The sequence below is a fragment of the Actinoplanes italicus genome (genome assembly GCF_003001815.1).
GTDB classification, from domain to species: domain Bacteria; phylum Actinomycetota; class Actinomycetes; order Mycobacteriales; family Micromonosporaceae; genus Actinoplanes; species Actinoplanes italicus.
In genome coordinates, this window is record NZ_PVMZ01000005.1 from 228,462 (window position 1) to 286,132 (window position 57,671).

General features: G+C 70.7%; 47 protein-coding genes and 1 pseudogene (2 of these 48 cut by a window edge). 17 read left to right on the forward strand and 31 right to left on the reverse strand.

Features of this window, described 5'->3' with window-relative positions:
* The 4 genes from CLV67_RS14910 to CLV67_RS14925 form a co-directional block, all read right to left on the reverse strand.
* Window positions 1-1,472, reverse strand: partial view of a diguanylate cyclase gene (locus CLV67_RS14910; RefSeq protein WP_106318624.1) — the start only. Its footprint begins 1,804 nt before the window's first position; the window shows 1,472 of its 3,276 coding nt (coding positions 1-1,472); it begins with the start codon at window positions 1,470-1,472; its stop codon lies beyond the left edge, outside the window.
* Between the two features lie 107 nt (window positions 1,473-1,579).
* Window positions 1,580-1,978 carry a hypothetical protein gene (locus CLV67_RS14915; protein ID WP_106318626.1) on the reverse strand — a complete coding sequence of 133 codons (399 nt, stop codon included), beginning with the start codon at window positions 1,976-1,978 and terminating at the stop codon, window positions 1,580-1,582.
* A 91-nt stretch (window positions 1,979-2,069) separates the two neighbouring features.
* Window positions 2,070-2,246, reverse strand: coding sequence for a CGNR zinc finger domain-containing protein (locus CLV67_RS54740; protein ID WP_106318628.1), 177 nt, complete (start codon window positions 2,244-2,246; stop codon window positions 2,070-2,072).
* 254 nt (window positions 2,247-2,500) lie between these two features.
* Window positions 2,501-3,439 carry a ketopantoate reductase family protein gene (locus CLV67_RS14925; RefSeq protein ID WP_106318630.1) on the reverse strand — a complete coding sequence of 313 codons (939 nt, stop codon included), beginning with the start codon at window positions 3,437-3,439 and terminating at the stop codon, window positions 2,501-2,503.
* A 75-nt stretch (window positions 3,440-3,514) separates the two neighbouring features.
* Here CLV67_RS14925 and CLV67_RS14930 point away from each other — a divergent pair, with 75 nt between their 5' ends.
* Window positions 3,515-4,096 (forward strand): TetR/AcrR family transcriptional regulator, encoded by a 582-nt coding sequence (locus tag CLV67_RS14930; protein WP_106318632.1) that lies wholly within the window; start codon window positions 3,515-3,517, stop codon window positions 4,094-4,096.
* Between the two features lie 34 nt (window positions 4,097-4,130).
* Here the strand turns inward: CLV67_RS14930 and CLV67_RS14935 are convergent, their stop codons facing one another.
* The 3 genes from CLV67_RS14935 to CLV67_RS14945 are packed head-to-tail and all read right to left on the reverse strand — an operon-like array spanning window position 4,131 to window position 7,426.
* Complete coding sequence (locus CLV67_RS14935; RefSeq protein WP_106318634.1) at window positions 4,131-5,528, reverse strand: EAL domain-containing protein; 1,398 nt, start codon at window positions 5,526-5,528, stop codon at window positions 4,131-4,133.
* Window positions 5,529-5,546: 18 nt separating this feature from the next.
* Window positions 5,547-6,710 carry a glycosyltransferase gene (locus tag CLV67_RS14940; protein WP_106318636.1) on the reverse strand — a complete coding sequence of 388 codons (1,164 nt, stop codon included), beginning with the start codon at window positions 6,708-6,710 and terminating at the stop codon, window positions 5,547-5,549.
* Window positions 6,707-7,426 (reverse strand): lysophospholipid acyltransferase family protein, encoded by a 720-nt coding sequence (locus CLV67_RS14945; protein WP_106318638.1) that lies wholly within the window; start codon window positions 7,424-7,426, stop codon window positions 6,707-6,709. The genes CLV67_RS14940 and CLV67_RS14945 overlap by 4 nt, the downstream gene beginning before the upstream one ends.
* Before the next feature lie 69 nt (window positions 7,427-7,495).
* Here CLV67_RS14945 and CLV67_RS53340 point away from each other — a divergent pair, with 69 nt between their 5' ends.
* The gene (locus CLV67_RS53340) at window positions 7,496-8,194 is read left to right on the forward strand and encodes a DUF998 domain-containing protein (RefSeq protein WP_106318640.1); all 699 of its coding nucleotides are present in this window, start codon (window positions 7,496-7,498) and stop codon (window positions 8,192-8,194) included.
* A 133-nt stretch (window positions 8,195-8,327) separates the two neighbouring features.
* Here CLV67_RS53340 and CLV67_RS53345 read toward each other — a convergent pair.
* Window positions 8,328-8,963: pseudogene (locus CLV67_RS53345) on the reverse strand (glycosyltransferase family 2 protein); the annotation flags it as partial.
* 130 nt (window positions 8,964-9,093) lie between these two features.
* Complete coding sequence (locus tag CLV67_RS51080) at window positions 9,094-9,276, reverse strand: hypothetical protein (protein ID WP_146169140.1); 183 nt, start codon at window positions 9,274-9,276, stop codon at window positions 9,094-9,096.
* Between the two features lie 125 nt (window positions 9,277-9,401).
* On the opposite strand from CLV67_RS51080, the gene CLV67_RS14960 reads away from it, so the two are divergent.
* Complete coding sequence (locus CLV67_RS14960) at window positions 9,402-12,626, forward strand: NACHT domain-containing protein (RefSeq protein ID WP_170153868.1); 3,225 nt, start codon at window positions 9,402-9,404, stop codon at window positions 12,624-12,626.
* 15 nt (window positions 12,627-12,641) lie between these two features.
* On the opposite strand, the gene CLV67_RS14965 is transcribed toward CLV67_RS14960, so the two are convergent.
* The 6 genes from CLV67_RS14965 to CLV67_RS14990 all read right to left on the reverse strand — a co-directional run bounded on the left by CLV67_RS14965 (window position 12,642) and on the right by CLV67_RS14990 (window position 20,001).
* On the reverse strand, window positions 12,642-12,929 hold the full coding sequence (locus CLV67_RS14965; protein WP_106318646.1) for a hypothetical protein: 288 nt from the start codon (window positions 12,927-12,929) through the stop codon (window positions 12,642-12,644).
* A 23-nt stretch (window positions 12,930-12,952) separates the two neighbouring features.
* Window positions 12,953-13,387 (reverse strand): hypothetical protein, encoded by a 435-nt coding sequence (locus tag CLV67_RS14970; RefSeq protein WP_106318648.1) that lies wholly within the window; start codon window positions 13,385-13,387, stop codon window positions 12,953-12,955.
* Window positions 13,388-13,555: 168 nt separating this feature from the next.
* Window positions 13,556-15,067 (reverse strand): sigma-70 family RNA polymerase sigma factor, encoded by a 1,512-nt coding sequence (locus CLV67_RS14975; protein WP_106318650.1) that lies wholly within the window; start codon window positions 15,065-15,067, stop codon window positions 13,556-13,558.
* A gap of 164 nt (window positions 15,068-15,231) precedes the next feature.
* Window positions 15,232-17,031, reverse strand: coding sequence for a family 43 glycosylhydrolase (locus CLV67_RS14980; protein WP_106318652.1), 1,800 nt, complete (start codon window positions 17,029-17,031; stop codon window positions 15,232-15,234).
* Window positions 17,028-18,362: a glycoside hydrolase family 43 protein gene (locus CLV67_RS14985; RefSeq protein WP_106318654.1), complete on the reverse strand. Its 1,335-nt coding sequence runs from the start codon at window positions 18,360-18,362 to the stop codon at window positions 17,028-17,030. Before CLV67_RS14985 ends, CLV67_RS14980 begins: the two co-directional genes overlap by 4 nt.
* A gap of 19 nt (window positions 18,363-18,381) precedes the next feature.
* Window positions 18,382-20,001, reverse strand: a complete 1,620-nt coding sequence (locus tag CLV67_RS14990) for a glycoside hydrolase family 27 protein (RefSeq protein ID WP_106318656.1) — start codon at window positions 19,999-20,001, stop codon at window positions 18,382-18,384.
* A gap of 265 nt (window positions 20,002-20,266) precedes the next feature.
* Between CLV67_RS14990 and CLV67_RS14995 the strand changes: the two genes are divergently transcribed.
* The 3 genes from CLV67_RS14995 (at window position 20,267) to CLV67_RS15005 (ending at window position 24,473) form a co-directional block, all read left to right on the forward strand.
* A complete protein-coding gene (locus CLV67_RS14995) occupies window positions 20,267-22,300 on the forward strand; it encodes a family 43 glycosylhydrolase (protein WP_170153869.1) in 2,034 nt (677 codons plus the stop codon).
* Window positions 22,301-22,397: 97 nt separating this feature from the next.
* Window positions 22,398-23,999, forward strand: a complete 1,602-nt coding sequence (locus tag CLV67_RS15000) for a methyl-accepting chemotaxis protein (protein ID WP_170153870.1) — start codon at window positions 22,398-22,400, stop codon at window positions 23,997-23,999.
* Between the two features lie 33 nt (window positions 24,000-24,032).
* Window positions 24,033-24,473, forward strand: a complete 441-nt coding sequence (locus CLV67_RS15005; protein ID WP_106318662.1) for a hypothetical protein — start codon at window positions 24,033-24,035, stop codon at window positions 24,471-24,473.
* Here CLV67_RS15005 and CLV67_RS15010 read toward each other — a convergent pair.
* The 6 genes from CLV67_RS15010 to kdpF all read right to left on the reverse strand — a co-directional run bounded on the left by CLV67_RS15010 (window position 24,461) and on the right by kdpF (window position 32,317).
* Window positions 24,461-25,138 (reverse strand): response regulator, encoded by a 678-nt coding sequence (locus tag CLV67_RS15010; RefSeq protein WP_106318664.1) that lies wholly within the window; start codon window positions 25,136-25,138, stop codon window positions 24,461-24,463. The two genes, CLV67_RS15005 and CLV67_RS15010, sit on opposite strands and share 13 nt — an antisense overlap.
* Window positions 25,135-27,618: a DUF4118 domain-containing protein gene (locus CLV67_RS15015; RefSeq protein WP_106319101.1), complete on the reverse strand. Its 2,484-nt coding sequence runs from the start codon at window positions 27,616-27,618 to the stop codon at window positions 25,135-25,137. The genes CLV67_RS15010 and CLV67_RS15015 overlap by 4 nt, the downstream gene beginning before the upstream one ends.
* Window positions 27,619-27,685: 67 nt before the next feature.
* Entirely contained in the window at window positions 27,686-28,504 is an 819-nt protein-coding gene (locus tag CLV67_RS15020) for a potassium-transporting ATPase subunit C (RefSeq protein WP_106318666.1), read from the reverse strand.
* A 5-nt stretch (window positions 28,505-28,509) separates the two neighbouring features.
* Window positions 28,510-30,585, reverse strand: coding sequence for a potassium-transporting ATPase subunit KdpB (kdpB, locus tag CLV67_RS15025; protein ID WP_106318668.1), 2,076 nt, complete (start codon window positions 30,583-30,585; stop codon window positions 28,510-28,512).
* Window positions 30,582-32,228, reverse strand: a complete 1,647-nt coding sequence (gene kdpA, locus CLV67_RS15030) for a potassium-transporting ATPase subunit KdpA (protein ID WP_106318670.1) — start codon at window positions 32,226-32,228, stop codon at window positions 30,582-30,584. Before kdpA ends, kdpB begins: the two co-directional genes overlap by 4 nt.
* The gene (gene kdpF, locus CLV67_RS15035) at window positions 32,228-32,317 is read right to left on the reverse strand and encodes a K(+)-transporting ATPase subunit F (RefSeq protein ID WP_106318672.1); all 90 of its coding nucleotides are present in this window, start codon (window positions 32,315-32,317) and stop codon (window positions 32,228-32,230) included. Before kdpF ends, kdpA begins: the two co-directional genes overlap by 1 nt.
* A gap of 314 nt (window positions 32,318-32,631) precedes the next feature.
* On the opposite strand from kdpF, the gene CLV67_RS15040 reads away from it, so the two are divergent.
* A complete protein-coding gene (locus CLV67_RS15040; protein WP_106318674.1) occupies window positions 32,632-34,617 on the forward strand; it encodes an APC family permease in 1,986 nt (661 codons plus the stop codon).
* A gap of 856 nt (window positions 34,618-35,473) precedes the next feature.
* Here the strand turns inward: CLV67_RS15040 and CLV67_RS15045 are convergent.
* Together CLV67_RS15045 and CLV67_RS15050 are read right to left on the reverse strand one after the other, a co-directional pair.
* Window positions 35,474-36,148 (reverse strand): GNAT family N-acetyltransferase, encoded by a 675-nt coding sequence (locus CLV67_RS15045; protein WP_239166206.1) that lies wholly within the window; start codon window positions 36,146-36,148, stop codon window positions 35,474-35,476.
* Window positions 36,149-36,232: 84 nt separating this feature from the next.
* Entirely contained in the window at window positions 36,233-37,123 is an 891-nt protein-coding gene (locus CLV67_RS15050; protein WP_106318678.1) for an ADP-ribosylglycohydrolase family protein, read from the reverse strand.
* 53 nt (window positions 37,124-37,176) lie between these two features.
* Here CLV67_RS15050 and CLV67_RS15055 point away from each other — a divergent pair, with 53 nt between their 5' ends.
* A complete protein-coding gene (locus CLV67_RS15055; protein WP_106318680.1) occupies window positions 37,177-37,965 on the forward strand; it encodes a hypothetical protein in 789 nt (262 codons plus the stop codon).
* On the opposite strand, the gene CLV67_RS15060 is transcribed toward CLV67_RS15055, so the two are convergent.
* Window positions 37,956-38,789, reverse strand: coding sequence for an NAD-dependent epimerase/dehydratase family protein (locus tag CLV67_RS15060; protein WP_106318682.1), 834 nt, complete (start codon window positions 38,787-38,789; stop codon window positions 37,956-37,958). The two genes, CLV67_RS15055 and CLV67_RS15060, sit on opposite strands and share 10 nt — an antisense overlap.
* 45 nt (window positions 38,790-38,834) lie before the next feature.
* On the opposite strand from CLV67_RS15060, the gene CLV67_RS15065 reads away from it, so the two are divergent.
* Together CLV67_RS15065 and CLV67_RS15070 are read left to right on the forward strand one after the other, a co-directional pair.
* Window positions 38,835-39,497 (forward strand): TVP38/TMEM64 family protein, encoded by a 663-nt coding sequence (locus CLV67_RS15065; protein ID WP_106318684.1) that lies wholly within the window; start codon window positions 38,835-38,837, stop codon window positions 39,495-39,497.
* Window positions 39,498-39,626: 129 nt separating this feature from the next.
* Complete coding sequence (locus CLV67_RS15070) at window positions 39,627-41,204, forward strand: methyl-accepting chemotaxis protein (protein ID WP_106318686.1); 1,578 nt, start codon at window positions 39,627-39,629, stop codon at window positions 41,202-41,204.
* A gap of 5 nt (window positions 41,205-41,209) precedes the next feature.
* Here the strand turns inward: CLV67_RS15070 and CLV67_RS15075 are convergent, their stop codons facing one another.
* The 4 genes from CLV67_RS15075 to CLV67_RS15090 are packed head-to-tail and all read right to left on the reverse strand — an operon-like array spanning window position 41,210 to window position 47,031.
* Window positions 41,210-41,941 carry a cellulose binding domain-containing protein gene (locus CLV67_RS15075; protein ID WP_146169142.1) on the reverse strand — a complete coding sequence of 244 codons (732 nt, stop codon included), beginning with the start codon at window positions 41,939-41,941 and terminating at the stop codon, window positions 41,210-41,212.
* Window positions 41,934-43,628 (reverse strand): sensor histidine kinase, encoded by a 1,695-nt coding sequence (locus CLV67_RS15080; protein WP_170153871.1) that lies wholly within the window; start codon window positions 43,626-43,628, stop codon window positions 41,934-41,936. The genes CLV67_RS15075 and CLV67_RS15080 overlap by 8 nt, the downstream gene beginning before the upstream one ends.
* Window positions 43,625-46,072, reverse strand: a complete 2,448-nt coding sequence (locus CLV67_RS15085; RefSeq protein WP_106318692.1) for a LuxR C-terminal-related transcriptional regulator — start codon at window positions 46,070-46,072, stop codon at window positions 43,625-43,627. Before CLV67_RS15085 ends, CLV67_RS15080 begins: the two co-directional genes overlap by 4 nt.
* Entirely contained in the window at window positions 46,069-47,031 is a 963-nt protein-coding gene (locus CLV67_RS15090) for an acetate and sugar kinases/Hsc70/actin family protein (protein ID WP_106318694.1), read from the reverse strand. The genes CLV67_RS15085 and CLV67_RS15090 overlap by 4 nt, the downstream gene beginning before the upstream one ends.
* A gap of 223 nt (window positions 47,032-47,254) precedes the next feature.
* Here CLV67_RS15090 and CLV67_RS15095 point away from each other — a divergent pair, with 223 nt between their 5' ends.
* From CLV67_RS15095 to CLV67_RS54235, 6 genes are all read left to right on the forward strand, one after another.
* Window positions 47,255-48,103: an IniB N-terminal domain-containing protein gene (locus CLV67_RS15095; RefSeq protein WP_106318696.1), complete on the forward strand. Its 849-nt coding sequence runs from the start codon at window positions 47,255-47,257 to the stop codon at window positions 48,101-48,103.
* Window positions 48,104-48,135: 32 nt separating this feature from the next.
* Entirely contained in the window at window positions 48,136-50,073 is a 1,938-nt protein-coding gene (locus tag CLV67_RS15100) for a P-loop NTPase family protein (RefSeq protein WP_106318698.1), read from the forward strand.
* Window positions 50,070-51,485, forward strand: coding sequence for a P-loop NTPase family protein (locus CLV67_RS15105; protein WP_106318700.1), 1,416 nt, complete (start codon window positions 50,070-50,072; stop codon window positions 51,483-51,485). The genes CLV67_RS15100 and CLV67_RS15105 overlap by 4 nt, the downstream gene beginning before the upstream one ends.
* Window positions 51,486-51,581: 96 nt before the next feature.
* Window positions 51,582-52,799, forward strand: a complete 1,218-nt coding sequence (locus CLV67_RS15110; RefSeq protein ID WP_106318702.1) for a cation:proton antiporter — start codon at window positions 51,582-51,584, stop codon at window positions 52,797-52,799.
* 282 nt (window positions 52,800-53,081) lie between these two features.
* On the forward strand, window positions 53,082-53,429 hold the full coding sequence (locus tag CLV67_RS15115; protein ID WP_106318704.1) for a hypothetical protein: 348 nt from the start codon (window positions 53,082-53,084) through the stop codon (window positions 53,427-53,429).
* 147 nt (window positions 53,430-53,576) lie between these two features.
* The gene (locus CLV67_RS54235; protein WP_275414892.1) at window positions 53,577-53,699 is read left to right on the forward strand and encodes a hypothetical protein; all 123 of its coding nucleotides are present in this window, start codon (window positions 53,577-53,579) and stop codon (window positions 53,697-53,699) included.
* Window positions 53,700-53,831: 132 nt separating this feature from the next.
* Here CLV67_RS54235 and CLV67_RS54240 read toward each other — a convergent pair whose 3' ends face one another.
* The 3 genes from CLV67_RS54240 to CLV67_RS15125 all read right to left on the reverse strand — a co-directional run bounded on the left by CLV67_RS54240 (window position 53,832) and on the right by CLV67_RS15125 (window position 56,008).
* Window positions 53,832-54,362 (reverse strand): HEPN domain-containing protein, encoded by a 531-nt coding sequence (locus CLV67_RS54240; RefSeq protein ID WP_373873139.1) that lies wholly within the window; start codon window positions 54,360-54,362, stop codon window positions 53,832-53,834.
* Window positions 54,331-55,092 carry an ApeA N-terminal domain 1-containing protein gene (locus CLV67_RS54745; RefSeq protein ID WP_170153872.1) on the reverse strand — a complete coding sequence of 254 codons (762 nt, stop codon included), beginning with the start codon at window positions 55,090-55,092 and terminating at the stop codon, window positions 54,331-54,333. Before CLV67_RS54745 ends, CLV67_RS54240 begins: the two co-directional genes overlap by 32 nt.
* A gap of 373 nt (window positions 55,093-55,465) precedes the next feature.
* Entirely contained in the window at window positions 55,466-56,008 is a 543-nt protein-coding gene (locus tag CLV67_RS15125) for an HD domain-containing protein (RefSeq protein WP_203736999.1), read from the reverse strand.
* 850 nt (window positions 56,009-56,858) lie between these two features.
* Between CLV67_RS15125 and CLV67_RS15130 the strand changes: the two genes are divergently transcribed.
* Window positions 56,859-57,671, forward strand: the 5' portion of a protein-coding gene (locus CLV67_RS15130; RefSeq protein WP_106318706.1) for a DUF1707 SHOCT-like domain-containing protein. It continues 234 nt past the right edge of the window; 813 of the gene's 1,047 nt are visible here — the first part of the coding sequence; it begins with the start codon at window positions 56,859-56,861; its stop codon lies off the right edge, out of view.

Genomic DNA, 57,671 nt, shown 5'->3' on the forward strand with positions numbered 1-57,671 from the left:
ACGTGCTCGAAGTTGTCCAGCACCAGCAGCAGGCCGGCCTCGGCCAGGTGGTCGAGCAGCGTGTCGAGCGGGTCCTGTCCGGGTGACTCGTCGACCCGCAGTGCGCGGGCCATCGCGGCGATCACCAGGTCCTCGCCGGTGCTGGTGTCCAGCGGCACGAAGACGGCGCCGTCGTCGAAGTCGCCGGCCGCCACGGCCGCGGCCGCCAGCGCGAGCCGGGTCTTGCCGATGCCGCCCATCCCGACCAGGGTCACCAGCCGGGACGTACGCAACAGACGGCTGACGTGCTCCTGCTCGTCCTCGCGGCCGACCAGCTGGGTCATCTGCGCGGGCAGGCGGGCCCGGCGGCGGTCGTTGCGCAGCAGGGCCGGGTTGATCGTCCAGCCGCCGGTGCTGCTCGGGATCAGCCCGCCCCGGTCGCGCAGCCGCTCCAGTTCGGCGGCGGCAGCGGCGGGCAGGCCGCCGCTCTGCCGGGCCACCCAGGTGACCAGGGTGCGGCTCGGCTCACCGCGCAGCACCGAGCGCAGCCAGATCCGCACGACCGCGGGTGACCAGGCGTGCAGTTCGGTGGTGGCCAGTTCGTCGAGGGCGGGAGCCGGCACGGTCGTGGTGGTGGTGACCGCGTAGGCGACACCGAAGACGGCCGGTTGCCGGTCGGCGGGTGCGGCGAGCACGGCGGCGACCGCGCCCTCGACCAGGGCGGCGGCCTGGGTGTCGGCGAGCAGGAGGGTCCGCTGCGAGGTCGCGGCAGGCGACAGCAGCCCGCCGGCGGTCACGTCGGCGACCGCGTAGCCGCGCAGGCCGGCCAGGCGGCGGATCTCGTCGAGGAACCGGGTGTGACCGGCGCCCGGCTGGCCCACCACCCGCAGGGCGCCCCGGCCGCCGGACTCCAGCCGGGTGAGGAATTCGTGCACCGTGGTGAGGGCGGCGTCGCGTTCCCAGAGCCGGCCCGACCCGGTCTCCTGCGCGACGTCGGTGTCGTCGGCGACCGCGCAGCCGCGGCCGCGGTGCTTGGCCAGGAAGTTACGGCGGTCGGCGCAGGCCAGCAGGGTGACCTGGTCGGTGCCGTCCTCCGGGAAGGCGGCCACGCCCAGGCTGACCGACAGGTGCAGCGGCGGGTCACCGGGGAACTCGGCGGCCTTGACGGCGTCGATCAGGCGTACGGCCAGACGCAGTCCGTCGGCACGGTCGGTGCCCGGCAGCAGCACCACGAACTCGTCGCCGCCGTAGCGGAACAGCACGTCCTGCTCGCGCAGGGAGCCGGTCACGGTGGCGGCCAGTCCTCGCAGGACGTCGTCGCCGCGCAGGTGGCCGTACACATCGTTGACGGTCTTGAAGAAATCGACGTCGAAGAGGAAGAGCGCCGCCGGGTCTCCGGTGCGGCCGGCACGGGCGATCTCCTCGTCGATGCGCCGCTGCATGGCAGCGCGGCCGAGTGCGCCGGTCAGAGCATCGGCGAGGCCAGCGTCCACGGCTCAACTTTACGGAGCGACATCGCCCGGTTCCGGCAGAATCCGGCTTAAACACCCTTTTCCGGCAGCGAGGGCCCTCGCCCGGGGCCCCCGCGTCACGCCGTGACTCAGGTCAGCAGGGTGACCGAGTAGTTCAGGGTGGTGCCGCTCGCGGTGTAGGTGGCCGTCTGACCGTTGGCGCAGTAGGAGACGAAGACGTTGCCGAGCACGTCGTTGCCGGCCTCGGCGTGGACCAGGGGCCGCACGTCGACGCCCTCGGCGTACGGGGTGGAGGCCAGGTCGACCAGGCGCCACTGGTTGATCGGGTAGTCGTCGGTGGGCGCGGAGAGCTGGCCGTCGCGGGTGGTGAGCTGGAAGTTGATCACGAAGCCGCCGTTGTTCACGACCGCCACCTTCTGCACGCACGGCACGGCCTGGGCCATCGCCGGCGCGGCGGTCAGCCCGGTCAGGCCGGCCGCGGCGAGCACTGTCGCGGCGATCGTGGCGGGGATTCTGGTGCGAATCACATCGAGCTCCTTCGATCAATGAATGGGTCGACGCAGGTAATGACCTCATCGAGCGACATCAAACACCTGCGGGGTTTCCCATTGACCGGATTCACTCTCCAGGGGCTGCGCGACGGCCGCGGCCGGCGGAGGCCTTGACACGGTTCTGGCAGTTCAGACCAGAGAAGCGGCGGGAGGCGTTGCGGGTCGTGTCAAAGAACACCCCGGTGCGCCGATCCGCCTGACCGGCGCCGAGCCCGGGCCGTCTCGCTTGCTGGGCGCTCGCCACCGGTCACGCGCGCCGGCCCACCCCCTCCCGGCCGCGTGGTGATCCGTGGCGCACATACGGGCACAGGTCACCACGCAGCAGCAGGCAACACCGCGCGTGGTGAACAGCGGCTCACATACGGGCACAGGTCACCACACCACCGGAAGTGGACGTCGCGCGTGGTGAACAGCGGCTCACATACGGGCACAGGTCACCACACCACCGGAAGTGGACGTCGCGCGCGGTGAATCGCGGCTCGGATACGGGCGCGGCTATCAGCCGTGATAGCGCTCGGACGCCTCGAGACGAGGCACGGGCACCTTCAGGCGGCGGGCCTCGGCCAGGGTGTCGCGGCAGACCGCGCGCAGCTCCTCGGGGTTGGCGTGGGCCTCCCCCACCCGGCGCGTCGGCGGGAAGTGGCCGAACATCCAGGCCATCACCGGCGCGGTCAGCCAGGTCGGCGCCGTGAACGGCCGCAGCTCGGCGCGCTGCCGCCGCAGGTCGACGCCGCGCGCTTCGACCAGCGGCAGCAGTTCCCGGATGGCGAGGATGGCCTCGCGTACGGAGCGCGGGTTCCCGCCCAGCGCGGACAGCGAGCCCAGTTTCAGGCTCTGCGTGTGGATGCCCGCGTTCTGGATGAAGTGGACGAACAGCCAGCCCCGGAAGTCGTCGGTCTCCCGCAGCCGCAACCCGGCCTGCCGGAACACCGCGCGTACGGCCTGATCGCGCTCGGTCGGCGGCCCGCCGAGGGTGCCGAAGAAGACCATCGGCAGCAGGGCCGCCCGGAGCACCCCGTCGCCGTCGAAGCCGCCGCCCGCGCCGGGGAAGCCCCAGATCACCTGGTCGGCGGGGAGCGCCTCGACCGCGGCCGCGGGCTCGACCCACAGGTTGTTGAAGATCAGCACGGTGGCCCGTCCCACGCGCGGCGCCAGGAAGGACATCGCCTCGGCGAAGCGGTAGTGCTGGACGCTAACCAGGATCAGGTCGAAGTCGTGGTCCGGCTCCAGCGTCTCGCGGTAGCGCACCGGCCACTTCTCGGTGACCTGCCGCCCGCGCAGCCTGCGCCGCGCGTCGAGCAGGTCGAGGTCGATCGCGTCGCCGTACTGCTCGGCCCGGCCCGGGCGTACGTAGAACTCGATCTCGTGACCGGCCTTCTCCAGCGCCCATCCGTACACCGCGGCGATCACGCCGCGACCGAACATGAGGATCTTCATGCCGCACCCCTATAATTGGAGATCGTCTCCACTTCCAAAATATGGAGACGGTTTCCGTTTGTCAAAGGAGGCTGGGTGACCACCGGCAAACCGTTGCGCGCCGACGCCCGGCGCAACCGCGACGCACTGCTCGCCAAGGCCCGTGAGCTGTTCGCCAACGGCTGCTTCGACCTGCGTTTCGACGACTTCGCCCGGCTGGCCGGCGTCGGCACCGGCACGCTGTACCGGCACTTCCCCACCCGCGAGGCGCTGGCCGAGGCGGTTTACCGGGAGGAGCTCACCGCCATGTGCGCCCGCGGCCGCGAGCTGCTGGCCACCCTGTCCGCGACCGCGGCGCTGGCGGCGTTCCTGCGGGGCTTCGTGGACCATCTGGAGGCACATGAGGGCCTGGCGCGTACGCTCGCCACGCTCATGGCCGCGCAGGCCGGGCCCCTCGCCGAAGGCGGCCGCGAGCTGAGCCGGGTCGTCGCCGAACTGCTCGCGGCGGGCGTCGAGGAGGGCAGCGTCCGCGACGACGTGGGCGCCGGGGCCGTCCTGATGGCGCTTCAGGGCATCTGCACGGCCTGCGGTCAGCCGGGTTCACGGGCCGACGCGGACGGCGTCGTGACGCTGGTGCTCGACGGACTGCGGACGCGGCCGGTCAGCGGTGCCGGTTGATCAGCGGTGCCGGTTGATCAGCGGTGCCGGTTGATCAGCGGTGACGGTTGAGCAGGGCCCTCGCGATCACGGCGACAGCCGGCAGGTGGTCGACAATGACGAGTCGCGGGGTGTCGTCCGGGCGGCGGATCCCCACGGCGAAGCCGTCGCCCGGGACGATCGCCACGGCCACGAACTCGCCGGGAACCGGACGGTCGACGACGATCACGGAGCAGGCGCGGCCGGCCAGTTCGGCCAGCGGCGGGGCGATTCCGGGCAGACCGGTGTCGTCGCTGGACATCACCACGACGGCGGTGTCATGGGCGGCCACGACGTCCCGCAGGCGGGTCATCGCGGCGGCGATGTCGTCCGCGGTCGCCGGCGTCGGGGCCGCCACGGCCGCGGCGCAGTCGTAGGCGTTCTCGGTCGTCTCGTGGAAACCGGGACGGGCCGGGCGCAGCAGGCCGGCGGCCGCCGTGTCGTACCGATGGGCCGCTTCGATGCCTCCGGGACGGCCGAACAGCCAGCCCTGACCCCAGCGGGCACCGAGCAGCCGGGCGGTGGCCAGGTCGTCGGCGGTCTCGATGCCCTCGGCGATGACGAGCGCGCCGGTGCGTTCGGCCTCCGCGCGCACCACCGCGCAGACCGCCCCGGTGTGGTCGCTTCCGGGGTTGCGCAGCAGGCTCATGTCGAGCTTGATGACCTCGGGTTCGATCAGCGGCAGGAACGCCAGCGACATCGGGTCGGCACCGACGTCGTCGAGAGCCAGGCCGTTGCCCCAGGTCTGGGTCTGCCCGGCGACGCGCAGCATGCTTCCGGGCACCGCGGGCAGCGCGCGTTCGGTGAACTCGACGACCTGACGGAACGGCAGGCCACCGGTGATCAGCTCGATGAGGCGCGGGGACAGCGGCTGGTCGAGGACCGCCGGTTCGACGTTCGTGAACAGCAACGGAGGCGGCTGCGGGGCCCCGATCGCCAGCTCCAGCGCGCGTTCCGAGCACAGCAGGTCGAGCGCGCCCAGACAGCCGGCCTCCCGCGCGGCCGTGAACAGGCGGTCCGGGTACTCCAGGCTGGTGCCGGCCGGTCCACGGGCCAGGGCCTCCAGGCCGATCACCCGGCGGGTGGCGAGATCGACGATCGGCTGGAACAGCGGCTGCACCAGCCTGCCCGACAGCACCTGCTCGATGGTGGCACCGGCGGCCACCGCCGTCGGTGCGTACACGGCTCGTGTCATCGTCGCTCCTGGGCCGGCGGGGTCTGGACGCTCCCCTATCGGCGGGCCGGGCAGCGGTACAAGATTTCTGCAGCCGACTCCGTCGAGGATGCTCAGCCGGTCGGCAACGGCGGTGCGGACCGGCGCGGTGATCCGGTGGCCGACCGGGTCGCGGCGTGCGGTCACCGGCGCGCCGGCATCGTCGATCAGGTAGTGCCAGGTGCGGTCAGCAGTCCGCACGCAATGACGGTGCCCTGGTCACCCCGCGCGACGAGGACCGAGGCTCCGGCGGCTCTTCTCGTAGATCAGTTCCAGCCGCCGCAGAAAGACCTCCGGGGTGTACGCCGACGCGGCCGCCAGCCCATCGCGGATCACCGAGGCCCGCAGATCGTCGTCGTCGAGCATCCGCAGCAGCGCCCCGGCGAAGGCCTCCGGCTCCGGCTCGCAGATGAACCGGCCCGCCTCGGTGGCGCCCGGCCGGACCGCCAGGCCCGGATCGGCGACCACCACCGGCAGCCCGGACGCCTCCGCCTCGGCCAGCACCAGGCTCTGCGTGTCGGTGGTGGAGGTGAACGCCAGCACGTCGGCGGCCCGGTAATGGGCGGCGACCTCGGCATGCGGCACCGGCGGGTGGACGTCGACGTGCCCGTCGAGGCCCAGCGCGGCGATCCGGCGGTTCAGGTACCGGCGCCGCTGATGCACCCCGAGCAGGACGAGCCGGGCGTCCGGGCGAGCCACGCGGAGCCGCGCGAACGCCCGCAACAGCAGCTCCGGGTTCTTCTCGGCGGTCCCCCGCCCCACCGACAGCACGACGGCCCCACCGGGAGGGCCCTGCCGGGTGGAGGGTGTGACGGCGGAGACCGGGGTCGGCAGCACACAGACCTCGGCGGCCGGCTCGAACGGGGCGAACCCGGCCGCCGTCTTGGCTGACGGGGCGATCGCCACCGCCATCCGGGCGAACATGGCCCTGCCCAGCTCGACCAGCCGCCGGCGGCGGACGGCACCGGGCCGGGTCAGCTCCAGGAACTCACGGGGCGACCAGCCCAGCTCCAGGCGCAGGGCGCACCAGGCCGCACCGACCGGGACCTCGGTGAACACGTCGGCGTACGCCAGCAAGTCGGTGTGCCAGGTCGCCACCAGCGGCACACCCCAGTCGGCGGCCGCCCGGAAGCCGGTCATCCCGACCGGGCCGGTGCTGTGGGCGTGAACGACCTCGGCGCGCCGGGGCGTGAACGGCAACCCGACCCGGACCTGCCGCAACGGCACGGGCAGCGACCGGACACCGGGGCCACGCAACGGCCCCGGGCGGTAGAGCTCCACCTCGTGCCCGGCCGCCCGGAGCAGCCGGACGGTCATCTCCGCGGATCGGGAGACGCCGTCGGGCCGGCCGGGCTGGCTGTCGCAGAAGTGGGCGATCCTCACGTCGTGGTGAGCCCGCTCGCGATCGCGTCACGAGTGGCGTCGCGCAGGGCGTACACATCAGAGAAATCGGATGGCTGAAGCGGCGGAAGGACCTCGACCCGCGCCTTGATGTGGTCCCGCAGGATGAAGCCCTGCCGTGGCAGGGCCCGGCGGGTGCCGTGCACGACGATCGGATAGACCGGCACGTTGTGCCGCACCGCCAGCTGGAACGCGCCGTCCTTGAACGACCGCAGCTCCCCGTCGGTGGTGCGGGTGCCCTCGGGGAAGATCATCAGCGGCGAACCGGCCTCGAGGTGCTGATCGCAGAGCTCCATCATCCGGCGCACCGACGCGCCGCTGCCGCGGACCACCGGCACGTACCGGTTGAGCCTCATGTTCCAGCCGATCACCGGAACCTTGAAGATCTCCTGCTTCGACACGAACTTGAACGGCCGGAACAGCGCGAACAGCACCAGGATGTCGATCAGCGACGCGTGGTTGGCCACGAACACCGCCGGACCGTGCCAGGGCAGCCGGTCACGGTGCAGCACCCGCAGCCGCCACAGCGGGCAGATGTAGACGTAGAACGACGCCCACGCCGACGAGTAGAGATGCAGCGCGACCCGGCGGCGGTCGAAGGGCAACGTCACCAGCCACACCAGCACCGCGCCGACGAAGAAGATCGGGCAGGTGAGCACGATGAACGCCCAGAACAGCACCGAGAACAGCCACAACATGACGACATCCTTGCGGTACGGGAGACGCGCTGCCACCCCGGGAGGGAGTCCGGTCGTAAGCTCGGGCCGATGGACCGCGTGCGATGGGTGCTGCCGGCTTTCGGCGTGCTCGCCGCGGTGCAGATGATCGTGGTGAGCACCGTCGACGGCCTGACCCGCCCCGGCTACGACGACACGCGCAACTGGATCAGCCAGCTGTCGCTCGGCGAGCACGGCTGGCGCGGCACGCTCAACCTCGCGACCTGCGGACTCTGGCTGATCCTGTGCGGTTTCGGACTCCGCGGGAAGGCCGATCGGCCGGCCGCCGGACTGGTCGCGTGGTGCGGGCTGGCCCTCGTCTCGCTGGCCGTCGTACGCACCGACGCCGGCCTGGACTTCCCGCCGGGAGTGCCGATCGAACACACGACACGCGGCCTGATCCATCAGATGATCTCCGTCACGCTGGCCGTCGCCGGCATCGCGGCGGTCGCCCGGCTCGGCCCGCGACGGGTGGCCCGGCCGCTCGCGGCCGTCGTGACGGTGCTGTTCACGGCGGCGACCGTGCTGGTGCTGCTGGACGCCGCCGGCGTGCTGCCGCGTACCCCGAGCGGACTGCTGGAACGCGTCGCGCTGTTCGCCGGGCTCGGCTGGATCGGCCTGGTCAGCGGCCGGGCAGCATGGGATTCTTCCGGCCGCCGTCACCGCGCATGCTCGCCCACGGGCGGGGCTGGGCCAGGGCGTACGCCAGACGCAGCACCGGGAACAGCAGGAACTGAACGCGGGCGGTGAGCCAGGCGCGGGCGTACGACCGGGACCGTCCCGCATGACGCCGGTAGGTCCGCTCGGTCATCAGCACATAGTCGCGGTAGGCGCCGAACCGGTTCGCGATCCGCCGCGCGGAGGTTCCCGCCCGCATCCCGGCCGCCAGCACCATGGTCGAGCCCTCGGCGTGCAGGTGGATACCGAGGTCGATGTCCTCGTGCACCCCGGCGTCGTCGCAGAGCACCGGCCGGACCCGCCGCCAGGCCGGCGCGCGGATCGCCATGTTGGCGCCGAGCAGCCAGTCGACGGAGCCGCTGCTCCAGATCCGCCGGAAGAGGGCGTCGCCGCCGTCGATCAGCCGCGACAGCGCCGCGTCGTAGTAGGTGACCGGTCCGGTGGCCGCCTGCACCTCCGGGTCCTCGAACGTCTCCCGGACCCCTTGTGACCAGCCCGGCGTCAGCCGCGTGTCGGCGTCGATGCGCCCGATCACGTCGCCGGTCGCCGCGTCCAGGCCACGGTTGCGTGCGTGCTGGACGCCGCGTCTCGGCTCGTGCAAGACGGTGACGCGGTTCGCGTACTCCTCCAGGATCCTGATCGTGCCGTCGTCGGAACCGTTGTCGACCACGATCACCTCATGCACGGGCTCCCGCTGCCCGAGAACCGCGTCGAGGCAGGCCCGCAGGAAGTGTTCCTCGTTGTAGACCGGCACCACGACAGAGATAGACACCGATGCGCCCCGGCCGAAGGCGTTCAGGGAGGATTTCGCCGGCAGCCTACTGATCACGGCGTCCAGCATCCACCATGGACGACGACATCAGAGGCCCGTCACGGGGCCTCTCCGCGGACAGGACGACTTCGAGATCTCATCCGCGAGGAGGGCTGCGGCCCTCGCCCGCCGCCCGGTGTTCCACGGCTGCCGCTCGAGATCACGGCCGTTCCCTGAGGGCTCGGATGATCTCGGCGCGCTGTTCCGGGTCCGTGCCACGCAGGGCGATGCGCAGGGAGCGGATGCGGCCCCGTACCTCGACCCAGGCCACCAGCGACCGGGCCAGCAGCGTGGTGACAAGGCCCGCCGCCACAGGGATCAAGGTGATCAAATCCGATGTCATGAGGGCTCCCCCAGATTCGCCGGTGCGGAATGTGGACAGCCTGCAAGGGGTGGAGGGCTTCCCTGGCGCGTGGGAAGATACCGGCAACATTCCCGGAACCCGCCGACTCCGTGAGGGACGCCGTGGTGAGCCCGGCCGAGCAGCAATTCGCGGACCTGCTTGCCACCGCGCACCTGGTCTCGGGACTGACGCAGGTCCAGGTGGCGCATCGTGCCCATGTCTCGGCGAGCAAGCTCTCGGAGACGTTCCGCGCCCGCTACCTGCCCGCCTGGGGCACGGCGTGGCAGATCGCCACCGTCCTCGACGTGCCGGAGGAAGAGGCGCGCCGTCTCTGGGTGGCGGCCAGGCAGGCACAGCGGGTCCGGATCGCGGCGGAGCGGGTCCGCCCGTCCGCGACGGTCGCCGGCTGGGATGCGGTGCCCGTCCTGCCGGCGGTCGTCGCCGACCTGATGCGGGCGCAGGCGCGCGCCGCGGAGGCTCTTCCCTACCAGCTGTTCGGGCCACGAAGGCCGGCTCTGTCCGCCGTATACGTCCGGCAGATGCTGGGTGCGAGGCAGGGCGCCGCCTGCTCACTGGAGAGCGCGCTGGCCCGCGATCGGCACCTGGTCCTGGTCGGTGGGCCCGGTCAGGGAAAGTCGACCTTGACGCTGGAGCTGACCGGGCGGCTCGCCCGGCGCTGGCTCGGCCACGTGACCGGCGACGAGTTGCCTCCGGTCCTGCCCCTGCGGGTGACAGCACGCCAGTTGGCCGGCGACCTCAGCGTCTCGTGGCCCACGGCGCTGGTGCACGCGGTCGCCGCCGAACTGGGTGGGCACCTCGATCGGGTCCCCGAACCGTCGTCGGTGGCGGACCTCGTCGGCGGCGTGGAGTGGCTGCTGCTGATCGACGGGCTCGACGAGATCCCGGACCCGGGTCGGCGCGCCCGGTTGCTCGACGTGCTGGCCGGGCGGATGGCGGAGCCGAACGCGCCCCACCGGGTGCTGGTCACCACACGACCGTTGCAGTCCGCGGAACTGGACCAGCTGGACAGCAGCGCACAGTACGCTCTCGAGCCCCTCGACACCGAAGCACTCGACGTCTTCGCCGCTCGATGGTTCGCACCGGACCGCGACCGGGCACACCACTTCCTCCGCGAGGCGGCCACGGCCGGCCTGCTGGAACTCATCCGGGTTCCGTTGATGGCCGCCGTGACGGCCGTGGTGTTCCAGCACGATCCCGACCGGCCGCTGCCGCTGCGCCGCTTCGACCTGTACGAGCGTTACACAGCCCAGGCTCTGGCCAAGGCCGCTGCCGGTCCCCCCGGCGCTGTGCGGCCCGAGCACTACGACCGGCTGCTCGAACAGCTGGGTGCCGCGCAGATCGAATCCGACGAGCCGTTGCTCGACGTCGCCTTGGCGTGGCTCACGAAACAGGAGCGGAACGGCGAGCGCCGGCCACCGGACTTCGAGATCCGCGCCGAGGACCTGCTCACCCGCAGCGGCCTCCTGGTCCGGCACGGGCGACGCTGGGAGTTCCTGCACTTCTCCTTCGCTGAGCACTTCGCGGCCGCCGAGCGAGCCCGGCAGCTGCCGGAGCATTTCGATCCCACCCACGCCGCCCTGCTCCAACTCGTCGACCGAGCCGCCGACTTCACGACGCCCCTGGACACCAGCACCGTCATCCACTACGCACGCATGCACCCCGGCGTCGTCCCGCCCATGATGGACTGGCTGCTGAACGGGCCCTGGCGCCATCGGCAGCTGGCGGCGCACCTGCTCGGTAACGGTCTGCCCGGAACCGTCGCCCAGCGCCGTGCGGCCGTCGCGGACGTCGAGCACGAAATCACCCAGCGCGACGACGGGCAACCGACCTGGCTGCTGGCGGATCTCGCCCGCATCGACCCCATCGGGGTGTCGGCACTGACCCGGATCGCGGACAACCCGACGTCACCGAGCTGGGTCCGGGCGTCCGCCATCGAGGCGCTCGTTCGCCTACCGGGGCACACCGTGCACGACGCCGCCGATTCCCTGCGTGCGCTCGCCCGTGATGACCAGCCGGTCGACGCGGGTTGGGCACGGTGTTTTGCCGGAAGCGGACTCTTCAGACTGGCACCGGAGTTCCAGGACGAGGGCATCCACCTTCTGCGTTCCGTGCTGACCGATCCCCACGCCCACCCGGACGCCCGATTTCAGGCCGCGACCAGGCTGGTCTGGTCGGGGGTCCCACACCTCGAGGCGGAGGCGGCCGAGTCCCTGCGAACCATGACGAGCGACCCGTGCACCTCGGCACTGGAACGGCAGTGGGCCGCCCGCGGCCTCGCGATGCTGGGCCGGGACTATCAGGAGGAGGCGGCCGCCGCGCTCGACGCCGTGCTCGCCGATCCCGCCGCCGACGCCATGTCCGTGGCCGCCACCGTCTACGGGTTCGCCGTGCTGCCCCGGCGATTCTGGACCACGGCCGTCGCGACGTTCCGCGGCATCCTCGCCGACCCGGGTGCCACCCCGGAAGACCGCCAGCGCATCGCCGGCGCCCTCACCTACCTCGGCGTCGACTTCCACGACGAAGCCGCCGAGGCGCTCCGCCGGATACTCGCCGAACCGTGCGACGACCTCGGCGTTCTCGTCCGCGCCGCCGACACGCTCTACGCGGTGGACGCCGAGGCCCAGGATGACGCGATCGCCGTGCTGCGCCGGATCGCCGCGGATGCCGGTGCCCGGCCGGGGGATCGGCAGGCCGCCGTCCGTTGCCTCGTCCGGCTCGACCCACGCCTGCGCGGCGAAGCGGTGGAGCGGCTGCGCACCATGGCGGCCGCGTCCACCCCGGCGCTCCGCGTGGCCGCGGCCGTCGGCCTCGTCCACATCACGACGGAGTTCCAGCCCGACGCTCTCGCGGAACTGCGTGCGGTGCTGACGGACGGCGAGGCCGAGGCTCCGGTCCGGGTCGAGGCCGGGCACTGGCTCCTGGAACTGAGGCACGAGGATCAGCGGGCAGTCGTGACCACACTGCGGGCGCTGATGGACTCCGGCACCGTCAGGCCCGCCGACCGCGCCGAGGTCGCCCGGATCCTCGCCCGCACGCGCCTCGATCACCATGCGGCCGAGGTGGCTGCCGGCCTGGCCGCGCTACTGGCTCATCCGGAGGTGGAGCCGTCGGCCAAGGTCGACGTCGCGTACGAGCTGGGCAGGTTCAGCCACGCCGACCTCGCGACGGCCGGCGACCACCTGAATGCCCTGATGAACGATCCCGAGATCGACGTCCCCGTCCGGCGGCGGGCGGCGCAGCGTCTCGCCAAGATCGACCCCGGCCGGCACGCCGACGCCAGGGCCGCGATCGCCGAGCTCGCGTCAGGACACCGGGCCCGGCCCGGATAGCTCGGCCCGGCAGGGTCACGAAGCCCGGCTCCGATCCGGCCAGACGTCGCCGTCGGAGATGACCGCGCCACGCAGCCGCAGGTCGGCCAGGGCCGTACCGCCGATCCAGTGGAACAGCAGGACACCCTCGACGGTCAGGGTGCGCAGGGCGGGCAGCGCGTCCCACAGGCCGGTGGTGCCGACGAAACCCTTGTCGTGGTGGTCCATCGGGTCGATCCGCTCGCCGGCCGAGGAGAACGTGTGCGCGTACGGGAACTCGAAGTCCCATCCGAGGTACATGCCGGTCAGATGCGTGCGCGGCACCGCCCGGTACCTTTCCGGGCCGGTCAGGCCGCCTGAATCGTCAGGCTCAAGCCGTCGTTCCCGCTGTAGGTCCACACCGCTTTGAACCCCGGCCACTCGTCCGTCTGCCGGCCGTCCCGTGACCGGGTCTCGTCGAGATGCCGCCGGACCGCCTCGGTCGCGTTCAACTCCTGCAGGACGCACACCATCATGTCGTAGCCGGCACCGGGCCGGCCGTGGACGACGAGGGTGTCACCGCCGTCGGTGACCCGGGCCGCGGCGTCGTCCCGGGCGCATGTGGTCTTCGCGGCGGCGAGCTGGTCACCGTTGGCCAGGTAGCCGTAGGCGCCGGCCGCTGCGGCGACGGCCACCACGACACCGATAACGACACCGATGATGACTGCAGTCCGGCGGCTGGCCGGCGGGGGCGGCGTCGTGCCCTCGGTGGGCTGGTGGGCGGGGCCGGACTGGTAGGACACGGTGTCTCCCAGGCGTCGACGAACGGGACGCCCCCGACCAGGCGAGGGCACAGGCAGTCAAGAGCATGGATGCCTGCGCCACGGTGAGGCCATACCGGACGGACGATCAGAGTCGAAGTCCGGCCGATCGGCGGAGCCGTTCCGCGGGCCCCGGACGGGCCCGGTGTATCAGGTGGTGGTGAGGGTGAACGTGGTGTCCTCGACGTATCCGGCGCCGGGCTGGATCAGGTCGAGCTGGAAGCGGCCGTTGAACTCCCGTACGAAACGGTTGGGGTAGTTCGCCGAGGTGAGGCGGACCGTTCCCGCCTCGGGGCCCTGCTGGGCGCAGAAGGTCGCGTCCTGCCGGAACAGCTGGCGGTCGTCGGCCGGGGCGACCACGAGCCGGAACGAGGAGTGCCGGACGTAGCGGCCGTCCGCGGTGCGCAGGGAGACACAGGCGGGGTTGGACAGGCCCGGCGACACCGTGAACCGGGTCGCGGCGCCGGTGGTGGTCACCAGGTCCTCGCCATCCAGCTTGACGGCCGCGGCGGACTGCCCGGCCGGGCGGATGACCACGCGGCCCGCCGGGATGACGACGGGTCCGGCGGCCGACGCCGGCGGCACGGACGGCTGCGGGGCGGACGACTGGGGGGCGGACGACTGCGGGCCGGGGGTCTGTCGCACCACGGGCGCGGTCGACGACCGGTCCGGCGAGTCGCCGGGCAGGGCCAGGAACGCACCGCCGGAGACGGTGGCGCCGACCGCCACGACGGCCGCCACCTTGACGGCGCCGAGGTGGGAGAGCCAGCTGCCCGCCCCCGCTCCGGCCGTCTTGACGGCTCCGGCGGTCGCCGCGGGGTCACCGATCGGCACCAGCGCCAGCGAGGCGCCGCCGAGCAGGAGGCGCTCCACCGGGATGAGACCGGAACGGGCCGTCGCGCATCGGGGGCAGTCGCGGACGTGCCTGGCGAAGCGTTTACGCCACCGCGGGCCCGGAACGCCGTCCCAGCCGCTGGTCAGGGCCTCGAGTTCCGGGCACGGCGGCTCGGACTCGAGCGCGGCCACCAGGTGCCGGCTCAGTTCCAGCTGGTGGCGCATCCGCTGGAGCCGGACGCGGGCGTGCGCCGCGCCGATCCCGAGCGCGGCGACCACGTCGGCCCGGCTGAGGTCGCCCATCAGCTCCTGCCACCACAGCGCGGCCAGGTCCTGGTCGTCGTGGTCGAGCCAGCGGGCGGCGTGGGCGACCTGCCTCCGCTGGGCGGACATGCCCAGACGCAGCAGGGTGACCTCGGCGAACTCGGCGTCCGGGTCCGCGATGTCGGTGGCGTCGTCGAGTGCCGCGGTCCGCTCCCGGTCCTGCTGCCAGGCCCGCAGCCGGCTGCTGGTCTGCCGCATGGCAATGGCGACCAGCCAGGACCGGAAGCTGGCGGGCGCACGCAGGGACGGCAGGTCCCGGTGCGCCCGCAGCACGGTCTCCTGGACGACGTCGTCGACGTCGGCGTGACCGCCGAGGGCCCGGCCCACGATGCGGTAGAGCATGGGCAGGTGGGCGGCGAGCAGTTGCTGCTCGGCGTGCCGGTCACCGCCGCGGGCCGCGACCACCAGGTCGGTGAGTTCGGTCCGGATTTCTGTTACGGCGTCGTGCCGGCCGGCGTCTCCCAGACGGGCGTGGCTTCCGGCCCCGCCGCCACCTACCTTCACCCGTGCTCCCCGTCACTGCGCCCGTACTTTCCGGCGAGCACCCATGTTAATGGCAGATATCGCGTACATGATAGGTGCTTTACTTTTTTCTCGTCCGCGACAAATGCCAACCCATAATTGGCGTACGGTCGTCGCGCTCCCGTTTCCCGGCGGATTCTCCGGTTCTATTCCAGGGAGGCGTCGTCCACGTGGAAACCGTCGGTTCCAGCGGCCGTCTCCACGTAGAGGACGGCCCGCGACAGGGTTCCGGTCCAGGACACCGTGGCGGTGCCGGTCAGCAGTGTCCATCCACCGGTGTTCATCGTGGCCGCCGGTGTCATCTGCACGTAGCTCGTCGTGGAACCGGTGGTCAGCGCCAGCGTGGCCTTGGCGCTGGGGGTGCCGCTCTGGGAACGGACCCAGATGTTCGTACGGTACGTGCCGCCGTTGGCGAGCCGGCTGGTCACCTCCTGGGCCGGGCCGTTCCAGGCGGCGGTGCGCCCGGTGATCGCCAGCGACCGCGTCCCGCTGCGGACCGCGGACGTGCTCGCCGACAGGGTGCCGCCGCCGAACACCTGCCAGCCGTCGGTGCCGTTCTCGGCGGTGCCGTTGACGAGCAGGTTCGTGCTGCCGCCGCCGGTAGGCGTGAACTGCCACCAGTCGAGGTTGAGCAGTGAGCCGCTGCCGCCGGCGAAGCGCAGGTAGAGGTCCTGGGTGCCGGAGGCGCCGGTGATCGGGCAGGTGACCGTGGTCCAGTTCTGCCAGCCTCCGGTGCCGCCCGTGGCGCAGGTCCCGGCCAGGGTTCCGGTCGGGCCGCCCAGGCGCACCTCGATCCGGCCGCCACTCGCGCCGGAGGCGACCCGCGCCTGGAACGAGCCTGCACCCGTACCGAAGGCCACGCCTTTGACCTTGAGGTAGTCGCCGTTGTCGGCGTAGCCGATGCCCATGCCGCCGCCGGAGACGGGTTCGGTCTCGACACCCGAGGCCCAGGCCGTCGTTTCGCCCTCCTGCCGCACATACGGGTTCAGGGAGCTGATCTGCGGCGGCCCGGCGGTGGTCATGTTGATCGTCGGAATGGTGCCGTCGGATCGGTAGGTGAATCGTTCCACTGCCACGGACCGGGTGAATCCGCCGCCGCCGGGCAGTGCGCCGTTGTGATAGAAGAAGTACGACCCGCCGTTGTAGTCGATGACGCCGGCGTGGTTGGTGAAGCTGCCGCCCTGGCGGGGCATGACGGTTCCGCGGTACGTCCACGGCCCGGTCGGGCCGGGCGCGGTGGAGTAACCGATGAATTCCGAGCAGCACTCGGCGGCGAAGACGTTGTAGTACAGGCCGTTGCGCTTGTAGACCCACGGCCCTTCCTCGTACAGCGTCGGCCTGCTGGTGTTGCCGCTCCTGGCGCCGAAACCGGCGGTGGTCAGCGGGATCTGGGTCGCGCTGCCGGAGTAGCTGATCATGTCGGTGTTCAGCCGGACGTACCAGAGGTTGGGGTTGCCCCAGTACAGATACGCCTGGCCGTTGTCGTCGATCATGACGTTCGGGTCGATCTCGCCGTTCTCCACCAGGGGACGGCCGATCGCGTCGGTGAACGGTCCGGTGGGGCTGCTGGACACGCCGACGCCGATCGCCATCCGGCCGGTGGCACGGTTCTTGACCGGCACGTACCAGTAGAACCGGCCGTTGCGTTCAGTGACATGCCCGGCCCACGCGTCGGCGCTGGCCCAGCTGAACGTGGCCAGGCTCATCGGGGAGCCGTGGTCGGTCCAGTTGGCCATGTCGGTGGTCGAGTAGACGCGCCAGTCACGCATGGTGAAGTACGTGGAGCCGTCCTCGTCGTGGCCGGTGTAGACGTAGAGCCGTCCGTTGTGCACCAGCGGGGCCGGGTCGGCGGTGTAGATGGTCTGGACGATGGGGTTGTCGGCCCGTGCCGGGGCGGGCAGCAGTGCCGCGACGAGCACGGCGACGACGGCGAACGCGGCCCTCATGACACGAACCGGAAGGTCGCGTCGTGCCGGTCGGTCGAGTTCAACGTGGCACCGAGCGGATCGAGGCGCAGGACGTACCCGGAATGACGCAGGTAGTGGGTCGGCAGGTTGTAGGAGCGCAAGGAAGTCCCTCCAGGGTCGGCGAGTCCGGTACTGCGTATGAAGGTGGCGTCGGCGCGGAACGCCGCAGTGCCGTCGTCGGGGTCGAGCCGGGTCTGGACGCCGCTGCGCCGCAGGTAGTGGCCCGGCCGGTTGATCGATTCGAACGAGACGCCGCCGCTGCCGGCGAGTCCGGGGACCGTGCGCCACAGCTGGTCCTGATGCGGGTCGAACGGGTAGGCGTCGAGCCGGATGCTGCCGTTGTAGTGCCGCACGTACCGGTCGGGGAAGTTCCACGACTTCAGCCGGGTCCAGGCGGGCAGGCCCCAGCGGGCCGTCATGGCGTCGTACTCCGCGTCGGTGATGCCGACGATCGAGCCGTGCTTGGCATTGAGCGGCGGGGTGTAGTCGCGCTGGTTCAGCAGGGTCCAGGCGCTGCCGTCGACGGAACTGCCGGCCCACGCGTGGAGCTCGTTGCCGACCAGGGAGAACCCGTCGCCCCACAGCCACCAGCCGGTGCCGTCGTTCCGTTTGACCAGCAGCGGCGCCTCCATGGCGTTGCCCTGCCGCAGGCCGGTCGTGTAGGTGGTGAAACTGCCGGGCGCGCCGGTCGGCGACCGGGCGCCGTAGGTGTTGCCGTCGGCGAGGTTCTTGTAGAAGAGGTACGTGGTGCCGCCGTCGACGACGATGTCGCCGTCGAGGACGGGGAAGCCGGGGTCGAAGAGGACCTGGGGCGTGCTGACCGTACGGAAGTCGCCGGTGTAGTTGACCATCAGGACGTCCCGGCCGCCGCCGGCCGCCGAGTAGGCGATGCCGTACCGGCGGCGGCCGGCGTCCCAGAAGATCGTCGGAGCCCAGGTGTGCGTGTTCATGGTGTGCATGCGGACGTGCCGGTACCCGGTGAAGCTCGCCAGGTCGGCGGAGTCCCAGATGTGCAGGTACTGACTGTTGCGACCGAGGTCGAGGCCCTTGAGGTCGGTGGCCGCCACCACGAACGTGCCGTCCTGCTTGCGATGGACGAACGGGTCACGCAGTCCCTGCTGCCCGGAGGTGGGCGTGGTCACCGGCTGGTTCTGGTTCAGCGGTGACCAGTGCAGACCGTCGCGGCTGACGGCCAGGTGCAGGCCGTAGCTCGCTCCGGACTGGTTCGGCGTCTCGGTGAAGTACACGAAGGCGTACGCGGTGGTGGCGGCGCCGTCGGCGTCGAGAGTCGAGGATCTCCGGGGCATCATGGGTTCTCCTGGAGGCGGGTCAGCGCCGGATCCACCGCTGGTTGACGGCGCTCGAGCAGTGCCACAGCAGGACCGCGGTGTTGTTGGCGGTCAGGTTGCGGTCGACGTCCAGGCAGAACCCGGTGCCCGCGTTGCGGACGGTGTTGTCCGAGCGGATCTCCCACTGCTGCCCGGCGGAGCCGTTGCAGTCCCAGAGCCGGACGCGGGTGCCCGCGGCGGCGCCGGACGGAGCCTCCAGGCACTTGCCGAGAACCTGCAGCGCCTGGCCACTGACGGTCCAGTTCTGGTTGGCGCCGCCGTTGCAGTCCCAGATCACCAGCTGGGTGCCGTTGCTGGTGGCACCGTTCGGGGCGTCGAGGCAGCGGCCCGACGACTCGCTGACCAGGGTGGTGGCCGTGGGCTGCTGGACGCCTCCCCCGCTGAGCCGGTACACGGCGGTGCCGTGCGCCGGGACGGACGCGCTGATCGTGCCGGTGGTGGTGCTGGTACCACCGGTCCACGCGTCGACGAGGGTGAAGGAGCTGCCGCTGCGGCCGACCGCGGCCGCGGTGGTCGAGATCGTGGTGGTGCTGCCACCCTGGTTGAACAGCGCGACCGCGACGTCACCGTTGGCCAGCGGCTTGGCGAGCACCCGGCGGGTGCCGTCGAAGGAGACCTGCCGGGCCTGCAGGCCGAGAGTGTCCTGGTTGAACGCGATCAGGCGGGGATTGGTGAGGATGGTACGGGTGGCGGCCGACATCGAGCGCACGTCGTTGCCGGCGATCAGCGGGGACGCCATCATCGCCCACAACGCGAAGTGGCTGCGCATCTCGGTGTCGTTCATGCCGCCGTTGCCGACCTCGAGCATGTCGGGGTCGTTGAAACCGCCCGGAGCGGCGTAGTGGGACAGCGGCACGGTCACGTCGACGATGTTCTGGATGCCCATCGGGTAACCGTTGGTCTGGCCCGAGTTCCAGGTGTTGGTGATGTCCTCGGTGGTGCGCCACATGTTGGCCACGTCGCTCCAGTTGCGGCGGGGCCCGGTCTTCTCGTGGATGCTGTTCGGGTTGATGCTGTAGAAGATCGGCCGGCCGGTGGCGCGCAGCGCGTCACGCATGATCGCGAAGGTGCGGACCTGGTCGTCGATGGTACCGGTGGGTGAGCACCAGTCGTACTTGAGGAAGTCGACACCCCACGAGGCGAAGGTCGCGGCGTCCTGGTACTCGTGGCCACGGCTGCCGGTGGCGCCCGGATACGAGTTGAAGTACTGCGCGCAGGTCTTGTCGACCGGCACCTGGTAGATGCCGAACAGCAGGCCACGGGCGTGCAGGTAGTCGCCGAGGGCCTTCATTCCACTCGGGAAGCGCTGCGCGTTGGCGCGCAGGTTGCCGGCGGAGTCGCGGTTCGGGTCGAACCAGCAGTCGTCGACGACCACGTACTTGTAGCCGAGGTCGCGCATGCCGGAACTGACCATGGCGTCGGCGGTCTGGTGCAGCAGGTTCTCGTCGATGTTGCACCCGAAGGTGTTCCAGGTGTTGAAGCCCATCGGTGGCACCCGCCCGACACCGTTGTCGAGGGCTTGCGCGGCCGTCACGGGCACGCTGACCGCTGCGGCGACGGTCAGAAGGATCGCCGCAGCGAGGCGGCTGAGGGTTCTCATCGACTGCTCCTTCTCCGGTTCTGCTTGTGAGCGCTCACATAGGTGAACTCGAGTGAAGGATTACAGAGGCGGCTGACCGGTCGCAAGGTTTCCGGTGTATTTCGTAGCCGCAGAATGCGGCACTGAAAAGTGTTACGCCCGGCTATGCCGATGCGTCGCAGCCAGATTGACGGCCACCGCTTGAGCGAGTCGAAATCATCTGGCAATATCTCGCGCAATTACTGCCGTTCTATCTTGTTAACGCTAACAGGCTAGGAGCATCCCCATGAGCAGAGTGCGCAGGCGGCTGGGCTTCGTCCTGGCCGCCGTCCTCACGGCGACGGCCGCCGTCATCGCCGGGGCGCCCGTCGCGTCAGCCGCGACGATCGACACCAGCGCCTCGTACGTGCTGGTCAACCGCAACAGCGGCAAGGCCCTCGACGTCTACAACCTGGCCACCGGCGACGGCGCCCGGATCACCCAGTGGAGCCGCAACGACCAGGCGCAGCAGCAGTGGCAGTTCGTCGACTCCGGCGGCGGCTACTACCGGCTCAGGTCCAAGCACTCCGGCAAGGTCCTCGACGTCTCCGGCAACTCGACCGCCGACGGCGGCGCCATCGTGCAGTGGACCGACAACAACGCCGCAAACCAGCAGTTCAGCATCCAGGACATCGACGGCTACATCCAGCTGATCGGCCGCAACAGCGGCAAGGCCGTCGAGGTGCAGGGCGCGTCCACCGCTGACAACGCCAACATCGTCCAGTACTCCGACTGGAACGGCGCCAACCAGCAGTGGCAGCTCGTCAAGCTCGGCGGGACGACCCAGCCGCCGGCCGGGACCTTCACCAACCCGGTCGTCTGGCAGGACTTCGCCGACGGCGACATCATCCGGGTCGGCGACGCCTACTACTACTCGGCGTCGACCATGCACTACTCGCCGGGTGCGCCGATCCTGCGCTCCTACGACCTGGTCAACTGGGAGTACGCCGGACACTCGGTGCCGCGACTGGACTTCGACTCCTCCGCCTACGACCTGTCCGGCGGCCGTGCCTACGTCAAGGGCATCTGGGCGTCGACTCTGAACTACCGGCCGAGCAACAGCACGTACTACTGGCTGGGCTGCACCGAGTTCAACCGCACCTACGTCTACACCGCCGGCGCGGTCGACGGCGCCTGGTCGAAGAAGGCCCGGATCAACAACTGCTACTACGACGCCGGGCTGATGTTCGACAACGACGTCCCCTACGTCGCCTACGGCAACGGCACGATCAGCGTCGCGCAGCTGAACTCGGATCTCACCGCCCAGGTGCGGGCGCAGACGGTGTACCAGACCCCGTCGAACATCGGCACCCTCGAGGGCGCCCGCATGTACAAGCGGGGCAACTACTACTACATCTGGCTGACCCGCCCCGCGAACGGCCAGTACGTGCTGCGGTCGACGAGCCCGTGGGGCCCGTACGAGCAGCGCCAGGTCCTTCTCGATCTGCCCGGCCCCATCTCCGGCGGCGGCGTGCCGCACCAGGGCGGCCTGGTCCAGACGCAGGCGGGTGACTGGTGGTACATGGCGTTCACCGACGCGTACCCCGGCGGGCGGATGCCGACGCTGGCCCCGATCACCTGGAGCAACGACTGGCCGGTGCTGACCACCGTCAACGGACGCTGGGGCGCCACCTACCCGAAGCCGAACATCACCACCTCCAAGACCGTGCAGCCGATGATCGGCTCCGACACGTTCACCAGCCTGGGCCACCGCTGGGAGTGGAACCACAACCCCGACACCAGCAAGTTCAGCGTCGGCAACGGGCTGCGGCTGTCCACCGCGACGGTCACCAACGACCTGTACAGCGCACGCAACACACTCACCCACCGCATCCAGGGCCCGTCGTCGACCGCCACCATCGAGCTCGACTACTCGCAGATGGCCAACGGCGACAGGTCCGGGCTGGCGATGCTGCGCGATCAGTCGGCGTGGATCGGCATCCGCAAGGACAACGGCGTCACCCGGGTCTCGATGACCAACGGCCTCACCATGAACTCCAGCTGGGCCACCACGGGCACCGGCAGTGAGGCGGCCGGCGCGAACGTCTCGGGCGGGAAGATCTGGCTGCGGGTCTCCGCCGACATCCGGCCGGGCTCCGGGCGTACGGCCACGTTCTCCTACAGCACGAACGGCAGCACCTTCACCAACCTCGGACCGGCGTTCACGCTCAACAACGCCTGGCAGTTCTTCATGGGCTACCGGTTCGCGATGTTCAACTACGCCACTCAGGCACTGGGCGGGTCGGTCACGGTCAACAGGTTCGACATGACCGCTCCCTGACGGACACATGCGTCCCTGCGGCCACGGAAGGCCACCGGTTCATCGGCTGAAGCCGGAACCGGCTCGCCGGACGGGCCGCAGGGACGATCATGACGAGATGACGGTCCTGACCCGCATGCGACTCGGCGTGCGCCTGACGGTGGCCTTCGCCGTGGTCGTCGGGCTCATGCTGGTGATGATGTCCGAGGCGCTCGCGACGTCGTCGAGCCAGCACGACGCCACCGATCGGATGGAACTCGCCCAGCAGTTCGTCGCCACGGTCAAGGACGCGAAGTACTCCGCCGCCGACTTCAACGGCTGGCAGACGGCGTACGCCTTCGATGCCGTACGCGACCTTCCCGGCGCCGCCTCGGACAGCGGAGCCTCCCGGTCGGAGTTCCTCGCCACCGTCGACACGTTCCGCCGGCGTACCGCGGACGCAGCCGAACTGGCCCCCAGCGACGCGGCCCACGACGACTTGGAGCAGATCAACGGCCTGCTGGACGAGTTCCTGACCATCGACGACCAGGTGGCCCGGCTCTACACCGCCGACGACGACGCGGCGGCCAGCGCCCTCGTGATGGGCCGCTCGATCGAGCTCTTCAAACAGATCGGTGACCTGCTCGACGCGACGGCCGCCACCGCCGACAGCGAGTTCGCCACGGCCAAGGCCGACGCGGAGAACGCACACCGCAGCGGCACCCGGCTGACCTGGGGTGTGGGGATCGGCGCGGTCGTGCTCGCCGCGATCCTCGCCGTGATGGTGACCCTGTCGGTGACCCGGCCCGTCGAACGGGTCCGCGAACGGCTGGAGCTGCTCGCCGACGGCGACCTGGCGACGCCGATCGTGGTCACCGGCCGCGACGAGGTGGCACAGATGGCCGGCGCGCTCGACCGTACCCTCACCTCTCTGAGCGGGGTGATGCGCACCATCGACGACTCGTCGGCCGCACTGGCCACCGCGGCCGAGGAGATGTCCGCCGCCTCCACCGAGATCGCCGCCTCGGCCGAAGAGTCCGCCGCGCAGGCCCAGACGGTGGCCGACGCCGCCACTCAGGTGTCGAACAACGTGCAGGCCGTCTCAGCCGGCAGTGAACAGATGGGAGCGTCGATCCGCGAGATCGCCCACTCCACCAGCGAGGCCGCCGCCGTCGCGATCACCGCCGTGCGGGCCGCCGAAGCGGCCAACACCACTGTCGCGTCGCTCGGCGAGTCGTCACGGGAGATCAGCGAGGTGGTCAAGGTGATCACCTCGATCGCGGAGCAGACCAACCTGCTGGCGCTCAACGCGACCATCGAGTCCGCCCGCGCGGGCGAGGCCGGAAAGGGCTTCGCCGTCGTGGCCGGCGAGGTCAAGGAGCTGGCCCAGGAGACGGCGCGGGCGACCGAGGACATCATCCGCCGCGTCGACGCCATCCAGAGTGGCACGACCAGCGCGGTCGCGGCCATCGGCGAGATCGCCGCGGTCATCCAGCGGGTCAGCGACTACCAGACCACGATCGCCTCGGCGGTCGAGGAGCAGACCGCCACCACCGCCGAGATGAACCGCAGCGTCTCCGACACCGCCCAAGCCGCCGACGCGATCGCCGTGAACGTGTCGACGGTCGCCGAGGCCGCCCAGCACACCACCCACGGCGTGACCGAGGCGCAGCAGGCCACCGCGGAGCTGGCCGGCATGTCGGCCAACCTGCGGGCCCTGGTCTCGCACTTCCGCTACTGACTCCCGGTGGCGGCAGGTTCGTACGCTGCGCGGATGACGGACGAGGAACTGATCGGACGCCTGATCGACGAGGCGTTTCGGGCGCCCGACTGGCGCGGCGGCGCCGCCCGTCGGGGACACCTCCCCTTGTTCAGCTACTGGGGCCCCGTCCTGTATCTGACGCCGGCCGGTGACGTCGTCCGCAACGACGACGAGGACGGCCCGCTGCGGCCCGCCGATCCGGGCGAGCGCACCTTCGGCCTGGCCCGGGCCGCCGAGCTGTATCCCGAGCTGGCCCACCTGAGGCCGCCGCGCCCGCGGCACGCCGTCACCTGCGAACAGTGTCGCGGCCGGGGCCGGTTGACGGTGTCCCAGGGGAGGGCCGCACCGTGGGACGGCACCCGGTCGTTCGTGTTCTGCCCCGGCTGCGACAGTCTCGGATGGACCTCACCGGCCGAGGGCGGCGATGAACGGGCCCCGGATCACGGCCGGTAGCGGTAGCCCATGCCGGGTTCGGTGAGCAGATGGCGGGGCCGGGCGGGATCGGCCTCGAGTTTGCGGCGCAGGCGGGCCATGTATTGGCGCAGGTAGTTGGTCTGGCCGTGGTACTCGGGCCCCCAGACGTCGTGCAGCAGGTGCCGCTGGCTGATGAGCTTGCCGGGGTGACGCAGCAGGTGTTCGAGCAGCTGCCATTCGGTGGGGGTCAGCCGTACCTCGGAGTCGTCGCCGGTGACGGAGCGGGCGGCCAGGTCGACGGTGTACCGGCCGATGAGGACCTGCGGCCCGGCGTCGTCGCCGTTGTGGGTACGGCGGGTGACGGCGCGGATCCTGGCGAGGAGCTCGTCGATGCTGAACGGTTTGGTGATGTAGTCGTCGGCGCCCGCGTCGAGAGCTTGGACCTTGTCGAGGCTGCCGGCGCGTCCGGACAGCACGATGATGGGGACGGCGGTCCAGCCGCGCAGGCCGCGGACGACCTCGGTGCCGTCCATGTCGGGCAGTCCGAGGTCGAGGACGACCAGGTCGGGGTGGTTACGGGCGGCCAGGTGCAGCCCGGAGGCGGCGTCGGGTGCGGTGTCGACGGTGTAGCCGCGAGCCTTGAGATAGATCCGCAGGGCCCGCACGATCTGCGGCTCGTCGTCGACGACGAGTACGCGGGTCATGCCGGTTCCCCGGCGGGCAGGGCGACGATCATGGTGAGTCCGCCTCCGGGGGTCTCGTCGGGGGTGAGGGTGCCGCCCATGGCTTCGGTGAGGCCGCGGGACAGGGCCAGGCCGAGACCGACGCCGGTGTGGTTGTCACGGTCGCCGAGGCGCTGGAAGGGCAGGAAGACGTCGTCCCACCGATCGTGGGGTATGCCGGGGCCGTGGTCGATGACGCGTAGTTCGATGATGCCGCCGTGGCTGCTGCCCGTGATGACCGGTGGCTGACCGGGCGGGCTGTAGCGCAGCGCGTTGCCGACCAGGTTGACCAGGACGCGTTCGAGCAGGCCGGGGTCGGCGCGCAACGGCGGCAGATCGTCGGGCACGTGCACCCTGACCTGCCGTCCACCGGGTCCGATCTCGTCGAGGGCACGCGGCACCACCTCCTCCGCGCCGACCTCGATGACGGCGATGCCGAGGGCTCCGGCCTGCAGGCGGCTCATGTCGAGCAGGTTGGCCACGAGCCGGTCGAGGCGGTCGAGGGACTCCTCGGTGGTGGCCAGCAGTTCCTCGCGGTCGGTGTCGTCGAGCTGGATGTCGGGGCTGCGCAGACCGGCGACCGCGGCCGTGGCCGCCGCCAGCGGGGTGCGCAGGTCGTGGCTGACCGCTGCGAGCAGAGCGGTACGCAGCCTGTTCGCCTCGGCAAGCGGTTTGGCGGCGGCCGCTTCGGTGGCCAGGCGCTCCTGTTTCAGGGCGACGGCGGCCTGGGCGGCGAAGGCCTCCACGATGCGACGGTCGGAGGCCTCCAGGATCCGGCCGCGCAGCAGCACCGTCAGATCGCCGTCGGCCTTGACCTCGACGTCGGCCTCCGCCGGGGTGGCGCACAGCTGCTGACCGACGCCGGCGACGACGGTGTCGCCGTCGAGCAGGGTCACCGAGTCGAGGGCGAAGGTCTCGCGGAGCCGGTCGAGCAGGGCCATCAGGGGTCGTTCGCCGCGCAGCACGCTGCCGGCGACGGTGGCCAGGGTCTGCGCGTCGGCGGACGCCTGGGCGGCCTGCCGGGTCTTGCGGGCGGCCGTGTCCACGACCCAGCTGACGGCCACGGCCACGGCGACGAAGACGGCCAGGGCCAGCAGGTTCTGAACCTCGGCGATCGAGAACCGGCCCAGCGGCGGGGTGAAGAACCAGTTGAGGATCACGGACCCGCCGACGGCCGCGATCAGGGCGGGCCACAGGCCGCCGATCAGGGCGACACCCACGACGGCCGCCAGGAACAGCAGGATGTTGTTGGTCAGCGACAGGTGCGGGCCGAGTTTGAGCAGCGCGACCAGCAGCGGCAGGCCGAGAAGCGCCGCGGCGAATCCGGCGGCGCGGCGCCGCCGGGACAGCGCCGCCGGCAGCGGGCCCCGGCGGCGGCCCTGACCGGCACGCTCGTGGGGCACCAAATGTACGTCGATGGAACCGGACCGGGCGATGGTGGTGACGCCGACCCCGGCGGCGAACAATCGCGCGAACCGGCCGCGGCTGGAGGCGCCCAGGACGATCTGGGTGGCGTTGGCGCCGCGGGCGAAGTCGAGCAGTGCCTGCGGGATGTCGGCACCGACGACCTGGTGGTAGCTGCCGCCGAGGCTCTCGACCAGGACCCGCTGCCGGGCGAGCGCGGCCGGGTCGGCGCCGGCGAGTCCGTCGCTGCGGGCCACGTGCACGGCCATCAGGTCGGCGCCCTTGGTGCGGGCGGCGATCCTCCAGGCACGCCGGATGAGGGTGTCGCCTTCGGGGCCGCCGGTCAGCGCGACGACGACGCGTTCGCGCGTCTCCCAGGTGGAGTCGATGGCGTGGTCGGTGCGGTACCGGCCGAGCTGGTCGTCGACCTTGTCGGCCAGCCACAGCAGGGCCAGTTCGCGCAGGGCGGTGAGGTTGCCGGTGCGGAAGTAGTTGCCGAGAGCCGCGTCGATCTTCTCGGGCCGGTAGACGTTGCCGTGCGCCATCCGGCGGCGCAGCGCCTCGGGGGTCATGTCGACGAGTTCGACCTGCTCGGCGGCGCGGACGAACCCGTCGGGCACTGTCTCACGCTGCTGGGCGCCGGTGATCCGGGCGACGACGTCGTTGAGCGACTCCAGGTGCTGGACGTTCACGGTGGTCAGCACGCTGATGCCCGCGTCGAGCAGCTCTTGGACGTCCTGCCACCGTTTGGCGTTGCGGGACCCGGGGACGTTGGTGTGGGCGAGCTCGTCGACGACGGCGATCCCGGGCCGGCGGGCGAGGACGGCGTCGAGGTCCATCTCGGTGAACGTCGCGCCGCGGTGGTCCATCGCGCGGCGCGGCACCACCTCGAGGTCGCCGAGCATGGCTGCCGTGTGTTTGCGGCCGTGCGTCTCGACCAGGGCGATCACGACGTCGGTGCCGCGCTCGGCGCGGCGATGGGCTTCTTCGAGCATGGTGTACGTCTTGCCGACGCCCGGAGCGGCGCCGAGGTAGATCCGCAGTTCACCGCGAGGCATGAGGGCCATTCTCTCGTCCGTGGAGGCCGGCCGGCCCTGAAGCGACAGGGCCGGCCCGCCGCGTCCTTCACCTGCCGTCCAGTGCCACGTTGAGTTCGAGGACGTTGACACCGGGTTCGCCGAGGAATCCGAGGGTACGGCCGTCGGTGTGCTCGGTGATCAACTCCCGGACCCGGGCGAGGTCGAGGTTGCGTTCACGGGCGACGCGCGGTGCCTGGAGCGCGGCATAGGCGGGGCTGATGTGCGGATCGAGGCCGCTGCCGCTGGCGGTGACCGCGTCGGCGGGCACGACGGGTCGCGACGGCGCGTCGCCGCGGACGGGGGTGATCACGGCGCCGAGGGCCCGGTAGTCCACGCCGTTCTCCGCCGGCTCGACCCGGACACCCTGGTAGACGGCCAGGAACGGGGTGCCGGTCTGATTGACCGACACGACCCTGGTGACCGGCCCGGTGAAGCCGTCACGGTGGAACACCGCGAGGACCGCGCCGACGCCCTCGGCGGTGCAGTAGGGCCGGCGGCCGTCGACGCCCTCACGCTCGCCGACGGCGAGACTGCGCGCGCAGACCTGGGTGAGCAGGCTCGGCGACGGATCGTCGCCGAGGGTGTCGACGATGCTCTCCGGGCCGAGGTTGCTCGCGCCGGTCGCGGCCGGGTCGTACCCGGTCGCTGACGGCCGGCTCTGGAAGTAGCGGGAATCGTCGTCGAAGGACTGGCCGATCAGGGTGCTGCCGGCCGGGCCGATCGAGCCGGACGCCCTGCCGGACAGGCCGGGCAGGGTACCGATCCCGACCATGAGCAGCGGGTACGCCAGGCCGAGAACGACGGTGAGGACGAGCAGCGCACGCAGCGCCGCGAGGTGCTGGGCAAGCCAGGCGGGAAGTCGCATCTGGATCAGATCCCCGGGATGAGCTGGATGAGCAGGTCGATGAGCTTGATGCCGAGGAACGGGGCGACCACGCCGCCGAGGCCGTAGATCAGCAGGTTGCGGCTGAGCAGCCGGCTCGCCGACGACGGCCGGTACCGGACGCCGCGCAGCGCGAGCGGGATCAGGAAGACGATGACGATCGCGTTGAAGACGACAGCGGACAGGATCGCCGAGCCGGGCGAGTGCAGCCGCATGATGTTGAGCGTGTCCAGGCCCGGGTAGACGGCCGCGAACATGGCCGGGATGATCGCGAAGTACTTGGCGATGTCATTGGCGATCGAGAACGTCGTCAACGCGCCCCGGGTGATCAGAAGCTGCTTGCCGATCTCGACGATCTCGATCAGTTTCGTCGGGTCGGAGTCGAGGTCGACCATGTTGCCCGCCTCTTTGGCCGCCGACGTGCCGGTGTTCATGGCCACGCCGACGTCGGCCTGAGCGAGCGCGGGCGCGTCGTTGGTGCCGTCACCGGTCATCGCGACCAGACGGCCGCCCTGCTGTTCCGTACGGATATAAGCGATTTTGTCCTCGGGTGTTGCCTCGGCCAGGAAGTCGTCGACGCCGGCCTCGGCCGCGATCGCCGCGGCGGTCCTGGGGTTGTCGCCGGTGATCATGACGGTGCGGATGCCCATCCGCCGCATCTCGCCGAACCGTTCACGCATACCGGGCTTCACCACGTCCTTGAGGTGGATCACCCCCAGCACCCGATCGTTCTCGGCCACGACGAGCGGGGTTCCGCCGCCGGAGCTGATCCGGTCGACGATCTCGTCCACCTCGGCGTCACGCACGCCCGCCCACTTGAGCACGGCACTCGCCGCGCCCTTGCGGATCCTCCGTCCGCCGAGGTCGACGCCGCTCATCCGGGTCTGCGCGGAGAACGGCACCCACTGCGCGGAGGCCGGTGCGGGCACGTCGCCACCACCGGCGAGCGCCACGATCGACCGCCCCTCCGGAGTCTCGTCCGCCAGGCTCGACAACCGTGCCGCCTCCGCGAGAACTTCAGGATCAACCCCCTGCAGCGGTACGAACGAAGCAGCCTGACGATTGCCCAGAGTGATCGTCCCCGTCTTGTCCAGCAGCAACGTGTTCACGTCACCGGCCGCCTCGACCGCGCGGCCGCTCATCGCGAGGACGTTGCGCTGCACGAGCCGGTCCATGCCGGCGATGCCGATCGCCGACAGCAGCGCCCCGATCGTCGTCGGGATGAGACAGACCAGCAGGGACACGAGCACGATGCCCGTGACGCCGTGGCCGTCGAGCGCCGCGGTGTCCGGCGCCGCCGCCTGATAGGCCTTCGAGAAGATCGCCAGGGGCTGCAGGGTCACGACCGCCAGCAGGAAGATGATCGTCAGGGCCGCGAGCAGGATGTTCAGGGCGATCTCGTTCGGCGTCTTCTGCCGGTTCGCCCCCTCGACCAGCGCGATCATCCGGTCGACGAAGCTCTCCCCCGGCCGCTGCGTGATCCGCACGACGATCCGGTCACTCAGAACCCGGGTGCCGCCGGTGACCGCCGAACGGTCGCCGCCGGACTCGCGGATCACCGGGGCGGACTCGCCGGTGATGGCCGACTCGTCGACGCTGGCGATGCCCTCGACGACGTCGCCGTCACCGGGGATCACCTGCCCGGCCTCGACGATCACCAGGTCGCCCTGCTGCAGCTGCGGGGCCGCGATGTCGCGGCCGTCCGTCAGGTGCGCGACGGTGTCCTGCCTGGCCGACCGCAGGGTGGCGGCCTGGGCTTTGCCGCGGCCCTCGGCGACGGCCTCGGCAAGGTTCGCGAACACCACGGTCAGCCACAGCCAGATCGTGATCAGCCAGGCGAACAGGCTCGGCTGCGCCATCGACAGCACCGTGGTGAAGACGGCGCCGACCTCGACGATGAACATCACCGGGTTGCGCCACATGACGCGCGGGTCGAGCTTGCGCAGCGCGTCGGGCACCGAACGAAGCAGCTGCCTCGGATCGAGCAGACCGGCCTTGACCGGCTTGGCCGGTGGTTCGGGTGCCGGGTCCACTTCGATGAGGTCGTTCAGGGTGGTGGTCATGACAGTCCTTCAGCGAGGGGGCCGAGCGCGAGAGCGGGCAGGAACGTGAGGGCGACCAGGACCACGGTCACACCGGCGACCATGCCGACGAACAGCGGCCGGTGGGTGGGCAGGGTGCCGTCGGACTCCGGCACGGGTTGCCGGCGGGCCAGCGACCCGGCGAGGGCGAGCACGAGGATCAGCGGCAGGAACCGGCCGAGCAGCATGGCCAGTCCCAGGGCGATGTCCCACCAGGGCGTGTTGACCGTGATGCCGGCGAACGCCGAGCCGTTGTTGTTGCCGGCGCTCGTGAAGGCGTACAGCACCTCGGAGAGGCCGTGCGGCCCCTCGTTGAGCGCGGTGGAGGCGTTGCCGGTCCCGAACGCCGCGGCCGTTCCGCCGAGCACGATCAGCGGCGTGACCAGGAAGTACAGCGACGCGAGTTTGATCTCCCGCGCCTGGATCTTCTTGCCCAGGTACTCCGGGGTACGCCCGACCATCAGCCCGGCCACGAACACCGTGATGGTCGCCAGGATCAGCATGCCGTACAGCCCGGAGCCGACGCCGCCGGGCGCGACCTCGCCGAGCATCATGTTGACCATCGGCATCATCCCGCCCAGGGCGGTGTACGAGTCGTGGAACGAGTTGACCGCGCCGGTCGAGGTGAGCGTGGTCGCCGCGGCGAAGGTGGCCGAGTTCGCGACGCCGAAGCGGGTCTCCTTGCCCTCCATCGCCGCGCCGACGGCCTGCGGGACGGTCCCCGCGCCGTGGATCTCGAAGCCGACGGTCAGGGCGACGCTGCCGAGCGCCAGGATCGCCATGACCGCGGCGATGGCGTAGCCCTGCCGGTTCTGGCCGACCATCCGGCCGAACACCCGGGGCAGGCTGAACGGGATCAGCAGGATCAGGAAGATCTGCACCCAGTTGGTCCAGGCAGAGGGGTTCTCGAACGGGTGGGCCGAGTTGGCGTTGTAGAAGCCGCCACCGTTCGTACCCAGTTCCTTGATGGCCTCCTGCGAGGCGACCGGGCCGCCCGTGATGTGCTGGGTCGCGCCGGTCAGGGTGGTCACGTCGGTGCCGCCGGACAGGTTCTGCACCACGCCGCCGACCATGAACACGACCGCGAACAGGACCGACAGCGGCAGCAGGATCCGCAGCGTGATGCGGGTCAGGTCGACGAGGAAGTTGCCGAGCGTCTCGGCGTTACGGGCGGCGAAGCCCCGCATCAGCACCACCGCCACGGCGATGCCGACACCGGCCGAGACGAAATTCTGCACGGCGAGACCGGCCATCTGTACGAGATGACCCATCGTCGACTCGCCGGAGTAGGCCTGCCAGTTCGTGTTCGTCACGAAGCTCACCGCCGTGTTCCAGGCGATGTGGTCCCCGACGGCGGGCAGGCCCAGTGACAGCCACAGTCTGTCCTGCACCCTCAGGAAGGCGTAGAGGAACAGGATCGAGACCGCGGAGAAGGCGAGCACGCTGCGGGCGTAAACACCCCACGTCTGCCCGGCGCTCGCGTCCACGCCCACGAGGCGGTAGACGCCGCGCTCCACGGCGCTGTGCCGGGTTCCGGACACGACGCGGTACATGTGGTCACCGAACGGCCGGTACACCGCCACGAGCGCGGCGATCAGCGTCAGCACGAACAGCCAGCCGGCCATCAGAACTTCTCCGGGAAGAGCAGGGCGGCCACCAGCAGGGCGGCCAGGAGCACGGCCAGGATCAGGCCGATGGTGTTGACGGCGTTCATCCGCGTTCGACCGCCTTGACCAGCACGGTCAGCGCTGCGAACAGCGCCACCGTGAGCGCGACGATGAGAAGATCAGCCACGGAGGACTCCCAGGATGGTGATGGTGTCTCGGGTGTTGCCCCATCAGCGAAGCTCGCCGGAAAGCCGGTGGAAACGGTTGTTCACGCGTTGTGTACGGGGCCCGCGGCGATATTCACGCGCTGTTGACGCCCCCGGCTCGTTTTGACGTTTTATTAACGCCTTACGGCCGGGCCACCGGGCCGGCCGGTGTCAGGATCGTCCCGTACTCCTGCACGGCAACATGAGAGCGGGCAATGAATTCCACCGACGAGGCGTACGCGATCCCCGCGGTCGTGGACACACCGGCGCAGCGCGAACCGCGCGGCGGAACACTGGCGACGTGGCTGCTCAAGCACCGGGTCCAGCCGATCGGCCCGGCCGCGGGCGAAGGGCACACCGAACAGCACGCCTGGTGGAAAGTGATGTGCCTGACCGGCGTCGACTACTTCTCCAGCCTCGCCTACGTACCGGCCATCGCCGCCGCGGCAGCGGGCGCCGTCTCCCCGCTGGCCACCCTGCTGATCGTGGCGCTGACCCTGCTCGGGATGCTGCCGATGTACCGTCGCGTGGCCAAGGAGAGCCCGCACGGCGCCGGGTCGGTGGCCATGCTCGAACGGCTGCTGCCGTTCTGGCGGGGCAAGGTCTTCGTGCTCGTGCTCCTCGGCTTCGTGGCCACCAGCTGGATCATCACGATCACCCTGTCAGCGGCGGACGCCAGCCTGCACGTGCTGGAGAACCCGCACGCCCCGCAGTTCCTGCACGGTCACGCCGTGACGCTGACCGTGATCCTGCTCCTGTTGCTGGGCGGGGTGTTCCTGCTCGGCTTCAGCGAGGCCGTGAGCGTCGCCATCCCGCTGGTGGCGGTGTTCCTGGGCCTCAACGCCGTCATCATCGCCGTCGGCGTCGCCGAGATCGTCACCACGCCCGGCGCGTGGTCGGCGTGGACCACGGCGCTCACCTCCGGCGGCGGTGGTCCCGGTGACCTGATCGTTCCGGCCGTGCTCGCGTTCCCGCTGCTCGTGCTCGGCCTGTCCGGGTTCGAGACCGGTGTCAGCATGATGCCGCTGGTCGCCACCACCGGTGCCGACGACGGGCAGCGCCTGCGCTCCCGGATCCACAACACCCGCAAGCTGCTCACCGGTGCCGCCCTCATCATGAGCGTCTACCTGCTGGCCAGCAGCCTCGTCACCACCGTGCTGATCCCGTCCGCCGAGTTCGCCGAGGGCGGCGCCGCCAACGGCCGTGCCCTGGCGTGGCTGGCCCACGAGCAACTCGGTGAGGTCTTCGGCACCGTCTACGACATCAGCACCGTGCTCATCCTGTGGTTCGCCGGTGCGTCCGCGATGGCCGGGCTGGTCAACATCGTGCCCCGCTACCTGCCCGGATACGGCATGGCGCCGGAGTGGGGCCGGGCGGTACGGCCGGTCGTGCTCGTCTACACGATCATCAGCGTCGCCATCACGATCGCCTTCGACGCCGACGTCGACGCCCAGGCCGGCGCGTACGCCACCGGCATCCTGGCCATGATGGTCTCCGGCGCGTTCGCGGTCACCATCACGGCCTTCCGCGCCGGGCAGCGCCTCGCCGGTGCCGGGTTCGGGCTGCTGACCGCGATCCTCGGTTACGCGCTGGTCGAGAACATCATCGACAAGCCCGACGGCCTGGCGATCTCCGCGATGTTCATCGCCGGCATCATCGTCGTCTCGCTGATCTCCCGCGTGTCCCGGACCACCGAACTACGCGCCGACCACATCGAGTTCGACGACGAGGCCCGCCGGTTCATCACCGACACGATCGCCCACGACGGCCGTATCAACCTCATCGCCAACCGCCGCCAGGCCGGCGACGCCGCCGAGTACGCCGCCAAGGAACGCGAACAGCGCGGCGACAACCCGGTGCCCGGCACCGCCGACGTGATCTTCCTCGAGATCGACGTCGTCGACCCGTCCGCGTTCAGCGAGACCCTCACCGTCCGCGGCGTCGAGGTCGACGGCCACCGGGTGCTCCGCGCCGAGGCGCCCGCCGCCCCGAACGCCATCGCCGCGATCCTGCTCGCGCTGCGCGACACCACCGGCGTCCGCCCGCACTGCCATTTCGCCTGGGCCGAGGGCAGCCCGCTGGTCCACATGGTCCGCTACTTCCTGCTCGGCCGCGGCGACACCGCACCGGTCGCCCGCGAGATCATCCGCGAGCACGAGTCCGACCCGGACCGCCGGCCCGGCATCCACGTCGGAGCCTGAGCGGCTGTCCCGCGGCCTGTTGCATTCAAAACTGCAGAATTCATGGCATACAGGTCATACGGCGTGTGCGACAGTGCGGCATCCCTTCGCCCCTCGACGAGGTTGTGGAGCGCTACCACCGGCCACGCGAGAACCGGCCGGCAGACTTCGCGGTCGGCCCCGAGTCGTACTGGAGCGGGTTCTATTCCTGACACGGATGCGTTGGCCGAACACTCCCCACTGCCGCCGATCGCGCGTTGCACCGGCGGTCTGCGCCCCAGCCGGCAGAACCAGCCGGACGCATCGATGATCGTCGTGCCGAACCCGTCAAATGGCCTTCAGCCGAAACGACGCCGGGAACTCCTCGGCGCCGAGGACCCGCAGCAGCGACAGGCGCTCGCGAGCCGTTTCGGGTAACCCCCGTTACCCAAATCTGTTCAGGCGGCGCGATCCCGTCACCCTGTTCTCCCGATGAGAGCATTTCGCACGCATGGGCGAGACTACCGACTATGGCGTCTCGAAATCGTCGAGGAAACGCCATCCGGGATGCGCCCCGTGAAGGAGGTCCAGATGCCCACTCCATTCGACTGACGCCAGGCGGCGCGTGGACTCGACGACCGTAATGCCGCCTTTGCGGCTGAACCCCCAACTGAACCCGGTAATGGCTTCGACCACCCTCGTGTCGCCTTCGATGTCTTTGATGTAACTCAGAAAGCTATGGCATAGCCAATCAACTGAAAGACAGCCATCTGCGTATGCCGGCACCTGCCATCGGCGAAGACGAGGCGCTGGACGAAGTGCCGACGACAGTACGGTCCGTTCGCCGAGGAACAGCGGGAAAGCCCTTCTGCCGATCAGGCCGGGTGGTCGGAGGAGATCAGCGCTGTTCCCACTGCTTCTTGGTGATCTCGTACCGCACACCCCCGTACTCGGAACCCTCGACCATCTGCATGTCGGGAGGAGTCTCGAGGGTGCCCGCCATCGTCATCCCGACCTTTTCCAGCACCTTGCGGGAACCGTTGTTCACCAGCATCGTCGCGGCCCAGACCAGGTGTACGCCAAGCTCCGTGAATCCCTTGGCCAGTAATGCCCTTGAACCCTCGGTGGCGTACCCCTTGCCCCACTCCGACTGGCGCAGCCGGTAGCCGAGTTCGACCTCATCCAACGGGCCTTCTTCCTCGGGACACAGGTGGAACCAGCCGATGAAGGCACCGCAGTCCTTGTCATACGCCGCGAACAGCCCGAAGTTGCCGCTCCACCTCTCGTAGCCGCCGATGATGTTCTGCAGACCGCGCTCGCGATAGTGCTCCGGTGCGGTCGGCTCGCCGCCGGTCAAATGGCGCATGACCGCCGGGTCGCTGTCCAGTTCGATCAACAGCTCCGCGTCGTCGGTGGTGAACCGGCGCAGAGTCAAGCGTTCAGTGTCCAGGTAGGCATCCACGAGCGCATGTTGGTCTACGCAGGCAGGGAAGGCCAACGCTTTTCCGGACGGGGAGCCGCCCGGTGCAACCGGGTTCATCGGAGGCGGCGGCACGGCGGCCTGGTCGACCAATTCACCTTCATGCGTTTCGAGACCTCCGGAAGCATGGCTCGGAGGTCCTCCGCGCACAGTCGGCTGCGCAGGTCCTCTCGGCCGCTACCCGCGATCCAGCCAGGCGGGGAGTGGTTCGCAGGCCTCCAGCCAGTCGGCGGGCACGCCGGTCAGGCCGGTGCGGGCGCCGACGATGCCGCCCACGATCGCGCACGTGGTGTCGATGTCGCCACCGGCCAGCGCCGTCGTCCACAGGGCCGCGGTCAGGTCGTCGAGGTCGGTGGCGGCGCACCAGATCGCGTACGGGACCGTGTCAGGCGCCGAGATCTGCCGGCCGCAGCCGATCATGCCGGCGACGTGCCGCGGGTCGGCGCCGGGGGTGATCCGGGCGGCCCGGCGCAGGCGGGAGCGGACCTCGCTGTCCGGCACCCGCTCGATGACCGCCGCGAGGAGATCGCCGCCCGGGATTCCGGTCACGCTGAGCGACGCCGCGACGGCGACCGCGACCGCTCCGGCGACGGCCTCGGGGTGGGCGTGGGTGACGGCCGCCGAGCGGGACGCCTCGGTCACCACGGTGTCGAGGTCACCGGCGAACCAGGCGCCCAGGGGCGCGACCCGCATGGCGGCGCCGTTGCCCCATGACCCCATGCCGTCGAACTGGCCGCGGGTGACGGCCGCCCAGTCCTGTCCGTCGCCGATCGCCCGCAGCACCTTGTGCATCGACCCGCCGTACGACCGGTTCGGGTCCTTCGCGTACGCGTCGGCGAAGGCGGTGGCCAGCGCGTTCTGGTGGACGTGGCCGTACCGCCGAAGGATCTTGAGAAGTGACAGTGCCATCGCGGTGTCGTCGGTCCATGGCCACGGGCCGGCCTTGAGCCATCGCTCGGCGAGCGCCGTCTCCAGTACCTCGGCGGGGTGGAAGAACCACGTCTCGCCGAACGCGTCTCCCAGCGCGAGCCCGCGCATCGCCGCCACCGCCGCCGTCCGATTCACCATCCGACGATCATCGCCGGGTCGATGCGGGGACGGCCACTGAGTATTGTTCGGGCATGTCACGCAGGAACGAGGCGGCCACCGCCCGGCAGGAACGCATCGACGCCGTCATGGCCCGGCGCTGCGGTTTCACACCGCCGGAGGCGTCCGGCGCCGCGTTGCGGTTCGCCGCCGACTACGCACGGACGAACCTGCTGACCTATCTGTACGACGCACTCGACGCGCCCGCGGCCGATCTCGAGGTGGTCGACCACGGCTACGACATGTCCAGCCACGGGCGCCGCGCCGGTGAGACCAACCGTGAGCGCGCCCGGCGCGGCATCTCGCTGTCCGGAAACGATCAAGAGCGATGCCGGGCGTACGGGATGTACCGCGCCCCCGGCACACTCGGTGACCTGTTCGACGCGCCGACCGGCGACACGCGGCCCACCTACGTCTCCGGGTCGGGGCTGGCCGCCGTGACGTGGGAGGGCATGTGGTCGGACCAGTGCCTGCTCGACGGTCTCGAACACGCCCACACGCTCGCCGAGCTGGTGCTCGCCGACGAGATCGCCACCATCGAGACCATCGCGGGTCTCCCCCGGGCCGACGCCTACCCCGATCAGGCCCTGTCGTTCGGTGACGTCCCCAACGACGTGCTGTCGCTGTCGGTCGACGCCTTCCGGGAACGCCTCGAGGACCACGACCCGGTCTTCGACCCGGAGCAGACCGTCGACATGACCGCGCCGCTGGCGGATCTGCCGCAGATGCTGCTGGCCGCCCGGCACGACTGGTCCAGCACCGAGCTGCTGGCCCTGGTCATCGCCGGGCTGCACCCGATCGAGCGGTCGATGCCTCAGTTCTGACTCAGCAGGTCGTGGACGCCGTGGACCGGGCGGTATCCGAACGCCTCCGTGGCTGCGGCAGAGTCGTAGACCCGGTCGATCGTGGACGGCAGTGCCCAGTTCCGGTCGTGGAACGCCGCGGCGATCTCCGGTAGCCGTTCGCTGATCAGAGCGGCGGCGTCGTGGTGCAGGGCTGGAGTGTCCGCACGGGTGAACGCGTACGGCCCGGCGATGTTGAAGATCCCGGTCACGTCGTCGTGGTCCAGGACCCGGGCGATCGCGGCCGTGACGTCGGGCAGCCCGACGGCCCGGTGCAGCAGGTGGACGGCCAGCAGCGGCAGGGGTTCGGGGAAGCAGCGGGCGATGCGCAGCGTGACCGACGGGATCCCCGCCGAGGCGACGAGCCGCTCGGCGGCCAGTTTCGTGTGGTCGTAGATGTCACGGGGCCGTGGCTGCAGCCGCTCGTCCACCCAGACGGCCCGGTCGGTGGGGACGAGCGCGTGCCCGTACACGCTGGTGCTGCTGATGTAGACGATGCGACGGAGCCCGGCGCGCCGGGCCTCGTCCAGCAGCGCCTCCGTCGCGTCGACGTTGACGGCCTGGAACAGCGCGTCGCCGACGCTGCCGACATGCGGGGCGTGCAGGGCCGCGGCGTGCACCACGATGTCACATCCGGTGAGCGCGGCGCGGCGTGCCCGCGGGTCGCGCAGGTCGCCGACGAGGGTGGTCGCCGGGCCGCCGACCCGGTCGAACCCGCGGGCATCCCACCCCGCGTCCCGGAGAGCGGCAACCGCCGCCGAGCCCACCCGGCCCGAGGATCCCGTCACCACCGCAGTCATGCGCATGGATCATTCTGTATCGCCGGTGAGGGCACCTGGTTCACTGGTCGGATGTTTCCGCGCAGCCCGGCCGTACGTCTGACACTGCTCGTCGTTCTGGTGTCGTCGTTCGCCGCCGCCGTCGCCGTGTTCGGCGTGCCCGAGCCGGCCGCGCTGGCGGCCGAGGTGTCCGGGCTCGGTGCGGCCGGGCCGGTCGTGGTCGTCGCCGCCTCGGCGTTTCTGCTGCTCGCGTTGGTGCCGCGGTCGGTGCTGGCGGCCGGTGCCGGGCTGGTCTTCGGACCGTTGGCGGGCGGGATCTACGTGCTGGCGGGTGCGACCCTGGCGGCGCTGGCGGCTTTCGCGGCGGGACGGGCGCTGGGGCGTGACTTCGTCGCCTCCCGAGCCCGCCTGGCCGCGGTCGGCGGCTGGCTGACCCGGCGCGGGATGGTGGGCGTAGCTCTGCTGCGGATCTTGCCTGTCGCACCGTTCGGGCTGGTCAGCTACGGGTTCGGCACCACCGGCATCCGGGTCGGGAGCTACCTGGCCGGTACGGCGGCAGGCGCGGCCCCGAGCACGTTCGTGTATGCGTCGCTCGGTGACAGCGCGCTCAGCCCGGGCAGTCCCGGTTTCCTCGTCTCCGTTGCCGCCGCCGCGCTGCTCGCCGCCGGTGGTGCGGCCGCGGCGGCGATGCTGCGGCGACGGGAACCGCGTACCGACACCGTACGCGTGCCTTAAACTCCAACATATGTGGCGTAAGTCACATCTGCTTTGAAATCTTTCAGAGCGGAGTACGCGCTCCGATCGGAGCGGCGAGACCAGAGCAAGACACCCGACGGTGGTCTCCCGAATCGAGAGGCACCGTAGATGCCCTGGTTGTATCGTGTCACCACGCGACTGGTCGCCGCGTTCGTCATCCCCCTCGTCGTGCTCTGCGTCGTCGGTGCCCTGGCGTACCGCAACACCAGCACCCTGGAGACCAACAGCGGTCAGGTCGTCCACACCTACGAGGTCCTGCAGGGTCTCGAGGAGATCACCGGCACGCTCAAGAACGCCGAGACCGGCCAGCGGGGCTACCTGATCACCGGCAAGGACTCCTACCTCGCCCCGTTCGACAGCGCCTCCAAGTCGATCGACGGGCTGATCGACGTCGTCGCCAAGCTGACCGCCGACAACCCGGCCCAGCAGAAGCGCATCGACGCGCTGCGCCCGCTGGTCCAGGCCAAGTTCGCCGAGCTGAACGAAACCATCGAACTGCGCCGCACCCAGGGGTTCGCCGCCGCCCGTGACGTCGTGCTGACCGACCAGGGCAAGGCGGTCATGGACGACATCCGCGGCCTGCTGACCGAGATGGCCGAGGCGGAGTCCAGCCTGCTGACGGTGCGGGCCGCCTCGACCGACGAGACCGCTGACGCGTCGCGGACCGCCGTCGTCACCGGCGTCCTGCTGGCCGCCCTGCTGGTCCTCGTGCTGGCGTGGCTGCTGTCGCGCAGCATCCTGCGCCCGCTGGCGGCCCTGACCGGGCGGCTCGCCGAGATCGCCGACGGCGAGGGCGACCTGACCCAGCGCGTCGACGAGTCACGGCGTGACGAGTTCGGCACCCTGGGCGCGACGTTCAACCGGTTCGTCGCCAAGCTGGCGGGCATCATCTCGCAGATCGGTGAGCAGGCCGACTCGCTCGCCGGGGCCAGTGAGGAGCTGTCGGCCGGCACCCGTCAGATCGCCGGCTCGGCGCAGCAGACCTCACGCGAGGTCGGTACGGTCGCCGACTCCACCGACTCGATGAGCAACGCCCTGACCACGGTCGCGGCCGGCGCCGAGGAGATGGGCGCCTCCATCCGGGAGATCGCCAACAGCACGTCGGACGCCAGCCTGGCCGGTGTCGAGGCGGTCCGGGTCGCCGAGGAGGCCAGCAAGACCGTGACGGCGCTCGGCAACTCGTCGGCGGAGATCAGCAACGTCGTCAAGTTCATCACCGCGATCGCCGAGCAGACCAACCTGCTGGCCTTGAACGCCACCATCGAGGCGGCCCGGGCCGGGGAGTCCGGCAAGGGCTTCGCGGTGGTCGCGAGCGAGGTCAAGGAACTGGCGCAGGAGACCGCGCGGGCGACCGAGGACATCAGCCGCCGGGTGCACGACATCCAGCTGAGCGCGAGCGCCACCAGCGAGGCGATCAGCCGGGTCACCGAGATCGTCGCGCGGGTCAACGACTACCAGACCACGATCGCCTCGGCGGTCGAGGAGCAGACCGCGACCACGTCCGAGATGTCGCGCAACGTCACCGAGGCGTCGTCGAGCAGCCGGGAGATCTCGAGCAGCCTGTCGACGGTGTCCACGGCCGTGTCCGAGACGTCGACCGCGATCGACTCCTCGGAGCAGGCCGTCGCCGACCTCGCCCGGATGAGCTCGGCCCTGCACGGCCTGGTCGGTCAGTTCAAGTACTGACCGTCTCAGGAGGTGCACGGCGTACCGTCGATGCGGCAGTCCTCGGGCGCCGCGTCGATCAGGGTCGCGCCGTGCACCTCGAACGAGAACGTGACCTGCTCGCCCGGCGCGACCGCGGCGGTCGTCCCGTCCGGGACGAACGTCCACACGGCATCCTGCTGCGTGGCGGTCGCGCCTTTGACCTCGTTGATCCACAGAGTGGACCGGGGCAGCGTGACGGTGACGGTCCATCCGGTACGGCTCGCGGCGCCCGGATTGGCGACGGTCACCTCGGTCCGGTAGCCAAGCAGCCCGACCACGTACGGCGTGGTGGTGTAACCGGCGGCCAGCGCCACCGGAGCCACGCTCGCGCTCGCCACCGGCGACCGTGATCCGGCGATGCCCGCCGCGCGTGCCGGCGACCGGGAGACGACGGCGGCCGGTGAGGTGACGGCCGCCGACGGGGAGACCGACGGGGACACCGTGACCGGCGCGGGCTGCCCCTCCGGCAGCCCGGCGGCCTCCTCGGGTTTGACCGACTGCTGGTACGGCCGGGTCACCAGCAGCACGACCAGCACCGCCGTGATCGCCACCGCGGCCAGCGCACCGGTGACCAGCAGCAACCGCGCGGCCAGCGGGCGGCGCCCGCCTCCGGCCCGGCGGACCCGGGGTTCCGGCGACGGACCGGCCAGCATGGCCGTGGCCACCCGCCACGCGGCGTCACGAACGACGTCCGCGGGCGTTCGCCTCTCACTCATTGCCGACCGCCTGCAGGTCGGCGTCCGGCTCGGCCTCGGTGTCGGCGTGCCCGGTGACCAGGGTCGGCGGAATGCGCACGGCCGCGACGAGTCCGCCGCCGGGTCCGTTGACGAGTTCGACCGCGACGTCCTGGCGGGCCGCGAACCGGCCTGCCGCCCACAACCCCCACCAGGTGCCACCGGGCGGCGGTTCGGACGCGGCCATCACCTCGTGACCGGTGGCGATGTCGTCGTCGGTCATGCCGGGGCCCACGTCGGTGATCGTGATCAGGTAGCCGGTGCCGTCGTGCTGACCGGCGACCACGATCGGCGAGTCGGCCGGGGCGAAGGTGGCGGCGTTCTCGATCAGTTCGGCGAGCAGATGGGTCACGTCGGTCACGGCGGTCCCGGCCAGGTAGGTCGGCTCGGGGCCGGCCATGGTGACCCGATCGTGATCACCGATCTCGGCGGCCGCGTCCCGCAGGACATCGGCCATCGGGACCAGGCGCGGCCAGCGGCGCTCCAGGATGCCGCCGGTGAGCATGGCGCCCTTCTCGACATTGCGGCGCAGCCTGCTGCCGAGGTTCCCGGCCCGCCGCAGGTCGGCGGCCGTCTCCTCGTCGGCGGCACGGCGGGCCAGCGCGTCGAGCAGCCGCAGCTGCCGGTGCAGCAGACCCTGGTTGCGGCGCTCGAGGTCGTGCAGCAGCCCGTCGGGCCGGTGCCGCGGTCCGGCTAAGGCGGTCCGGTGGGCCGGGGCCGGATCCGCGTTGCCGGCGGTACGCCTGCGCAGCGCCACGACAAGCAGGGCGATCAGCGCGACGAGACCCACACCGGCGACGGCTCCGGCCCAGACGGTCGCCGTCACCGCCCGTGGGGTCGCGGCGGCGGCGGCCTCCTGCACCGCGCGGTCCTGCAGATCCCACAGTGCCGTGTTGAGCTCGTTGAACGTGGGTGACCAGGCGGCCGGGTCCGGGATGCCGCTGGATTCGGCCGCGAGGTCGTTCTCGATGGCGTGCAGCCGGGCCATCGCCGGTGCGGCGGCCAGATCCCGGTGGCGGCGGTCGGCCTCGGGCGGCAGGCCCGCTCCCGCGGCGGTGAACAGGGCACGCCGGGTGCCGGCGAGCTGCGTGAGCCGGATCCGGTCGGTCTCGGTCGGGCCGCGCCCGGCCGCGGTGGCGGCCAGCAGGGCATCCTGCTCGGCGAGGATCTCCCGGGACCGGCTCAGGGCGAGGATGCCGTCGCCGGTGCTGCCGCCCGGGGCGGTGCGCACGGTCGGTGCGGCGGCACCGGACGGGTCGATCACATCGGCGTACGCGGTGACGGCCTGCCGCCGGTCGAGGTCGCCGTCGTCGATCGAGGACCGCAGCTCGGGCAGCCGTTCCATGCGTTTGAGCAGCTCGTCGGCCGTACGCTCCGCCTCCGAAGTGGTGAGCAGGTGCAGCCAGGACCGATCCGCCCGCCGCAACCGCCCGGCCGCGTCGTCGGTCCGGGCCCGCTGGGCGTTCACTTCCACGACCGGCGGGCCGGTGACCGTGAGCCGTCGTTCCGCCTCCAGGGCGAGAACCGCCTCGTCGACCGGCCGGTCCAGCCGGTCGGTGGTGACCCGGTCGGCGAGCGCCCGGACGGCCGTGGTGGTGGCCGGGACGGCGGCCGCGGCCCAGAACGCGACCAGCAGCACCGCGCCGATCAGCCGGAGACGGCGGCTCACGGGGTGGCCTCCGGGTCGCCGAGGAGTTCGCGCAGCCGGCTGAGCAGTTCGTGCCGGTCGGCGCAGCCCAGTCGCTGCCGGATACGTGCCATGTGATGCTCCACGGTCTTCGCCGACAGGTACAGCCGGTCGGCGATCTGCTTGTACGTCATTCCGGCCAGGACCAGCGCGCCGACCTCGCGTTCCCGCGCGCTGAGCAGCTGCTGGCCGGTGGTCACGGCCGGGCTGTCCGCCCGGGTTCCGCGGTCCTGCATGGCGCGGGCCGAGTCGAGCAGCAGCGCCATGGCCTTGCGGTCGGAGGTGCGGATCGCGGCCTGCCCGGCGAGCCGGGCCGCGTCCCAGGTGAGCCCGGCCAGGCTCAGCGTCCGGGAGGCCGCCACCACCGCCTCCGGATCGGCCTGCCCGGTCAGGACCTCCAGCCAGACCGCGGCGGCGTCGGCGAACGCGGCGGCGTACGGCCCGGCGGACCGGCCGCCGTCCAGCAGCGCGGCGTACCGGCGGGCGGTCTGCTGGTCGTCGGCCAGGATCGCGGCCTGCAGCCGGTACCAGTGCAACAGCACCGTCCACGCCGGCGGATCGCCGAGCTCGGCCAGGAGCCGGTCCGCGTCGGCGAGATGCCCGGCGACCCGGTGGAGCTCGCCGAGACGGGCCGCGGCGACCGCGAGTTCGCCGAGCGGCAGCAGGTTGAACAGCTCGACCGGCTGGCCGATCAGCGCCTGGCAGGCGTCCGGCCAGGCGCTGCGCAGGCCGACCAGGTCACCGTTACGGCGGGCCAGGGCGACCCGCAGCGCGGCGGCGAACAGGTCGTCGCGGCCCTGGGCGGCGGTGGCCTCGGCCGTGGCCGGCAGCCGCTGCTCCACCTCGGCGAGCCGGCCGCGCAGCAGCAGCACCCAGGAGCGCAGCAGGTGGTGCCGGGTGGCGAGCAGCGCACCGCCGGTGCTCCGGTGCTCGGCCCGGGTCAGCAGGGTGTCGGCGACGTCGAGTTCGGTGCAGTGCAGGGCGAGCAGGGCACCGGCCGCGGCCGGGCTGTCCGGCAGCAGCGCGGCCGGGCCGACCGGGTCGATCAGGGTGGCCGCCTGGACCAGGCTGGACAGGGCGGTGGCGGGTGAGCCGGTCACCGATTCGGCGGTTCCGCGGGCCATCAGGGTCGCGGCGGCGCTGAGCGAGGTCGGCGGGCGGCCGGTGGTGTCGTCGGGGCGGATCAGCCGCTGGGCGTCGGCGAGCCGTCCGACGGCGATCAGGCCGACCGCGGCGAAGCCGTTCGCGACGTCGGTGCCGGCCCACTCGTGCAGCCGGACGGCCTGGGCGGTCTGGCCGCGGTGGGCCAGGACGGTGGCCGCGACGTACGCGGCCTCGGCCCGCTGCTCGGGCGTTCCGGCGGCCAGCACCTGGTCGGTGAGCCGCGACGCGTGGTCGAGGTCCCCGGCAAGGGCGGTGGCCAGGGCCCGCCGGGACGCCGTGGTGCGACCGGCTCCGGCGGCGGCCGCGAACAGTTCCGCGGCCAGCGCCGGGTCGTCGCCGAGGGCCTCCTCGCCGGCCGCCTCGTAGACGTGGCCGAGGCCGCTGCCGGCGGCGCCGGGCACCAGGCCGGGTGCGGCGGCCACCCGCAGCAGAGGGCGGACCAGCGGCAGGACCGGGCCGCCGCGGGCCATCTGCAGGGCGGCGAGACGCTGCCGTACGTCGATGCGCTGGCTGATCGGGGCGAGCGCGGCGATCGCCCGCCGGGCCAGCGGGACAAGGGTGCCGTCGGCGGCCAGCATGCCGGTGGCCCGGCCCGCGTCGACGAGCTCGGCGACGTTCGCGTCATGGTCGAGTACCGCGGCGACCAGGTCGAACGACAGCCCGGCACCGGCTTCGACGGCCAGCAGCAGGGTGCGCACACTCGCGTCGAGCTCGTCGAATTCGGCGGCGAACGGGGCCAGCGCCGCGACCGGCACGTGCGGCGGGCTGCCCGGGCCGGCGGGAGGCAGCGCGTCGGCGAGGCGGGTCACGTACCGGGCGATGCCGGAGGTCTGAGCGATCACCCAGGCGACCAGCTCGTCGGTCGGGGCGCTCAGGTGCTCGGCGACCTGGGCGGGGGTCAGCGCGGGCAGGGTGATGGCCGGGCCGCCACGGCGCAGCACCTCGATGAGCCGCAGCAGTTCCGGGCGTCGGGGCCACGGCCGGTGCGCGACCACGATCCGCGCGTCCGGACGTTCGGCGTGCTCACGCAGCTCGTCGAGCTGCTGCGGGGTGAGCAGGTGGGCGTCGTCGATCAGCAGGACCTGGTCGGCGGCCGGGTGCCGTGGCGGCCAGGGCCCGGCGACGCTCGCCCCGGCGCTGCGGTACGCGTCGGTCAGCTGCCGCAGCAGGGCGGTCTTGCCGTGCCCGCCGGGGGCGCCCACGCAGGCGTGCAGCGGCGCGGCCGGGTCGGCGGTGACCCGGGCCAGGACGGAGGTGGTCATCGGGCGTCCGCCCGGACCGCCACGCGGTGTCCCGCCGGCACGATCGCGAACGCGTCGGTGGGACCGGCGACGGCCAGAGGATCGACGGGTACGGCGGGCCGCCCGGCCAGGGCGGCGCCGATCGCCACGGTCATGCGGGGCTGGGGGTCACGCACGACCGGTGCGGGGAACACCGCGGCGAGCAAGTCGGACACGTACGTGCATACGGTGCCATCCGCTCCGGCGATCAAAATGGCGGAGAGATCGTCGGTTCCGTAACCACGGCTGCGGACCAGCGCCGCCATGAGATCCACGGTGGGACGGATCAGGCCACGCGCGTCGACCGGGGTGAGGCCGTCCACCTCGAAGCCGCCGACGTCGCTGAGCTCGGCGGACGCGAGCAGTTCCATCCGGCCCGGCTGCTGCGGCGCAACCAGCGCCACCTCGGCGGTCGACCCGCCGAGCCGGTAGACGCCCAGCAACCCGCCGGCGGTGGGTGCGCGGCCGGCGGCCTGGTGGCACTCCACCACGGCGCGGGCGCGGGTCACCGGCACGCAACCCATCAGGTCCGCCTCGGCCAGCCCGGCCTGCAGCAGCCCGAGACGGCCTGCGCCCCAGCCGGACGGATGCGCCACCGCGACGCGGACCGGCGGTTCACCCATGATCTCCCAGACGCGGTCGACCACCCAGCGGGCCATCGCGGCGGTCAAGCCGTGTGCCGGGAAGTAGCCGCCGCCGAAGTACATCGGCAGCGGATCGCCGACCCGGTGCAGGTAGCCGCCGACCGCGTCGGCCGGGTGCTGTCCCACCTCGACCGGGACGACGGCACCGTCGGCGGTCATCCGCAGCGCGGAGGCGACCACCGGTGAGCGGACGCCCAGGGAGATCGGCTCGGCGGGCCCCCAGCCGGGCTCGGCGGGTCGGCAGATGGCCGCTTTGACGGTGCCGACACCGATGTCGATTCCCAGCACGTAGGACACGCGTTCAACTCCTCAGACCGGCGGTACCCGATGTTCGTACCAAAAGGTGGGTTTGAAACGTCCCCCCAAAAATCGGGCGCCGAAGATCCCCTAATCCCCTAATCGCCGGACGGGGCGAGTTGGGGAGCCGACCCCGATGCCCGTGGATGTCCCCGGCCGTAGCTTTCTTCTCGGCGCCGGGCCCGCGCCGTTCGATCCCGCACCAGCGTCAAGGAGTTCGACAATGACCTCGCCCACCCTGCAGGACTTCGTTCTCAACCTGATCTACGACCCGGCCGCCCGGTCGGCGTTCGAACTGGACCCGGAGGCGACCCTGCGGCACGCCGGGCTGGACGACATCACCGCCACCGACGTGCAGCAGGTGCTGCCGCTGGTGATCGACTCCGCCCCGGTCGCCGGCCTGACCGGCCCGGACGGCATCGACGACCTCACCACCGGCGTGGCCAGCCTGGACGTGGCCGGCGCGGTGGCGCAGCTGCAGGCGATCGCCGCGCAGGTCGCGCCGCACGACGCGGTGGAGGTCAACGCCACGAGCAGCGTCAACGTGACGGTGCTGGGCCTGGAGGCCGACGGCCTGGCGCAGGTGTCGGTGCTGCCCGGCGCCCTCGACCTGGGTGTCGGCAGCACGGTGACCGTCGGCGGGCTGTCGGCCGACCACGACCCGGCGCTCGATGTGGACAGCGCGGTGGCCGTCACGACCTCGCCCGCCGACACCTCGTCGCTGTACGGCGTGCAGCCGTACAGCACCGGGACGGCCGACGTCGGACTCAACGACGGGCTCGGCGGAGTCCTCGATACCGTGACGAACGTTCCGTCGTTGGTGGAACCCGCCGGATCCGGACTTCTTGACGTCCCGGGGGTCCACGAGGCAACCTCTTCGATCGGATCGTTGATCCAGCCGGACCTCGGAGCCGTAACGTCGATCGACGCCGTCGACGGCCTGGGCGACACGCTGAACGGTACGGTCAGCGGCGTCGGCGACACCCTGAACGGCGTCACGGGTCTGCTGGGCGGCGGCCACGACGTCACCGAGCAGCCGCCCGCGCACGGCGAGGTGTTCGGCATCCTGTGACGGGCACCATGACGAAAGGCTGACGGACGCGGATGACGAGCTGGGAAGCCGGGACGACGGCACAGACGGTTCCCGCCTCCCTGATTCCGCGTCCCCGGCCGGCTCCCGATCCGCTGCGCGGCGTCGCGGCCGGCACCGACCCGTGGTGGATGGACACCATGGACGCGGTGATCCGCACCTGCGCCGCGCACGGCCGGACGGATCTCGCCGAACGCCTCGCCCGCCGCCGGGCCCGCCTGCTGCACCCGCAGCTGCGGGTCCTGGTGGCCGGCACCGCTCAGCAGGGCCGCAGCCGGCTCGTCAACGCCCTGATCAACGCACCGGCGTGCGGGCTGCTGCCGGACGCCGACACGCCGGTGGCCACCGTGGTCCACCACGCCGACACGCCGGTCGCGCACCTGATCATGCGTGATTCGGTGGACGCCGACTGGACCGCCGCGGTCGGACTGCAGGCCCGGATCCCGCTCACCCCGGACCGGCTCGCCGCGTCGCTGGCCGAGGCCACCGCGACGCTGCCGGCCGGCGCGCCGGTGCACGTCGACATCGGCGTGCCCCGGTCGCTGCTGGCCGGCGGCCTCGTACTGATCGACGCGCCCGCACTGTCGCCGGAAGCCGGGGACCAGGCGATCATCGCGGCCCGCGACCTCGCCGACCAGGCCGGCGCTGACCTGGTCCTGTACGCCTGCGAGGCGGGACGGCGGCTCAGCGACGCCGAACTGACCCTTCTGGCCGGGCTCGGCCAGATCTTCCCCGGCCTGCTGGTGGTGCTCACCAAGGCCGACTACGCCCCCGACTGGCGCCGGGACCTCGCCGAGAGCCGGATCCGGCTCAACCAGGCCGGCATCCCCGCCGCGGTGGCCGCCGTGTCGTCGTCGCTGCGGCAGCACGCGGTCCGCACCGGCGACGAGGCCCTCAACCGCGAGTCCGGGTTCACCGATCTGCTCGTACACCTGCGGCGGATGGCCGAGGACAAACCGGACCGGCTGGCCCGCGCCACCGCCGGGGCACTCGGCCGGCTCGCGCTGCAAGAGCTCGCCGTGCCGCTGCGGACCGAGCTGGAGAACCAGGACGCCGCCGGCTCCTCCGACGCCGTCGCGCATCTGCAGGCCACCCATCGACGCCTCGACGACCTGCGCAAATGCACGGTCCGCTGGCAGAACAAGCTGTCCGACGAGGTCGCCGACCTGATGTCGGACATCGAGCACGACCTGCGCGAAGGCGTGAAGAAACTCCTCGCCGAGGCAGACGAGTTCTTCACCACCAACGATCCGGCCAAGAGCTGGGACGAGTTCGAGCCGTGGCTGAGCCAGTCCGTGCAGGACCTGACCCAGACCAGCGTGTCCTGGCTGGCCGAGCGCACCGAGTGGATGGCCCGCCGCACGGCCGGCATGTTCCCGCCGGAGGCCGGTGACGTGCTGCCGTCCACCGCGCTCGCCATCACCGACGGCTCCTCGCTGTCGGACTTGTCGACCCTCGACGCGCCGCCCGTGGCGACCTTCACCCCGGGGCAGAAGCTCTTCATCGGGCTGCGGGGATCGTACGGCGGGGTCGTGATGTTCGGTCTCGCCACCAGCCTGGCCGGAATGTCGCTGATCAACCCGATCTCGATCGGCGGTGGCGCCCTGTTCGGTGGCAAGAGCGTCCGCGACGAGAGCAAGACACTGCTCAAACGGCGGCAGACCGAGGCACGCAACGCGGTACGCCAGCACGTCGACGACATCTTCGCCAAGCTCAACAAGGACGCCCGCGACAGCGTCCGCCAGGCCCAGCGGGCGCTGCGCGACCACTTCACCGCCGTCACCGAGGACATGCAGGAAGACGCCATGGAGTCGCTGCGCAACGCCAAGGCCGCCGCCGACCGGGACGCGGCCGCCCGGGAGGCGCACAACCGGCGGCTACGTGAGGAACTGGCCCGGCTGGCCGACCTGCACACCCAGGCGCAGGCACTCACCGAACGGGCCCGGGCTTGATCAGCGACGAGCTCGAACGGCGCACCCACGACCTGCTGATGCGGGCCGCGCAGGTGTACCGCGGGCATCCGCACGCCGACCCGCGGCTGCGGCACACCGTGGAACGGTTCACCGGGCCACTGCGCCTCGCGGTCGCCGGAGCCGCCCGGACCGGCAAGTCGACCCTGGTCAACGCCCTGGTCGGGGAAACGGTCGCACCGGTCGGCCAGGCCGACTTCGTGACCTACCGCGACGGCACCCAGCCTCGGGCCTGGCGCCATCCGGAACACGGCCGGCCCTACGAGGTGCCGGTCGCCCGCACCGCCGACGGGCTGCGCCTCGGCCTGGACGCCGCAGCGCCCCGGGCGGTCGTGCAATGGCCCAGCCGGGTGCTGCGGCGCACCGAGCTGATCGACACCGGCCCGTCCCTGACGCCCGCCCGCATCCTGCCCGAGACCGACGCCGTGCTGCTGCTCACGCCCCGGATCGCCGAGCCCGACCTGGACTTCCTGCGAGCCGGCCGCGGCCTGCGCGGGCCGGCCGCGTACCCGGTCCACGCCCTCGTCGTGCAGAGCAGGGCGGACACCCACGGCGACGGGCTTCCGGACGGGCTCCTGGAGGCACGAAGGGCAGCCCGTCGCCGCCGCCGCGAGCCGCTGATCGCCTCGCTCTGCCAGGACGTCGTGGCGGTCTCGCCGCTGATCGGGCACGCCGCCCGGACGCTGCGTGACGACGAGTTCCTGGCCCTGGCCGCGATCGCCGCACTCCCCCGCGCCGACGCCGACCCACACCTGCTGTCCACCGACCGCTTCACCGCGGCCGGGGCGCTGCCCGTAGTAGACCCGCGCACCCGGATCGAACTGCTCAGACGGTTCGGGCTCGGCGGGATCCGGCTGGCGCTGGCATTGGTACGCACCGGTGCGGGCACGACGGCCGCGCTGGGCGAGCGGCTGCACGAGTACAGCGGCCTCAAGGACCTGCAGACCTCGATCGCGGAACTGTTCGTGGCCCGGCGGGCCGCGCTCAAGGCCCGGTCCGCGCTCATCGTGCTCGACCACCTGCTGCGCACCGAACGGCTCCCCGCGTCGGCGCAACTGCTCGCCGAACTGGAACTGCTGCTGGCCGGCGCGCACGACTTCACCGAGATGCGGCTGCTGTCGGCGCTGCGATCCGGGCGGGTGGCACTGCCCGCCGAGACGGCCCGCGAGGCACAGCGGCTGCTGGGCGGCGCCGGTACCAGCCTGGGCGAACGCCTCGGGCTGCCGACCGAGGCCACCGTCGACGACATCTGGGCGGTGGCCGAGGACAGCGCCGAACGCTGGAGCCGGGAGGCCGGCTCGGGCGAACGCACCCCGGCCCAGCGCCGGGCCGCCGCCGTGGTGCTGCGCAGCTGCGAGGCGATCCTCGCCGACGGGACGGTCCCCGCGTCCTAGAGGGTTGGACCTCGTTCCGCCGGGGTGATCCCGTGAACGGGCTGCGAGACGACAATCCGGTGCAGTGTCACCTTCGCCGTACCGGGAGCGACGCCCATGCACGCAACGACGATTCTGGCCACCGCCGCGCTGATCTTCGCGTGGGGCATCGTCTCGGGCCGTCTCCAGCGCGCCGATCTGACCGCGCCGATCGTCTTCGTGGCGGCCGGTGGGCTGATGGCCGCCACCGGCCTCGTCAACACGTCGCCGGATCCGCGATACACGAAACCCCTGGTCGAGATCGCCCTGGTTCTGGTGCTGTTCTCGGACGCCGCCGGTGTGCCGTTCAGCGAGGTACGCCGGGACCTGAGCCGGTACCTGCGGCTGCTCGCCGTCGGGCTGCCCCTGACCGTCCTCGCCGGATTCGCGCTGGCCTACTGGTTCTTCCCCGGCCTCAGCCTCTGGCTCGCCCTGCTGATCGGCGCCGCCCTCGCACCGACCGACGCCGCACTCGGGCTCCCGGTCGTCGCCAACCCCGCCGTACCCAGAAGAGTGCGCGAGCTGATCACCGTCGAGAGCGGCCTGAACGACGGCATCGTCACCCCCGTGGTGATGTTCGCGCTGGCCGGCGCCGCCTCGGCCGAGGCGGTCAAGGGAGCGCCGACCTCTGCGCATGCGCTCGCCGAGCTGGGCATCGGCCTCGGCGTCGGCATCGTCGCCGGAGGACTGGGCGGATGGTTGCTGAGGCTGGCGCGGAGTCGCGGGTGGGCCTCCGAGGATTTCGCGGGTATCGCCGTGCTCGCCCTGGCGCTGGTCGCCTACCTCGCCTCGGTCGCCGTTCACGGCAACGGGTTCATCGCGGCCTTCTGCGCCGGACTCGCCTTCGGAGCCATGGCAGGCCCCCGGGGACCCGCCGAGCTGGTGTTCCTGGAACAGACCGGGGGCCTGGTGTCGCTGCTCGTCTGGCTCGTGTTCGGTGCGATCGCCATCCCCATCGTGCTGGAGTCGGCCAACCTCGTCACCGTGCTGTATGCGGTTCTTAGCCTGACGGTCGTACGCATGGTGCCTGTCGCGCTGGCCCTCATCGGCGCCGGGTTCGATCGCAAGACGGTGCTGTTCATCGGCTGGTTCGGTCCGCGCGGCCTCGCCTCACTGGTCTTCGCCCTGCTCAGCCTCGAAGAACTCGGGCCCGGCGCCGACCGCGCGGTCACCGTCATCGGCCTGACCGTGCTCATCAGCGTCCTCGTGCATGGTCTCACTGCCAACCCGCTGGCCGGCCGGTACGGCAGAGCCGTCACCCGGGATCCCCGATCCACCCCGGAAGACGTGCGATGATCGACTCGCTCCAGGCCGCAAACCGAAGAGCTTCCGGAGACCCAATGCCGAGCGTAGCGGCAGCGAGGCGTCACGACTTGACCGACTGCAGTGAGCGGCCGGCCACCCCAACGAAGGTACGGGAGATCGTCACTCCCGAGCAGGTCGGCGACCTGTACGCGGTGCTGCCGGAGAACGAGTTCCGGTTCCTGGTCGAGACCGATATCGAGACGGGTCTCCACTGGGGGCGAGCTGACCGAGCTTCGGCCTCGAGACATCAACTTCGCCACTCATACGCTCCTGGTGAGCCGGGTGGCCGTCGAGTTGAGCAAGCGCCTCGACCCGTCGGGTGATCGCTTCCTGGTGAAGGAGTACTCGAAGGTCGAGGAGCACCGCCTACGCCCGGACGACCTCCTGTTCGCGATCCGCGACCCGGCGAACGCCACCGGTCCGAAACTCCGCGTGGTCCCCGACCGGGAGACGCTCGGCCTGACCGACCCGAACGACCATGGCCGTCAGTACCGTCACGGCACGTTGAGCGCCTACACCGCCGCAAAGTGCCGCTGCCAGCACTCCAGGGCCGCATTCGCGATCTACCGTTCCCAGCGCCGAGCCGGCGGCAAGAACCCCCGCGAGCCAAGCGAGACCTGACCACCGATGGCAACATCCCGCGCTCCTGGATCCGCATGAAACGTCTGGTACCCCGCCTTGGAGAAGGCCCAGATCGGCAGAGTCCGCATCCACGACCTACGCCACGCTCACGCTTCCTGACTGTTGGTCGGCGGCGCAGATCTCCAGGTGGTGAAGGAGCGCCTCGGCCACGCCAACATCTCCACCACCCCGAAGTACCTACACACCCTCCCCGAAGCCGACGACGCCGCAGTGGACACCCTCTCCCGCATCCGTCGTCGCAGCAGTTAGGCCAAACGCGAACCGCGGCGTGCGAGTGCGGCCCACCAAGAAATTGATTAACCACCCCGTCGAGATCACGCCGCAGATGCACAATCGAGTTCTATCAGCTACACGCTGAAAAATCATTTGGTTGCCGTCAGGTCATATCGGCTGGCCTGCGATGCGTTCGACTGCACGCTCTAGCTTTCCGATATCGCTCCAGCCATAAATATGTTTCACAATCTTCGGTAGCCGATCCGCAGCTAAGCCGGTGCGCATCAGGAGGCAAAGCCTTGTGACCTGGAATAGGCTATCTGCCAGCCAGTACAAGTCTGATCCGTCAAAGCTCTGACGATTATCATCAAGATGAGTGAGGTTGTTCCTCGCTTTTTTGACGGCTTTTACCCACATCGCGGTGTCCCCACCGACCAAGAAGGAGGCGAGACTTCCCAGTTCAGCTACGAGGTCGTTCAAACGGCGGTCGAGGTCGAAATCGTTCGCGTGCGCCATCACGTTCGTGAACCACTCCTGATGCTCCGGCGGCACCATCTGCTCGCGTATTGCCCGCCTAAGTTTGTCGAAACTTGACTGCGGCATGTACCTGCCTCGGCCAACGAAAGCTCGATGCAAACCCTCCGCCGCGGAGGATACGTTTAGGAATCTATTCTCTGCGTAAACACTTTGCGCCCGCATAGTCAACAGTGAACCGACGATAGGAGTAACGCCAGGCACTCGGTCGAGCCAAGTCGCGATCGCCGTAACGCCACCGAAGTCGTCCAAGGGGACGACAACCCTGTGAGCGTCTATTCGCTTTGCATTGAACTGCTGCCCTGGTTCGTGCATGCGCCTTGAATTCTATCGGACGACGCGTACCTTCAAACGGAGATCCGTTAAGATTCGTCACTGGGTGGTCCGAGCGATAGAGGCGCAGGCTTATAAATACGTCGGAGCGGTCTACGCACAGGGAAGACAGACTCTGCAGATTTCCCGCATCTTCAATAATCTCGTCTAACGACGCTCGCTCATCATACTCGATCGTAAACTCTGGCCAATACTCGACAGCGAAGCGCTCAAGCTCAACATCATGTCGAGACCAGTGGAAAGCTAGGTCAATTTCACCGCGCGAGAATCTGGCATGGCTTCTTTCGGGAACATCTAGACGGCATGCAATGTCACGCCGCTCAACGCCACCAACCGGGCGATCGTCATCCACCGTGATTGCTTTCCTATCGACCCATGGCGCCGCGTCTCGCAGGCGAACAATGACCGACTCAAAGACGGTCTCTTCATCGGTTTCGAAGTGCCCTCCAATAAGGATGATGTTTGGCCTGTACAGCCTACGGTTCCCGTTGATGGTGTCGATCAGCGTGACCTTTTGGCGATAATTTCCGTAGTCAAGAAGGCCAAGTATGCGGCGGCGCATACCACCTTCCTTCTCATGCTCTTCTCCGTTGGCATACGTTCCACCAGAGCTTCCGCGAGGGTTAGCGACGCACCGTCAACCGGGTCGAAGACCAGGCGGCCATACTGTTTCACGCCATACGGGCCGGGAAGCCAAAACTCTCCCGTTGAATCGAGTGCTTGCATTCTGTCGATACTATCCCCTGTTCAGGGATCAAGAATCGCCATAACGGGTGAAACCGGCGACGGCCGCTGACCATCCGGGCCGCATGGTCACGTCTCCCTTGCCGACACTTCCCGAAGCCAACCCGCTGGCCGATATGGGCGCGTTGACATCCTGAAGAAGATCCGCGCGAAACGCTCTCTTGCCAACAAATCAGTCAGTTGATCGAGCTCTATCGGTCTCGCAATGCGAGGGGTGACAGGGTCACTGCAGCTTCAGCAATTCGACGACTGGTCTCGGTCTTGAGGTCCTTACGTGCCGAGTCAATCCAGCCCTCGACGCGGCTCACGCCTATGTCCTGATATTCAATGGCCTGGAGGAGCATCTCCAACTTGTCGGCGTCCTTGGCGCACAGCGCTTCGGGTGTCTGACGGGACTCGTACTCGTTGACAGCGGCGCGGACCGCGTCTCGGGAGCGGTTGGGCAACCGGTCGGTCTGGTCTGCTGTGATCTGGTAGGGGTCGGGCTTGGTCAGGTACGCGGTGGCAGTGTGCGGTAGGTCGCCGGTACGGGTCTCCTGGGTGTCGTGCCACAGGGCCAGGAATGCTGCACGAGCCGGGTCGGCGCCTTCCTCGGCCGCGATGAGGGCCGCGAGCTGGGCGGTGCGCATGGTGTGTTCGGCGACGGACTCGGGGTCTCGGACTCCGGCGTGCCACCAGCCGGTTCGGCGGATGCGCTTGAGCAGGCCGAGTTCGTATCCGAAGGCGGCGAGCACCTCGCCGAACGTGGACCGAACTACGGGGCGTTCGGTGAGCAGTGATGGGCGGGAGGCGATCAGGGCGTGGAGGGTGCAGATGTTCAGCGGCCGGTGCGGTGATGCCGGGTCGAGGCGCTCCAACAGGTGTTGCAGCAGCCTGGTGCCCGTCCACGAACGGGTGTCGGCGCTGAGCATGAACGCGTCGTCGGTCTGTTCGTCGCTGAGCTCGCCGATCCAGTAGGCCCAGTAGTTGAGGTTGGCCACCTCGTCGGACTGGTCGGTCATGTGGTCGACGAAGTCGTAGAGGTGGGAGCTGTCCCCGCCGACGGCCAGCGCCACGGAGGCGGATCGGGCAGCCAGTAGGCCGGCGATGTCGTGGTCCGGCGGGCGGGTTCGGCCAGCGCGATGCCATTCGGTGCGGAGCCAGTCGACGGCCTCTGTCCTGCCGTCGAATCCGAGTAGATAGACGGCTTGGCGACGGAGAAGTGCCTCGTCGTCGCGCCGTGCACGGTCGGCGATGGTGAAGAGATAATCGAGGAAGCGGGTGAGTTCCTCGGCGCTCAGGGTCGGTTGGGCCGGGGGCGGTCCGCGCCGGGGCGTCCGGGGCTGGAACTCGTGCAGGTGTCGGGGCACCCGGCCGAGGATGGGCCAGAGGATCAGGTTGCCCGCTCGTCGCTGGAGGCTGCGGGCGACGAACTGGCGTTCTCGGGGCTTCGCCTCGCCCTTGCAGTCGGCCAACCCACAGCGACCCTGTGGGGCAACAGGGAAACCCCTTCGACGCGCTGCGGGATGCCGGCCCGGACCTCAAGTCAAAGCCTGAGCCGCCGATATCGCGGACATCGAGTGGGCGGGGCGTGGGGAGCGGGTTGTGACGGATCATCGGGTTCGCGCCAGTAACGTGCAGCGGGAGCAGGTCGTCGCGAGCCTCAACCAGGCTCTCGTCGAGGGGCGGATCAGCCTGCCCGAATTCGAGCAGCGGTCCACTGCGGCCAGCTTCACGGTCTGGGCCGACGAACTCGCGGCCTTCACTACGGACCTCCTCCGCCGGGCTACCTATGAACAGCGCGCCCATGTCGTCGAGCGGCTGGGTGAGGCCGCCGCTCAGGGATATCTGAAGTTCCCGGAGTTCGAGGAACGGGCGGCCGGGGTGAGCCACACCGTCTGGGCGACCGAGCTGACCCGGTTCACCACCGACCTGCCGCGAGCGTTCCGGAGCGTCCCGCAAGCGGCGATGACGTCGACGACCGGTCTCGCGGGCATCCTGCGTGTTCTCTCGGGTCTTCCCGTCGTCCGGATCGCGCAGCGCCACCCGGCGAAAGCCGCGGCCGCCGCTGCGGCGCTCGTGCTGGCCGGTGGCGCCGGCATCGCGCTGACCGGAGGTGAACCTGAGACGACCACGACGGCAGCGCCCGTTGCTGCCGCATCCGTTGCGGTGATCGCTTCGCCGTCACGGCCGGCACCCACCGTCAGCAGCACCACCTATGCCGCGACGCCGGCCATGTCGAGCCCGACGCCGACCCCGTCCACAGCGCCTCGGGAGATCACCATCGAATGCAACGTCGGTGATTCCGACGACAAGGTCACGTACACGTCACTCGAAGAGGTGTGGGCCGAAAACAGCGGCACCTACTTCTGCGAGGCTTCGGTGCCGGACTCCCACCGGCTGACCAAGGCGGAGAAA

Excerpts from the sequence above, each read along its gene's own strand:
- CLV67_RS15000 (WP_170153870.1), top strand. The coding sequence starts at position 22,398 with ATGACGGTCCTGACCCGCATGCGACTCGGCGTGCGCCTGACGGTGGCC.
- CLV67_RS14980 (WP_106318652.1), bottom strand. The coding sequence starts at position 17,031 with ATGAGGGCCGCGTTCGCCGTCGTCGCCGTGCTCGTCGCGGCACTGCTG.
- CLV67_RS14990 (WP_106318656.1), bottom strand. The coding sequence starts at position 20,001 with ATGAGAACCCTCAGCCGCCTCGCTGCGGCGATCCTTCTGACCGTCGCC.
- CLV67_RS51080 (WP_146169140.1), bottom strand. The coding sequence starts at position 9,276 with ATGACATCGGATTTGATCACCTTGATCCCTGTGGCGGCGGGCCTTGTC.
- CLV67_RS15015 (WP_106319101.1), bottom strand. The coding sequence starts at position 27,618 with ATGCCTCGCGGTGAACTGCGGATCTACCTCGGCGCCGCTCCGGGCGTC.
- kdpF (WP_106318672.1), bottom strand. The coding sequence starts at position 32,317 with ATGAACGCCGTCAACACCATCGGCCTGATCCTGGCCGTGCTCCTGGCC.
- CLV67_RS15055 (WP_106318680.1), top strand. The coding sequence starts at position 37,177 with ATGTCACGCAGGAACGAGGCGGCCACCGCCCGGCAGGAACGCATCGAC.
- CLV67_RS15010 (WP_106318664.1), bottom strand. The coding sequence starts at position 25,138 with ATGACCCGCGTACTCGTCGTCGACGACGAGCCGCAGATCGTGCGGGCC.
- CLV67_RS54240 (WP_373873139.1), bottom strand. The coding sequence starts at position 54,362 with ATGCGGGCGCAAAGTGTTTACGCAGAGAATAGATTCCTAAACGTATCC.
- kdpA (WP_106318670.1), bottom strand. The coding sequence starts at position 32,228 with ATGGCCGGCTGGCTGTTCGTGCTGACGCTGATCGCCGCGCTCGTGGCG.
- kdpB (WP_106318668.1), bottom strand. The coding sequence starts at position 30,585 with ATGACCACCACCCTGAACGACCTCATCGAAGTGGACCCGGCACCCGAA.
- CLV67_RS15075 (WP_146169142.1), bottom strand. The coding sequence starts at position 41,941 with ATGAGTGAGAGGCGAACGCCCGCGGACGTCGTTCGTGACGCCGCGTGG.
- CLV67_RS14995 (WP_170153869.1), top strand. The coding sequence starts at position 20,267 with ATGAGCAGAGTGCGCAGGCGGCTGGGCTTCGTCCTGGCCGCCGTCCTC.
- CLV67_RS15065 (WP_106318684.1), top strand. The coding sequence starts at position 38,835 with ATGTTTCCGCGCAGCCCGGCCGTACGTCTGACACTGCTCGTCGTTCTG.
- CLV67_RS15020 (WP_106318666.1), bottom strand. The coding sequence starts at position 28,504 with ATGCGACTTCCCGCCTGGCTTGCCCAGCACCTCGCGGCGCTGCGTGCG.
- CLV67_RS15110 (WP_106318702.1), top strand. The coding sequence starts at position 51,582 with ATGCACGCAACGACGATTCTGGCCACCGCCGCGCTGATCTTCGCGTGG.
- CLV67_RS14985 (WP_106318654.1), bottom strand. The coding sequence starts at position 18,362 with ATGATGCCCCGGAGATCCTCGACTCTCGACGCCGACGGCGCCGCCACC.
- CLV67_RS15085 (WP_106318692.1), bottom strand. The coding sequence starts at position 46,072 with ATGACCACCTCCGTCCTGGCCCGGGTCACCGCCGACCCGGCCGCGCCG.
- CLV67_RS53340 (WP_106318640.1), top strand. The coding sequence starts at position 7,496 with ATGGACCGCGTGCGATGGGTGCTGCCGGCTTTCGGCGTGCTCGCCGCG.
- CLV67_RS54745 (WP_170153872.1), bottom strand. The coding sequence starts at position 55,092 with ATGCGCCGCCGCATACTTGGCCTTCTTGACTACGGAAATTATCGCCAA.
- CLV67_RS15050 (WP_106318678.1), bottom strand. The coding sequence starts at position 37,123 with ATGGTGAATCGGACGGCGGCGGTGGCGGCGATGCGCGGGCTCGCGCTG.
- CLV67_RS14925 (WP_106318630.1), bottom strand. The coding sequence starts at position 3,439 with ATGAAGATCCTCATGTTCGGTCGCGGCGTGATCGCCGCGGTGTACGGA.
- CLV67_RS14945 (WP_106318638.1), bottom strand. The coding sequence starts at position 7,426 with ATGTTGTGGCTGTTCTCGGTGCTGTTCTGGGCGTTCATCGTGCTCACC.
- CLV67_RS15095 (WP_106318696.1), top strand. The coding sequence starts at position 47,255 with ATGACCTCGCCCACCCTGCAGGACTTCGTTCTCAACCTGATCTACGAC.
- CLV67_RS15005 (WP_106318662.1), top strand. The coding sequence starts at position 24,033 with ATGACGGACGAGGAACTGATCGGACGCCTGATCGACGAGGCGTTTCGG.
- CLV67_RS15100 (WP_106318698.1), top strand. The coding sequence starts at position 48,136 with ATGACGAGCTGGGAAGCCGGGACGACGGCACAGACGGTTCCCGCCTCC.
- CLV67_RS15070 (WP_106318686.1), top strand. The coding sequence starts at position 39,627 with ATGCCCTGGTTGTATCGTGTCACCACGCGACTGGTCGCCGCGTTCGTC.
- CLV67_RS15060 (WP_106318682.1), bottom strand. The coding sequence starts at position 38,789 with ATGCGCATGACTGCGGTGGTGACGGGATCCTCGGGCCGGGTGGGCTCG.
- CLV67_RS15040 (WP_106318674.1), top strand. The coding sequence starts at position 32,632 with ATGAATTCCACCGACGAGGCGTACGCGATCCCCGCGGTCGTGGACACA.